General features: G+C 65.1%; 48 protein-coding genes and 1 pseudogene. 30 read left to right on the top strand and 19 right to left on the bottom strand.

All coding sequences use genetic code 11. The annotated features are described in order from the left end of the window. Window positions 1-122 (top strand): annotated as a pseudogene (locus tag WBB07_RS00575) (IS481 family transposase); the annotation flags it as partial. On the opposite strand, the gene WBB07_RS00570 reads toward WBB07_RS00575, so the two are convergent. Beyond that, window positions 119-1,315: a cytochrome P450 gene (locus tag WBB07_RS00570; protein ID WP_011856882.1), complete on the bottom strand. Its 1,197-nt coding sequence runs from the start codon at window positions 1,313-1,315 to the stop codon at window positions 119-121. The pseudogene WBB07_RS00575 and the gene WBB07_RS00570 sit on opposite strands and share 4 nt — an antisense overlap. Before the next feature lie 73 nt (window positions 1,316-1,388). On the opposite strand from WBB07_RS00570, the gene WBB07_RS00565 reads away from it, so the two are divergent. Together WBB07_RS00565 and WBB07_RS00560 are read left to right on the top strand one after the other, a co-directional pair. Further along, window positions 1,389-1,985 carry a TetR/AcrR family transcriptional regulator gene (locus tag WBB07_RS00565; protein WP_011856881.1) on the top strand — a complete coding sequence of 199 codons (597 nt, stop codon included), beginning with the start codon at window positions 1,389-1,391 and terminating at the stop codon, window positions 1,983-1,985. After that, window positions 1,982-3,031 carry an LLM class flavin-dependent oxidoreductase gene (locus WBB07_RS00560; protein ID WP_011856880.1) on the top strand — a complete coding sequence of 350 codons (1,050 nt, stop codon included), beginning with the start codon at window positions 1,982-1,984 and terminating at the stop codon, window positions 3,029-3,031. Before WBB07_RS00565 ends, WBB07_RS00560 begins: the two co-directional genes overlap by 4 nt. 48 nt (window positions 3,032-3,079) lie before the next feature. Here WBB07_RS00560 and WBB07_RS00555 read toward each other — a convergent pair whose 3' ends face one another. From WBB07_RS00555 to WBB07_RS00545, 3 genes are all read right to left on the bottom strand, one after another. Beyond that, window positions 3,080-3,544, bottom strand: a complete 465-nt coding sequence (locus WBB07_RS00555) for a DUF6188 family protein (RefSeq protein WP_024449209.1) — start codon at window positions 3,542-3,544, stop codon at window positions 3,080-3,082. A 78-nt stretch (window positions 3,545-3,622) separates the two neighbouring features. Continuing rightward, window positions 3,623-4,294 (bottom strand): TetR family transcriptional regulator, encoded by a 672-nt coding sequence (locus WBB07_RS00550; RefSeq protein WP_011856878.1) that lies wholly within the window; start codon window positions 4,292-4,294, stop codon window positions 3,623-3,625. Next, entirely contained in the window at window positions 4,291-4,803 is a 513-nt protein-coding gene (locus WBB07_RS00545) for a PaaI family thioesterase (RefSeq protein WP_011856877.1), read from the bottom strand. Before WBB07_RS00545 ends, WBB07_RS00550 begins: the two co-directional genes overlap by 4 nt. A gap of 102 nt (window positions 4,804-4,905) precedes the next feature. Here WBB07_RS00545 and WBB07_RS00540 point away from each other — a divergent pair, with 102 nt between their 5' ends. Continuing rightward, on the top strand, window positions 4,906-5,598 hold the full coding sequence (locus WBB07_RS00540; protein WP_011856876.1) for a TetR/AcrR family transcriptional regulator: 693 nt from the start codon (window positions 4,906-4,908) through the stop codon (window positions 5,596-5,598). Window positions 5,599-5,947: 349 nt separating this feature from the next. Here WBB07_RS00540 and WBB07_RS00535 read toward each other — a convergent pair whose 3' ends face one another. The 3 genes from WBB07_RS00535 to WBB07_RS00525 form a co-directional block, all read right to left on the bottom strand. Next, window positions 5,948-7,282: a hypothetical protein gene (locus WBB07_RS00535; protein ID WP_011856875.1), complete on the bottom strand. Its 1,335-nt coding sequence runs from the start codon at window positions 7,280-7,282 to the stop codon at window positions 5,948-5,950. Window positions 7,283-7,410: 128 nt separating this feature from the next. Further along, on the bottom strand, window positions 7,411-7,743 hold the full coding sequence (locus WBB07_RS00530; RefSeq protein WP_024449211.1) for a helix-turn-helix domain-containing protein: 333 nt from the start codon (window positions 7,741-7,743) through the stop codon (window positions 7,411-7,413). Next, window positions 7,733-8,860 (bottom strand): tyrosine-type recombinase/integrase, encoded by a 1,128-nt coding sequence (locus WBB07_RS00525; RefSeq protein ID WP_046363131.1) that lies wholly within the window; start codon window positions 8,858-8,860, stop codon window positions 7,733-7,735. The genes WBB07_RS00530 and WBB07_RS00525 overlap by 11 nt, the downstream gene beginning before the upstream one ends. Window positions 8,861-9,258: 398 nt before the next feature. Between WBB07_RS00525 and WBB07_RS00520 the strand changes: the two genes are divergently transcribed. Together WBB07_RS00520 and WBB07_RS00515 are read left to right on the top strand one after the other, a co-directional pair. Continuing rightward, window positions 9,259-9,729 (top strand): hypothetical protein, encoded by a 471-nt coding sequence (locus tag WBB07_RS00520; RefSeq protein ID WP_202931626.1) that lies wholly within the window; start codon window positions 9,259-9,261, stop codon window positions 9,727-9,729. A gap of 325 nt (window positions 9,730-10,054) precedes the next feature. After that, window positions 10,055-10,558 carry a hypothetical protein gene (locus WBB07_RS00515; RefSeq protein ID WP_094295404.1) on the top strand — a complete coding sequence of 168 codons (504 nt, stop codon included), beginning with the start codon at window positions 10,055-10,057 and terminating at the stop codon, window positions 10,556-10,558. Window positions 10,559-10,691: 133 nt separating this feature from the next. On the opposite strand, the gene WBB07_RS00510 is transcribed toward WBB07_RS00515, so the two are convergent. The 5 genes from WBB07_RS00510 to WBB07_RS00490 form a co-directional block, all read right to left on the bottom strand. Further along, window positions 10,692-11,225, bottom strand: a complete 534-nt coding sequence (locus tag WBB07_RS00510; protein ID WP_094295403.1) for a hypothetical protein — start codon at window positions 11,223-11,225, stop codon at window positions 10,692-10,694. 15 nt (window positions 11,226-11,240) lie between these two features. Continuing rightward, window positions 11,241-11,483: a hypothetical protein gene (locus WBB07_RS00505; RefSeq protein WP_094295402.1), complete on the bottom strand. Its 243-nt coding sequence runs from the start codon at window positions 11,481-11,483 to the stop codon at window positions 11,241-11,243. A gap of 10 nt (window positions 11,484-11,493) precedes the next feature. After that, window positions 11,494-11,781: a hypothetical protein gene (locus WBB07_RS00500; RefSeq protein ID WP_094295401.1), complete on the bottom strand. Its 288-nt coding sequence runs from the start codon at window positions 11,779-11,781 to the stop codon at window positions 11,494-11,496. A gap of 42 nt (window positions 11,782-11,823) precedes the next feature. Then, the gene (gene nrdH, locus WBB07_RS00495; RefSeq protein ID WP_241479915.1) at window positions 11,824-12,072 is read right to left on the bottom strand and encodes a glutaredoxin-like protein NrdH; all 249 of its coding nucleotides are present in this window, start codon (window positions 12,070-12,072) and stop codon (window positions 11,824-11,826) included. 274 nt (window positions 12,073-12,346) lie between these two features. Beyond that, the gene (locus WBB07_RS00490) at window positions 12,347-13,921 is read right to left on the bottom strand and encodes a ParB/RepB/Spo0J family partition protein (protein WP_428371941.1); all 1,575 of its coding nucleotides are present in this window, start codon (window positions 13,919-13,921) and stop codon (window positions 12,347-12,349) included. Window positions 13,922-14,021: 100 nt separating this feature from the next. On the opposite strand from WBB07_RS00490, the gene WBB07_RS00485 reads away from it, so the two are divergent. The 4 genes from WBB07_RS00485 to WBB07_RS00470 all read left to right on the top strand — a co-directional run bounded on the left by WBB07_RS00485 (window position 14,022) and on the right by WBB07_RS00470 (window position 17,773). Then, window positions 14,022-14,654 (top strand): hypothetical protein, encoded by a 633-nt coding sequence (locus WBB07_RS00485; RefSeq protein ID WP_428371939.1) that lies wholly within the window; start codon window positions 14,022-14,024, stop codon window positions 14,652-14,654. Window positions 14,655-14,780: 126 nt separating this feature from the next. Then, a complete protein-coding gene (locus WBB07_RS00480) occupies window positions 14,781-15,857 on the top strand; it encodes a tyrosine-type recombinase/integrase (RefSeq protein ID WP_083741793.1) in 1,077 nt (358 codons plus the stop codon). After that, complete coding sequence (locus tag WBB07_RS00475) at window positions 15,857-16,186, top strand: helix-turn-helix domain-containing protein (RefSeq protein WP_083741794.1); 330 nt, start codon at window positions 15,857-15,859, stop codon at window positions 16,184-16,186. Before WBB07_RS00480 ends, WBB07_RS00475 begins: the two co-directional genes overlap by 1 nt. Before the next feature lie 780 nt (window positions 16,187-16,966). After that, on the top strand, window positions 16,967-17,773 hold the full coding sequence (locus WBB07_RS00470; protein ID WP_083741831.1) for a site-specific integrase: 807 nt from the start codon (window positions 16,967-16,969) through the stop codon (window positions 17,771-17,773). A 270-nt stretch (window positions 17,774-18,043) separates the two neighbouring features. Here WBB07_RS00470 and WBB07_RS00465 read toward each other — a convergent pair whose 3' ends face one another. From WBB07_RS00465 to WBB07_RS00455, 3 genes are read right to left on the bottom strand one after another with little or no spacing between them, the layout of a single operon-like run. After that, window positions 18,044-19,954 carry an aldehyde ferredoxin oxidoreductase family protein gene (locus tag WBB07_RS00465; RefSeq protein ID WP_192860462.1) on the bottom strand — a complete coding sequence of 637 codons (1,911 nt, stop codon included), beginning with the start codon at window positions 19,952-19,954 and terminating at the stop codon, window positions 18,044-18,046. Continuing rightward, on the bottom strand, window positions 19,951-20,808 hold the full coding sequence (locus WBB07_RS00460; RefSeq protein WP_192860463.1) for an amidohydrolase family protein: 858 nt from the start codon (window positions 20,806-20,808) through the stop codon (window positions 19,951-19,953). The genes WBB07_RS00465 and WBB07_RS00460 overlap by 4 nt, the downstream gene beginning before the upstream one ends. Continuing rightward, window positions 20,805-21,713, bottom strand: a complete 909-nt coding sequence (locus WBB07_RS00455) for a fumarylacetoacetate hydrolase family protein (protein WP_083741797.1) — start codon at window positions 21,711-21,713, stop codon at window positions 20,805-20,807. Before WBB07_RS00455 ends, WBB07_RS00460 begins: the two co-directional genes overlap by 4 nt. Before the next feature lie 285 nt (window positions 21,714-21,998). Between WBB07_RS00455 and WBB07_RS00450 the strand changes: the two genes are divergently transcribed. The 12 genes from WBB07_RS00450 (at window position 21,999) to relB (ending at window position 34,253) form a co-directional block, all read left to right on the top strand. Then, window positions 21,999-23,303: an L-fuconate dehydratase gene (locus tag WBB07_RS00450; RefSeq protein WP_236950569.1), complete on the top strand. Its 1,305-nt coding sequence runs from the start codon at window positions 21,999-22,001 to the stop codon at window positions 23,301-23,303. Continuing rightward, a complete protein-coding gene (locus WBB07_RS00445; RefSeq protein WP_083741798.1) occupies window positions 23,300-24,841 on the top strand; it encodes a sugar ABC transporter ATP-binding protein in 1,542 nt (513 codons plus the stop codon). Before WBB07_RS00450 ends, WBB07_RS00445 begins: the two co-directional genes overlap by 4 nt. Then, the gene (locus WBB07_RS00440; protein ID WP_083741799.1) at window positions 24,838-25,863 is read left to right on the top strand and encodes an ABC transporter permease; all 1,026 of its coding nucleotides are present in this window, start codon (window positions 24,838-24,840) and stop codon (window positions 25,861-25,863) included. Before WBB07_RS00445 ends, WBB07_RS00440 begins: the two co-directional genes overlap by 4 nt. A gap of 82 nt (window positions 25,864-25,945) precedes the next feature. After that, complete coding sequence (locus tag WBB07_RS00435; protein WP_192860464.1) at window positions 25,946-26,932, top strand: ABC transporter substrate-binding protein; 987 nt, start codon at window positions 25,946-25,948, stop codon at window positions 26,930-26,932. A gap of 21 nt (window positions 26,933-26,953) precedes the next feature. Then, entirely contained in the window at window positions 26,954-27,691 is a 738-nt protein-coding gene (locus WBB07_RS00430) for a FadR/GntR family transcriptional regulator (protein ID WP_157517377.1), read from the top strand. Beyond that, window positions 27,688-28,509, top strand: coding sequence for a phytanoyl-CoA dioxygenase family protein (locus WBB07_RS00425; RefSeq protein WP_083741802.1), 822 nt, complete (start codon window positions 27,688-27,690; stop codon window positions 28,507-28,509). Before WBB07_RS00430 ends, WBB07_RS00425 begins: the two co-directional genes overlap by 4 nt. A gap of 9 nt (window positions 28,510-28,518) precedes the next feature. After that, on the top strand, window positions 28,519-29,526 hold the full coding sequence (locus WBB07_RS00420; protein WP_083741803.1) for an aldo/keto reductase: 1,008 nt from the start codon (window positions 28,519-28,521) through the stop codon (window positions 29,524-29,526). After that, window positions 29,523-31,022, top strand: a complete 1,500-nt coding sequence (locus tag WBB07_RS00415; RefSeq protein WP_083741804.1) for an aldehyde dehydrogenase family protein — start codon at window positions 29,523-29,525, stop codon at window positions 31,020-31,022. Before WBB07_RS00420 ends, WBB07_RS00415 begins: the two co-directional genes overlap by 4 nt. A gap of 2 nt (window positions 31,023-31,024) precedes the next feature. Then, window positions 31,025-31,882: a fumarylacetoacetate hydrolase family protein gene (locus WBB07_RS00410; protein ID WP_083741805.1), complete on the top strand. Its 858-nt coding sequence runs from the start codon at window positions 31,025-31,027 to the stop codon at window positions 31,880-31,882. Further along, a complete protein-coding gene (locus tag WBB07_RS00405; protein ID WP_083741806.1) occupies window positions 31,879-32,646 on the top strand; it encodes an SDR family NAD(P)-dependent oxidoreductase in 768 nt (255 codons plus the stop codon). The genes WBB07_RS00410 and WBB07_RS00405 overlap by 4 nt, the downstream gene beginning before the upstream one ends. Before the next feature lie 772 nt (window positions 32,647-33,418). Further along, window positions 33,419-33,943 carry a hypothetical protein gene (locus WBB07_RS00400; protein ID WP_428369931.1) on the top strand — a complete coding sequence of 175 codons (525 nt, stop codon included), beginning with the start codon at window positions 33,419-33,421 and terminating at the stop codon, window positions 33,941-33,943. A gap of 61 nt (window positions 33,944-34,004) precedes the next feature. Further along, window positions 34,005-34,253, top strand: coding sequence for a type II toxin-antitoxin system RelB family anti-toxin (relB, locus tag WBB07_RS00395; RefSeq protein WP_419125567.1), 249 nt, complete (start codon window positions 34,005-34,007; stop codon window positions 34,251-34,253). On the opposite strand, the gene WBB07_RS00390 is transcribed toward relB, so the two are convergent. Next, on the bottom strand, window positions 34,247-34,546 hold the full coding sequence (locus WBB07_RS00390; protein ID WP_419125568.1) for a hypothetical protein: 300 nt from the start codon (window positions 34,544-34,546) through the stop codon (window positions 34,247-34,249). The two genes, relB and WBB07_RS00390, sit on opposite strands and share 7 nt — an antisense overlap. A gap of 124 nt (window positions 34,547-34,670) precedes the next feature. Beyond that, on the bottom strand, window positions 34,671-35,213 hold the full coding sequence (locus WBB07_RS00385) for a hypothetical protein (protein ID WP_419125569.1): 543 nt from the start codon (window positions 35,211-35,213) through the stop codon (window positions 34,671-34,673). A 356-nt stretch (window positions 35,214-35,569) separates the two neighbouring features. Between WBB07_RS00385 and WBB07_RS00380 the strand changes: the two genes are divergently transcribed. The 5 genes from WBB07_RS00380 (at window position 35,570) to WBB07_RS00360 (ending at window position 39,716) form a co-directional block, all read left to right on the top strand. After that, complete coding sequence (locus tag WBB07_RS00380) at window positions 35,570-36,034, top strand: hypothetical protein (protein WP_238382180.1); 465 nt, start codon at window positions 35,570-35,572, stop codon at window positions 36,032-36,034. Window positions 36,035-36,082: 48 nt separating this feature from the next. Beyond that, window positions 36,083-36,643, top strand: a complete 561-nt coding sequence (locus WBB07_RS00375; protein ID WP_526303698.1) for an Imm61 family immunity protein — start codon at window positions 36,083-36,085, stop codon at window positions 36,641-36,643. 357 nt (window positions 36,644-37,000) lie between these two features. Then, on the top strand, window positions 37,001-38,356 hold the full coding sequence (locus WBB07_RS00370; RefSeq protein ID WP_526303696.1) for a hypothetical protein: 1,356 nt from the start codon (window positions 37,001-37,003) through the stop codon (window positions 38,354-38,356). Window positions 38,357-38,360: 4 nt separating this feature from the next. Beyond that, window positions 38,361-38,993, top strand: coding sequence for a hypothetical protein (locus WBB07_RS00365; protein WP_428369924.1), 633 nt, complete (start codon window positions 38,361-38,363; stop codon window positions 38,991-38,993). 66 nt (window positions 38,994-39,059) lie between these two features. Further along, window positions 39,060-39,716, top strand: a complete 657-nt coding sequence (locus WBB07_RS00360; RefSeq protein ID WP_419125572.1) for a hypothetical protein — start codon at window positions 39,060-39,062, stop codon at window positions 39,714-39,716. Window positions 39,717-39,722: 6 nt separating this feature from the next. On the opposite strand, the gene WBB07_RS00355 is transcribed toward WBB07_RS00360, so the two are convergent. Continuing rightward, window positions 39,723-40,655 carry an ATP-dependent DNA ligase gene (locus tag WBB07_RS00355; protein ID WP_419125573.1) on the bottom strand — a complete coding sequence of 311 codons (933 nt, stop codon included), beginning with the start codon at window positions 40,653-40,655 and terminating at the stop codon, window positions 39,723-39,725. Window positions 40,656-40,693: 38 nt separating this feature from the next. Here WBB07_RS00355 and WBB07_RS00350 point away from each other — a divergent pair, with 38 nt between their 5' ends. From WBB07_RS00350 to WBB07_RS00340, 3 genes are all read left to right on the top strand, one after another. Beyond that, a complete protein-coding gene (locus WBB07_RS00350; protein ID WP_419125574.1) occupies window positions 40,694-41,821 on the top strand; it encodes a tyrosine-type recombinase/integrase in 1,128 nt (375 codons plus the stop codon). 365 nt (window positions 41,822-42,186) lie between these two features. Further along, a complete protein-coding gene (locus tag WBB07_RS00345) occupies window positions 42,187-44,310 on the top strand; it encodes a site-specific integrase (protein ID WP_526303693.1) in 2,124 nt (707 codons plus the stop codon). Next, the gene (locus tag WBB07_RS00340) at window positions 44,307-44,831 is read left to right on the top strand and encodes a DUF6262 family protein (RefSeq protein WP_115282133.1); all 525 of its coding nucleotides are present in this window, start codon (window positions 44,307-44,309) and stop codon (window positions 44,829-44,831) included. Before WBB07_RS00345 ends, WBB07_RS00340 begins: the two co-directional genes overlap by 4 nt. Window positions 44,832-44,834: 3 nt before the next feature. Here the strand turns inward: WBB07_RS00340 and WBB07_RS00335 are convergent, their stop codons facing one another. Beyond that, entirely contained in the window at window positions 44,835-45,476 is a 642-nt protein-coding gene (locus tag WBB07_RS00335) for an ATP dependent DNA ligase (protein ID WP_526303710.1), read from the bottom strand. Window positions 45,477-45,554 lie beyond the last annotated feature (78 nt).

Raw genomic sequence — 45,554 nt, 5'->3', positions numbered from 1 at the left:
CCGAACGCTGCGCCGAGTACCCGATCTGGCTGCACACCTACAATCACCACCGCGGCCACACCGCACTCGGAGGCAAAACACCCGCTAGCTGTGTACCTAACCTCTCAAGTCAGTACAGCTAGACCGGTGTGGTCCAAGTGATGGGCAGCGATGTGTAGCCGCGGATCGGTCCGGACCGCAGCCGCCGCGCCGATTCAAGATCGACCTCCCAGTCGGGCACCTTGTCCAACAGAGCATCCAGAGCGATGCGGGCCTCCATCCGCGCCAGTGCCGCGCCCAGACAGAAGTGGATGCCGCGACCGAAGGCGACCTGGTGCTCACTGGTGCGCTCGATGTCGAACACGTCAGGATCGGGGAAGGCGCGCTCGTCGCGGTTGGCCGACCCGAACAGCAGCAGCACCTTCTCACCTTGACGCATGGTCGTGTCGTGCAGTGTGACGTCGCGGGTCAGGGTTCGTGAAAGTCCCTGTGCCGGTGAGTCGTAGCGCAGCAACTCCTCAACTGCCGGCCCCAATAGTGTTCGATCGGCGGCCAGGCGTCGGCGGGTCTGCCGATGCTGGGCCAGCACGACCGCGGAGTTCCCCAGCAGATTGGTGGTGGTCTCGTAGCCCGCGACGAGCAGCAGCGCGCAGAAGCCGAGGACTTCCTCGTCGGTCAGTCTGATCCCGTCGACTGTGGCGTTCGCCAACGCCGACATCATGTCCTCGCGGGGGGTTTGGCGGCGGTCGGCGAGGAAGTCGGTGAAGTAGGCGTAGATCGAGGTGGCGGCGGTCAGTGCGTCGGTGGTTTGTCCGTGGTTGACGTCGACCTGGACCAGTTGGCTCGACCACAATCGGAACTGATCACGATCGGTGGCGGGAATGCCCAGTAGATCGGCGATCACCGCGGCGGGCAGGATCGCGGCGAAGTCGGTCACGAAGTCCGCCGAACCAGAGCCCTCGTCGAGGCGCTCGAACAACTCCGCGGCCATCTGTGTGATGGCGCCCTGCAGCCCGGCCACCCGCCGGGGAGTGAACGCCCGGCTCACCAGGGCACGCAACTGGTCGTGGCGCGGAGGGTCCATCACGATCATCATCGGCAGGAACGAGCCGATGAAGTCCGATCCCGGTGGGGTGGGGAAGATGCCGTCCACCGAGGAGTACGTGCCGTGATCCAGTGCTGCGGCCTGGACGTCGGCGTGCCGGCTCAACACCCAGGTATGGGATTCCTCGGCGCGGTACACCGGAGCCGTGTCACGCAACGACCGATACGTCGGATAGGGGTCGTTGAGAATCGAGGCGTCGAACGGGTCGTAACGAATTTGCACCGAGACCACCAAGACCTCCGACCACCAAAGTAACGACGGTTTAGACTCGCAGTCTAAACCGGCCGAACGGGACAGGGGGGCAATGCGCAAGATTCCACGTCAGATCTCTGACCGGCTTCCCGCCGCGGCGGACTTGTTCGCCGAGAAGGGGCTCAACGACTCCAAGATCGAAGACGTCGCCGCGGTGACCGGTGTGCCGAAAGCGACGCTGTACTACTACTTCGCCGGTAAAGAGGACATCCTTGCTTTCCTGCTCGAAGACCTCCTCAAGGACATCTTCGATGCTGTGACCGCGATCGTGCACACCGGCGGCACCGGTGCCGAACGCCTCGAACTCGTGATCCGCGCACAACTGCGGGCAATGGCGCAGCGGCCAGCGGTATGCCGTGCACTCATCGGCGAATTGGGACGAGCGGCCCGCATGCCGGCTATCGCCGAGATGATCAATACCGCCTACCAACAACCCGTCGAAACCCTGCTCATCGAAGGGGCCCGCGACGGATCCCTCGTCGCTCAGCCCGATGCGCGATCGACGTCGATTGCGCTGTTCGGCGCGGTCACCATCAATGCACTCATGTACCTGGTCACCGATAACCACCTCGACGAGACGGTGGTCGCCAGCACCCTCAGCGCCGTCATGTTCGACGGGCTGCGCCCGCGCACAGGAGACCAGTCATGAGCACCTACGGCCTGTCGGTTCTCGGCGCGGATCTGAAGTCACTGGCCCAGACCGCCCAGGCCGCTGATGCGGCCGGGTTCGACGCCGTATGGGCCTCGGAGTTCTATTCTCGGTCCGGATCGATCTCCATGGCCGCGATGGCCAACAGCACCCAGAACTGTCGGATCGGTTCCTCCATTCTCTACGGCGTCGGCCGAAGCCCCCTGGTGCTGGCCACCGAGGCGCGCGACCTCGACGAACTCTCCAACGGACGACTGGTACTCGGCATCGGCAACGGCACCAAACGGATGATGGGCGACTGGCACGGCGTGCCCGACACCTCCGCACCCGCCCTGCGGATGGAAGAACTCGTGATGCTGCTGCGCCGGATATGGAACCTGCATGAAGGCCCGATCCATCACGAGGGCCGTTTCTACAGAATGAATCTCACCCCGACCGGCGACGTGGGACCCTCCAGCAGGCCGATCCCGATCGTCACTGCCGGTGTCCGGCCCCGGATGTGCGAGGCGGCCGGGCGGGTGGCCGACGGCCTAGCCGGACATCCGCTGTTCACAACCACCTACGTCGAAGAGGTCGTCCGGCCCGCTATCGCCAGGGGCGCCGCGCACACCGGCCGCGACCCCAATGACGTGGAAATCATTTCCATGGTGATGTGCGCCATCCACGACGACGCCGAGGTCGCCAGGCGCGAACTGGCGCAGCAGATTGCGTTCTACTCCTCGGTCAAATCCTACGAGACGGTACTCGATGTGAACGGCTTCGCCAGCGAAGGCCGAGCCATCCGGCAAGCATTCGCCCAGCGCGATTTCCCGGCGATGTTCGCCGCTGTGTCCGAGGAGATGATCGACGCCATGGGTGTCGCCGGGACGGCGCACGAGGTCCGTGAACAATTGAGACGGTACAACGGCGTCCTCGACCACATCATGCTGTATTCACCATCGGTCGGCATCACTGCCGAACGCGTGCAACAAAACCTCGACAGCATCATCCGGGAATGCTCGCCCGCCTCGATGTCGCCAGGGCGGTCCTGTCCACGTTCAACCTGATCCACGTATTGCCGCCCAAGTCGACCCGTCGCAGTGTCCGCGGCCGGATTAGTGGGTCTGCCGCGCCGACCCCGCCGATGATTGCCTGACGCTGTTGACGATGTTGGCGTCGTCGGTGTCGGGGAGGTCATGGCGGACCACGCGTACCCGTCCTTGAGGTAGACAGGCCATGTAGCCGTGGCGCATGCCATAGAGCTCCCACGCTGTCTGTTCAGCGTCGGGATCGACATCGATGCGATGTCCGCGCGAGAAGCTCAGGTGTAGCCCTCCATCGTCGCTGGACCAGGCCTGGGTGCACAGTGCGCCGGCGAGGTTCAGCAGCGGGCGTTCGTGGGTCGCGATCCTGAGGGGGTCAATACGCACCGCCTCGATGGGGTAGGTGCCGACGGCAGGAAGCGTCAATAGTAGGGGGCAGGAGATGACGATTTCGTTGTAATCATCGAAATCCAGAACCAGGCCGCCGTGCAGCGAGAGGCGTTGTACGACAAGGTTTTCGATCCATTGGGTGTACATGGCAGTCTCTTTTCGACGCATCGTTGAGCCGTATCCCCAAAGAGTACGCCAAGTATCGCTGCGATACCAGCAGTATCGTTACCGGTAGACGGCTGGCCTAGCAGCGCTGGTCACGACGCGCCTGGTGGCTCGGTCAATGCGGTCGCGGGTGTCGGCGGCTGTCGCGCGGTGGCCGCTGAAGGCCACGAGGTTGGCCAGCCAGATGTCGGAGATGATCCCAGCCACGTGCAGATCGGTAGGAGTGGGCTCGCCGCCCCTGAGCGTGCGGGCCAGCAGGATCTGGATCTCATCGGCCGCGCGGTCGAGTTCCGCGGCGGCGCGGGTATCTGCGACTGCGAAGGCCCGTGTCATGGCCGTCGTCAGCCATGGGTCGCGCTGCCAGCGGTCATGCAGATGTGCGGTGAGCCGTTCGAGCCGTTCCAGCGGTGTGCCCTCACCACTCGCCCAGTCCCCGGCCGAGTCGAGTCGACGGAACTCGCGCGTCAGCGCTGCCACCAGCAAGTGGGTTTTCGCCGGGAAATAGCGGTAAAGCGTGCCGACGGCGATGCCGACCCGCTCGGCAACTGTCCGCATCTGAACCGCCTCGTAACCACCCGCCGCGGCCACGACCAAAGCTGCATCAAGAATGGTCTCCCGGCGCCGTGCGGACGCGCGTGAACGCGACGCGTTAGCGGCTCGCTTCTCTGCAGCGACCGAGTTCGCTTCCGAAGGCGGGGTTTTCCCGTGGCTGCGCGCCTGAGGGACAGTCATGACGGCTCCGGGTCGAGGCCGCCGCGGCGCGAGAACTGCTCCAGAAGATCGCCGAAAGCGCTGACATCGCCGTGTGCGGCGAAGTGCTCAGGGCTGACGACAATGAACACTGCACTGGCGGTGAAGCGGGCGATCCCACCCTCACCCGTGCCTGTCGCCGTGACATGCAGCGCCCGCCCTTCACGAGAGACGATGTGGGCAGTAATCCGGTGGGTCTGATGCAGCGGCACCGGCCGCAAATATTCGACCGTCAGGGTGCGGGTCACCGCCGGGGTTCCGGCGATCCACAACGTGAAGCCCAGGACGTCATCACATGCCGCGGCCACTGCCCCGCCATGGGCCAGGCCCGGGGCCCCGATATGGCGCTCATCGAACGTCACATCGGTGTACACCGCGTCGCCGCTACGATGCACCACCAACCGCAGTCCGTGGGGGTTGTCCGGGCCGCAACCCATGCATGTCGTGGTGTGCGAGGGCAGCCGCTCGGGCGGCAACAGGCTTTCGGGCACCGTCACCCTCCAATACGATCGGTTTCGCTGCGCTACCGTTAGTACCACACTGCTAGACTGCCGTGACAGCATCGCGTGAAGATCGACCGCCGAGGTGAACGAGTGAGCGACAGTCAGGCAGTGCCCGTCCCTGACGACGACGTGGACCCTCGGCTCATCCGGTCACGCACCCGGCTGCTGGATGCTGCGGCAACGCTACTGAGCACCGGTGGGGTGGAAGCGGTCACTATCGATGCCGTCACCAAAGCATCCAAAGTGGCCCGAACCACGCTGTACCGCCACTTCCACAGTTCGTCGCATTTACTGGCAGCCACGTTCGAACGCCTACTTCCACAAGTGACCACTCCGGCACCGACCAGCGGACCCCTCCGTGAGCAGCTGATCGAATTGCTCAGCCGCCAAGCCGCCCTTTTCAACGACGCACCGCTGCATGTCACGACACTCGCGTGGCTCTCATTGGGGCCCACCGGCTCCAATGCCCAAGCGGAAGACCGCCACACATCCGGGGCGCTACGGACCCGAGTTGTCGATCAATATCGTCAACCATTTGACGCCGTACTCACCAGCCCAAAAGCTCAAGCCGAACTCAACGACTTCGACCAGGAACTGGCGCTTTGCCAACTCGTCGGACCACTCGCCTTCGCCCGAATGACCGGGCTTCGCACTATCACTCACAATGACTGCGCGAACATCGTCGATGACTTTCTCGCCGCCCACCGCAACACCGACAGCGACGCCATAAAATCGAACATCGCCACCAAGAAGACGGGCCGCCCGGCGCGCTCAGCTCGCTAGGCACAACGAAATCACAATGTCGAGCCGGCTGGTCTTCGGGCCCTTTTCGCCTCTCGCAAATCGCGTCGGTGATGGCATCGAAGGACCATTCGTCGCCATCATCGGCGAGGCCGTACGCTGGTTTCCGTTCCACAGCGAGGTGCGGAGACTCGCAGCAGGGTAGTGAGCTACCCGAAGTGCAGGTCACCCGCGGTTCGGCGTCTCAGACGCTTGAGGGCGCGCAACTGCTTGAACCCGTTTCTCGATTGCTTGACTTGTGGCGAGGAGGATTGACAAAGAACAACTTTGACGAGAGCAGGCGAATCGTGGCCTCGGCGGCATGGAGTGGTTACGACATCGCTGTTGCGAGTTAGCTCCGCCTTCGATGCGGCATTGATCTGCCGCGTTCGGTGACGTAATCGGTCCAGTCGCGGGCGGCGAGTTTGGCCCAGGCGGCTGCGTTCTTGGTGGTGATCGCGAGCAGTTCGGCCAGCACGGGTGCGGGCATGTCGCTGGCGAGCTGGAAGAGGGCGGCTTTGCGATGTTCGTAGGGTTTCACCCCGACCGCGACGAGCTGGGTGCGGATGTTCTCGGTGGACAGGTGGGTGCCGGGAAGTCGGCCGGGGAACAGCCAGCCCGTATGGGATGGGGTGTAGCGGCTTTCGCATTGCTGCTCCAGATGCTCGCGGATGAGGTCGTCGAGTAGGGGAGGCATTTGGATGGGGATGGCGGCGAAGACGACATGCACGGCGTGATCGTCGGAGATCGAGATTTGGCTTGATCGCAGGGCGACGATGCGCGAAAGAGGTTGGGCGAACAACAATGTGAGCAGTCCCGCGATGCGGGTTTTGCGGCGGATTGTGTCGTCGTGCAGCAGCCGCCCGACGGCGGCCCACCGCTGGGAATCCGAGACGGTTACCGAGGGAGGTGACCGTGGCGGATCGGTGACCCTCAGTGTGGTGTTGATGCGGGATTGGCGTAGCCAGACGAGGAAGGCGTACTCGGCAGTGAGCGGCCTCCGGTGGAGCGCCTGGTAGCGCTCCAGCATCTCCTGTGTCGCTGTCGCCGGAGTGGCGTCGTGGGTGTGCAGAAACGCCATGAACTGAATCGCCACGCGGACGCGACGACGGCAGGCATCGGTCATCGATCTCGTCAGCCGGTTCTCGTGGGAGGCCTTGCGCATCTGGCGCAGTACATGCCAATGCGCGAATCGGCGAACGATGGCGGCGTCTTCGGCCGGAAGCTCGGCTACAACGTCCTCGATCCAGGGCAGCATCCGTTCGACGCGGATGTCGATCGGGCCCAGAACGCCGACCGCGACCAGGAGGCTGCGCAAGTAATCGTGGGCTCGGTCCGAGGGAAGATCGCTGAAGGTGTCGTGGCTGATTTCACGCGTTCCGCAGGCCATGTCGCGAAGGAGCTGCGGGCCGGTACCGGGCTTCTTTCGCAGCCACCAGAGCACCGTCTGTGGGCGGTCGGCGTTGATCAGTTCGTCGAACACGGGCCGTAGTCGGTGATGAATCGTGCCGCTGATCGGGTCGGTGAGCAGCTCGGTGAGGCGCTCGCGTAGGAAGCAGCGGGCGCATCGGTAGAACCCGTAGGGGTGTTCTTCGCGGCCGCATTCGCTGCAGGTGAAGATCGATGCGACACCGGCGCAGGAGGCGCACACGATGGCATCGTCGAGCTGCCACGCCAGTGGCCGCACGGTCTCACACCGCGGGCATTTCTCGGGGTGATAGTGCCGTCTGCGACGGCATGCGACACAGATGCGACGCCCGTGCGTCAGTGGGGTTAGCCGGATGGTGCTTGCACACTCCCAGCAGGCCCGCTGAGTCACTGGTTGTCGTGGGGGCGGCGGATGGTGGCGCGGATGGGTCGCAGGTCGCCGATGCCGGGTCCGCTGTCGTTGACCGCGGGCGCCTCACGGACTTGTTCGGCGACGAGCTCGAGCAGGTCGTTGGGCGTGCACGACAAGATGTCGCAGAGGGCGGCGAGCAGGTCGAGATTGATGCGCTGCGGGGGCTTGGTCGCGATCCGGTGCACCATCTGTCGGGAGATCTCCACGCCACGCTCGTGCAGCGGTGCGACAAGGTCGGTGGTGGCGAACATTCCGTTCTGGGCCATCAGCTGACGCAGGTTCCACCGCAGCACGGTCCTAGTGCTCATCTCCGCCTTCACCTGTCGTCGTGGATGATCCGTAGACGCGGCGCAGCGCCGCCTGCAGTGTTTTGGTCTTGAAGTCGTCGGACACCGAGGTATAGATCGCGGTGGTCGAGGCATACGAGTGCCCCACCTGTTCGGTGACGAACCGCTCCGGATAACCGAACTCGATCAGATGGGTGACATAGGAGTGCCGCAGGCAGTGCAAGGTGAGCTCGGCAGGCAGTCCCGCTTGCACCCGTGCGACGGCGAATCGCCTATCCATGGTCTTGGTCGCCACGCGCCGTCGACGCTCGGTCAGCCAGAGCTCTTGACGGTTCCCGGGGCTGAGGAGTGGGCGGCCGTGGTCGACCCATTGGCGCAGTCCGTCGATCACCCAGTCGAACTCCGGAACGGCGAGCACGGTGCGACGCCTGGGAGAGCTGCCGCGACGTGATTTGGCGTAGCGAACGTGGACGGCGCCGAACGTGCCCCAGGCCGGCATCCGCGAGTTCGGACGCAGGTCGGCGAGATCGAGATAGCACAGCTCGCGGCGGCGTAAACCGAAGGCGTAGGCCGTCTTGATCATCTGTGCGTCGCGCAGCGCCGCGAACGCGCCTTTGTTCCTGGACCGAGCGAGAACATCGACGCGATCATCGAGGAAATCGAACAATGTTTCCAGTTCGTCGTAGGTGAACGGGCGACGCGCGGGCTTGCCCTCGTAGTCGACCAGATGCGCGGCGGTGTTGTAGTCGTGACAGACCTGCGATGGGATCCGTCCGAACCTGTTCTCGCATTGCGCGATCCAACCGTAGCGGCTATCGAGTAGGTAGTCGCAGAACATCCGCAACGACATGTGATAGCCGCGAATGGTCGACGGTGCTTTGCGTTCCGGGCCCGACATCAAAGCGGCCGTGAAGTCTTCGACATCGCCGGCAGTCCAGTCCCACGGAGGCGCCCCGGCGAACTCTGCGAACCGCCGCACCAACGCCAGCCGCGGCTCGATCGTGGCCTCAGCAGCGAGTAGCCGAGACGCCTGTTGACGACCCCACCCAGACAGCATCGCTTCGAAGACTGCGCTGGCCTCGTCCAGGTGAACCACGCCCGAGGCAAGAACCAAGTGCGCCGACCCCGGAACGCTCACAAGAGAACCTCCATCTATCGTCAACTTAGAGTTGTCAATGACAACCGCAAGTTACCACACCTGCGAGCGAAATCCGTCTACCAGGAGGAACACGAAAGTGGTTCAATGAAGCGCATCCGGCGCTGGTCCCATGCGCCAGATATACGCGTCAACTTCAGGTTGATTCGCGACCTTCTGGACCTGAGTGCAAGAGGTGTGTGGTCTGTGGTGGGGCTACGGAAGGGGGTCATGGGGCTGGGAGCTGAGTGGGCGGTGCGCGGTGGTGAGGGACGCGGGCTGCGGGCGCGGAGGAAGTGAGTGGTGGTGGACGGATGTGGTGAAGGCGAAAAAATTGGTGGGAGGCGAATGTGGCTGCGGTGGTGGCCCGGTCGCCGGTGAACCTTCTACTGTCGGCGACCATGACAGCAGCAACGTCCAAGGTGGAAGCCCGGCGCCGGGCACGCGAAGCGACCCGACGCGCCAACGAGGAACGCGCCGCGCGGGATAAGGCGAACATCGATGACGCCGCGGACTTTCTCGTCGCGGTCGGCAAGGTCGCCGAAGTCGAAACGTGGAAGAAGGAGCGCCTGGCCCAGCTGCGCGCGCAGGTCGACGCAGAAGCGGCCAAGCGGGTGGCCGGTCATCGGGCCAAGGCCGGCGCGGCGGTTGCACGTATGCAGGGCCGTGGTGAGACGCTGACGACCATCGCCGCACGGACCGACGTCGGAATCGGGATCGTTCGCACCATGGCACGGCATGCTCCGAAATCCGAGAAGCGGACTGCCGGGAATGGTTCGCATGCACTAGGTCTGGAGGCTGTGTCTGACCCGACCGCCCAGGGGGTTGACCCCTACGCCGGCCAGCCTCCGGTGGACGCAGCATCGGCGTGATGCACTGCGCAACGGTGCGACGAAGGCGGCTGTGCACGCCGGTGTGCGCGGCCAGGCCGCGTGGGTCGGCGGGTGCGTGGGCCGTCATGGAGGTTCGCCGTGACGGCGGTTGGGCCGCTGACGCACACGCCGGTCGCGCCCCTGGTGCTGCGCGCCGGCCTGTGTGTCCGGCTACACCAGGTCTGCCCAGCACGGTGGGGAGCGCTCGACGTGGCGGGGGCTGCGCAGCGGTAACGGGAACACCCGGGCGCAGGGTGACAGCACGAGTGGAGCGGGCCGCGGCGGCTGCGCTGAATGTCAGTGCCGGCGGATAGGTTCAACGGCCATGAGAAGCGCGGGACAGCTGGTGGTTGAGCGGCGTGTGCACGCTGCCGAGATCGCGCGCTTTCACAGCCATGTTGTCTGCGGGCCAACGGCTTCGGATTGCAACATCTGGACCGGCGCGATCGGCGCCGATGGCTACGGCCGGTTCTACTTGACTCGCGAGGGATCAGGGCTGTGCGTTCGCCCGCACCGCTACGCGTTGGCGATCGTGTCCGGTGTGGTGGCCGCTGGCGTGCTTGGGCTCCACGAATGCGACAACCCGGTGTGCGTCAAGATCGCGGCGGCGACAGATCCCCATCAGCACGTCGTGTCCGGCTCCCAAGGAGACAACATGGAGCGCATGGCGCGGATGCGTCGTGGCGGCGGCCGGTATGCGGTGCGACGCTTCGATAGTCGCGGTATTCGACGGGAACGGTCGGTGGCGCTGCGGGAAGCGGTGCGCCACGGTTGGGATGCGGATGCGGTGCAGGCGGCGCTCCTTGGTGATCAGGCGACGCTGTGGTGATGTCTGCCCAAGCCCCCTCGGGCCCGGTGCGCGTGGGGCCGGGTGTGGCGAGCTGGGCGGCCTGGCGCGCGGTGTCGCAGCGCCGAGCTGGAGGGCGCAAAGGGTGTGCGGCGGTGGTGTCGCGCGCGGGCGCTTAGCCGCGCTGCAGCAGTACCGCGTCGCGTGACGGTCGCACCGTGTTGGCGTCGAACCACAGCGGCAGCGCAGAGACGCCGGCTGTGCGGGCCCAGCAGATGCGGTGCTGCCCGATCGTTTCTCGGTGGCCGTGACCGTTGACGTAGATGCGCAGCGAGTCGCTGTAGCTCAGCAGCGCCAATGTCAGACGCCGGTCGGCGGGAACAAGGTTGGCGAAGGCCGCGTGGCTGCGGGCGGCGTGCGCGATGGTGGCGGTGTCGGCGCTGGCGGGGAAGGGCTCGAGGAAGGTGGTGACTGCGGGTAGCACCGTGGTCCAGTCTCCCGAGTGGACATCACAGAGTCGACGGCGCGCGGAGATGGCGTCGCTGGTGAACAGTGCGCGGTAACCGTCTTGCCCGGGGTGCTCGCCGAAGGTGCGGATGACCGACTCCAGTGCGAGGGGGCAGTTGGAGCGCGTGCCGTCGTGGTGGGGCCGCTCTCCCATGGTGTGCGGATAGGGCAGCTCGACGACGGGGGTCAGGTAGTAGGGCACGACTCGGTACCTGGGCTAGGGCGCCAGCAGCGTGGAGCGGCGCGTGAACTGTGCCGGGCCGCCAACTTCGAACGGCAGCACGTCAACGCCGAAGTACTTCCCGACCAACATGGGGTCGTCGTACCCGAGATCACCGTGCACGCTCTGCAGGTACTCCATGGCCTTCTCACAGGCGAGGCGGGCGGCTTGGTCGGCGGTTGCGGCGATGGCGGTCGCCTCGACGGCGGTCCGGACGTTGGCGAGGAAGACGGTTGCCATGGTGGGTCGTCTACGAGGCGAGCGCGTGGATGGGGCGGGCGGCGGCGAAGACGGTCTTGAGGTCGCGGCGGGCATCGAGTTCGGAGTAGGGCTCGATGGTGGCAACGCCGACGATGCGGGGCCGCGCCTCGGCGAGGGACAGCAGTTCGAACGCCGTGTGGGTGGCGCTGAGCTGTGTCGGCCGGTGGTAGTAGTCCGCGAGCACCAGGTACGCGTGTAAGGCGGCCTGGGCGGCTTCTGGGGTGTCGTGCTGGGTGCTTACGTCGCGGCCGTGCTCGTCGATGGTCAGCGTGTACATGGGGGCTCCTGAGCGGGCGAGGATGGCTGGGGGTCGGTGTGGCTATGCGGCGGCGGCGTGGGCGAGGGCCTTGATCCGATCGGGCCGGAAGCCCGACCAGTGGTCGTCGCCGGCCACGACGACGGGGGCCTGGAGGTAACCCAGGGCCATCACGAAGTCCCGGGCTTCGGGGTCGGCGCTGATGTCTACGACGTCGTAGGTGATGCCCTGCTTGTCGAGCGCCTTGTAGGTGGCGTTGCACTGGACGCAGGCGGGCTTGGTGTAGACGGTGACCGTGGCGGTGGTGCTCATTTCACGCTCCTAATTGGTGGGCAATTTCGGGGTCTTTCTATACCACTCATTCTAATTGCTGCGGGCCTTTTCGGCAATGGAATAAGCAATATTAATGCGGTCAATTATGGCACCACTCTGGCGTTTCAGTAACCGCGTTGATAAAGGCACTAGGGGCGGCGCATTTATTGCACTAGGGGCCATTCCCGCATTTCCCTTTTCTTGGCATTATGTTTCTGCCCAGGAACGCGAATGGCCCCGGGGAGCAGAACTCCTCGGGGCCATTCGTCGGCCGTTAGTCCTCCTTGCACGCCTGTCGGTACACCGCGTCGGCTTTGCGCTTGCCGAGGATCACCTGCTCGATGTCACTGAGGGTGTAGCCGTTGTCCTCCAGGAATCGCAGGTAGGTCTTGGTGATGTCCTGGGGGCCGCGCCAGGCGTCCTTGGCGGTCCGGGCCTCGGTGGTGGCCAGGACCATGCCGAGCAGGATGACCTGTGCGCGGCCGTCGCCGGTGGCGGGGAGTTTGGCGACCGCCATCTTCGGGGTCTCGTTGTCGGCTAGGCCGAGCAGCTCGGGGGCGAGCTTCTGTCCGTGGTGATCGTTGAACAGATCCGGTCGGGTGACGAGCGCTTCGGCGAGGTAGAGGGCCGCGCCTTTGGGGGCGGTCTTGCGGGACAGGAGCTTGTCGCGCACCCACTCGCGGCGCACGATCGCCGCTGCTTCGCCGAGCTTGTTGAGTGCGATCAGTTTGCGTCGCTCGGCGCGCTCCTGTTCGGCCTCCTCCTGGCGGGCTCGTTCCCGCTCGACCGCGCCCTCGGGGTCGCTGGCATCGGCCAGGCGGTCGGCGTCAAAGCCGTACTGGCGTGCCGCCCAGTCGGGCATGGTGACCCCGGCGCCGCGCGGGTTGCAGCAGTAGTACTCGGGGCTCCACGCGGTAGTCTCGGTGACAGTCCGGATGTGCCGGTAGCCCTCGTCCGGCTCCAGGCTGGGATCGTCGGCGGTGGCGAAGTCGATGTCGCGCTCATCGACCGGTTCGCCAGTTTCGACGTCGAGGAAAACCTCTTCGCTGTCGAGCACGACGGCCCAGTGCCGGGGCTCCATCGCCGCGATCGTCTCGCGGGTGAGGTGCTCGCCCTGGGCATCCCGTAGGTAGTTGGTCGGAATGTAGGCCTTATCGCCCCAGCCGGGACGGCGGTCGAGCACGGTGTAGCCCTTCGCGGTGAACAGCGCTGCCGTCTCCTCGTAGCGCCGCCGGTCCTCCCGCTCGGCGCGCAGCTGAGCAACCCTGTGGTCGAACTGATCGGTACCGGCGACCTTGATCAGCTCGGCCTGAGCAGCGTCATCCCCGTCGAACTCCACGAAACTGGTGGCCTCCATCAAGGTGAGCTGCCCGGTGTCCAGGGCGCTCATGGCCGTCTGAGAGTCGATAGCGACCTTGGCAGCGGCCACAGCGTCTTTGGTGGTCGACAGCTCCTTGGCAACCTTGGTGGGGGAGACCCCCTCCAGGAGAAGCTGGTTGATGCCCCGCGCCCGTTCGGCCTCAGTCAGTTTGGCGCGGTGGTCGTTGAGCACGATCTGCTCGATGACGCGGTGGGTGCGCAGTGCGGCCTCGTCGCCTTCGGCGGGGTGGACGTAGACGGGGATGGTGGGCACGCCCAGCTGGCGCGCAGCTTGCGTGCGGCGCTGCCCATCTCGCAGGGCCACGCTGCCATCTTCCAGGCGCACCGCCGTCACCGGCGCGAGAACTCCGTGGGCCTCGATGGAGGCCAGGAAATCGCTATCCAGGCGGGGATCTAGGCGAACGTTCTCGCCGATTTCGATGGTGGTCGGGTCCAGGTGAAGCAGCTCGGGAGTGGTGGTGGTTGTCATCAGGTGCCCTTTCTTGGTTGTTCGAACCTGTTGCCTATAGGCTACACCATGATGTAGCCTATAGGCAACACATTGGTTCGACGAGGAGCACTGAAATCCGATGGCCCTGAACGACGACCAGCTACCCGGCATCACCGAAAACGACTGCGGGACAACCGTCGTGATGAGCTACGGCATGGGCGTCGACTCGACCGCGATCCTGCTGCGCTGGCTGACCGACCCGTCAAGTCGGGACTTCGCTCTCAGCGATTTGATCGTCATCACCGCCCACACCGGGGATGAGTTCGAGCAGACTCTGCGCGACGTCGAAGAGGTCGTATTGCCCGCGCTCCGTCACCACGGTGTGCGGTTCATCCAGGTCGGCCGCACACAGCGCAAGACGACCGCCGGCGGGGAGGGGGTCGTTGTGCTCGACGACTCCACCACACCGCAGCGGCTGTACGTCGATGGCTACAAGCCGTCCGACGAAATGCTTTCGGCTGGAACGCTTCCCCAGCTCGGGGGGGCCCGCATGTGCTCGGTTCACGCCAAGGGGAACTGCCTGGATCCGATCATCGCGTCGGTGACCGGAGGTCGTCGGTATCGCCACGTGCTGGGATTCGAAGCCGGTGAGCGGGCCCGCGCTGCCAAGGATGCGGTGTTCAACACCGAGCGCCGGACAGGGTGGTACCCGCTTGACTTAGTTGCCTCAGGTTCCCCTGATGTCGTCGCGATCGTTGCCAGCCGCAATTAACTCCTGATCAGCGCCAAATGTCGACGCGGACCGTTCTCTCCGCGATAGTGACTGAAATTCGGGAATTGTGAATATTTGTGCACTATCCTGATCCTTCTACTGGATTGGTGAAGTGAGGGATGCAGGGTGGCGCTAGCTGCTGTACGAGATCTGCGCGGGCTTCGGCGCGAGGCGACGGCCGAGGAGTTGGCAGAGTTCGAGACCGATGTGATGGCCGGCTTCGTGTTGGCTCGCGCGGCGGCGGGCATGGCCGACACCAGCATCGGCAATGATCTCGTTGACCTCGAGCAGATCCGCGACTGGTTCGGAGCGCCGCTATGGGAATTGCAGCCCCGCCACGCGGACGAGTATCTGGGCAAGGTTCTGCGGAACTCGGCGCCAGCCACTCGGCACGGGAAAGCGGGCACCCTGTCGCTGTTCTTCGACTACCTAGAGTTGCGGCACAAGGCCGAGATCTACAACCTCACCGGCATCGTGGTCGAATGCCCGGTCGACGAAATGAATCGGCCGGCTAGTGGTCCCGCCACCTCGATCCGGATACCCCCGTCGGAAGCTGAGATCAACACGCTCTTCGCGGGATGGCGTAGCGACTTGGTGCAGTGTCGCAAGTTCGCACCTATGGCTAGGAGTTACGCCGCAGCACAACTGATGATGCGGATAGGGCTGCGTATCAACGAGTGTTGTTACCTGGATCTCGACGACATCAGGTGGGAACTCGGTCGCTTCGGAAAATTGCACGTCCGCCGCGGAAAGGGCTCGCGAGGGCGCGGGCCCAAACAGCGCGTCGTTCCTTTAATCAACGGCGCCGACCGGACTCTGCGATGGTACGTCGAGGATGTCTGGGGGCATTTCGGAGACGGATGGGACCAACCTGGAACGCCCTTGTTCCCCTCGGAACGCCACCACCCTGATGGATCCCACATCCGCGTTTCCCGGGAGCCGCTCCGGGCAGCGCTGAGCCAGGCAGTCGAACGGCATCTACCGCAGTGGAAGGGGCGACTCACTCCCCATGTGCTCCGCCATTACTGCGCCTCTGAGGTCTATCGCTCAGGGATGGACCTGGTTGCGATCCAAGAACTTCTCGGCCATCAGTGGGTCGCCACCACGATGCGCTATGTGCACGTCCATCGAGAGCACATTGAAGACGCCTGGCTCAAGGGGCAACAACGCGCCGCGAGTCGACTGGAAGGACTCTTACCATGATGAAGTGGAACTTGCGTCTCGCCGCCGCCAACCGCGGAATCTGGAAAGCCAGTGAGCTCCAACGACTTCTGCGTGACCACGGGCTGGCCATCAGCGCAGGCAAGATGTCGGGACTATGGTCAGGGCAGCCGCACAGCATCAAGCTCGACGACCTCGATATCATCTGCTCGGTGCTTGACTGCGGGCCTGAAGAACTGCTCTTGCGTGACTCTTCGATCACAGCGCCCGGCAATGCGCCGGCAAGTGATGTGGCCACGGCGGTAGGCGACGAGCGCCGGCCGGTTGTGCGGCCACGCCCACCGAGTGGCCGCACGCTGCCTCCCGAGTAACGCCTCGATTGCGTGACAACGTTGAAAACCGGTAGTTGTGTCGACTGCCACGCCTGGGGACCGCTGCGGTGGTTTCCGCGCTGCGCTGCCTGCTACAGCTTCAACCGCAAACATCACGACTACCGGGGCCAGTGCGCTGCGTGTGGGCGACTACGGCACCGGCTCAAGGGTTACTGCCGAATGTGCTGGAGCGAGGCAAGCCGCCGAAACAGGGAACGGCCGGGGCATGGACGATCACTTCTTCCCGTCCTGGAAACCATCGACAGCCACCAGCTGTTCTTCGCGGACATGTTGCAAGCCTTGCGGATTCACTACCACTGCTCCCGTGATTCGGAGCCCGAAGTGCGCCGAACAGTCGCACCGCCGACGTCGTTCCGGCCAGCCGAGGGCGCTGGCCAATACAGCCTTTTCGAAACCTGTCGCGACCTCAGCAAGTTCGAGCGGCCGCCACACTCGCAGTGGGCGGCAGACGCCGTGCGAGAACCCCACATCACACTCGCCATGCGCACGGCCGACCGTATCGCCGAATCCCACGGCTGGTCGCAGCGACTGACCTACGATGTCCGGCGCGGCCTCATGATGGCGTTAGCGTGTCGTCCGCCCGACGAGCGCGTCCGCTACTCGGAGCTAGAGCCGCTTGCCGCGCTCAAGGGCATCAGCGTCACCCGCGTAGCCGCCGTCCTTGATGATGCCGGTCTGCTCCTCGATGACCGACCCGATGTCGCAGAACTGAACTGGCATCGCCGACTCACCGACATCTCGGATGGAATCAAAGACGACGTGCTCGACTGGCTGCGACACCTGCGACGTGGTTCCCGCCGTTCGAAACCACGCCAGCCTGGAACCGCCAACGAGTACTGCCGGGTAGCTGCCCCTATCCTGCGCGATTGGTCAAAGCGCTATGGCAATCTACGGGAGGTCACCAACGACGACATTTGCGTAGTCGTCGACGGCCTTCCCGCGAACCGTCGCAGCCATACCTTGGTGGTCTTGCGCTCGCTGTTTCGATACCTCAAGCGTGAGAAACGGATCTTCGCCAATCCGACCATCCGCTTGCGCCCCGGCCGCGTGGCCCCGGCCGCACTGCTGCCGGTTGACGCTGACGATTACCGAGAAGCCGTCGTGGCCGCCACCACTCCCCAGCATCGCATCGCGCTGGTTCTCGCTGCCGTCCACGCAGCCCGGCCAGCGGACATCCGGAACCTGCGACTTGATGACATTGACTTGGGCGCACGACGAATGACGATCAAGGGACACACCCGCCGTATTGATGAGCTGACGCACCGAATACTCATTCAATACCTCGACTATCGAAGAAGAACTTGGCCGTACACCGCGAACCGCCACCTACTGGTGACCTCCGTAACAGCCAACGACGCCCGACCGGTGAGCGACTACACGGTCACTCAACTCTTCGGTGGGCTGAAGGCCACGCTCGGAAAGCTGAGCGTCGATCGCCGACTCGAAGAAGCCATCACACACGGACCGGATCCACTCCACCTTGCCGCCGTCTTCGGACTATCTCACGGAACGGCCATCCGGTACTCAGAGGCCGCCCGGGTCCTGCTGAACGACGGCCGGGCCTGAACTGCAAGCTGTGTGCCCCAGTTGCGAGTTAGTTAGCTGCTGTGGATCTCTTGGCCATGAACGCGAGAACCCGACAGATGGAGGACGGGTTGCGGAGAATGTCTGACGACGGCGCCGTCGTCGCACGTACGGTTTCCGGCGGCAACTTCTGGCTGATTCCCCAAGCCGTTGTGGCCAGCGGCAGCGCCCCGCGGATACAGTGTTGTCGACTGGCGGCGACGTTTGTGCTCGCGCCTCGAAATCGTTGCAGCGGTGGGTAAGTCATGCCGCCTATACGCCTGCAAGATGCGTACCGAGACCCACTTCGATCAGAGCGGTCGGTGTAGGTATGCCGTTGCTGTCCCAGCCAACCAACCTATAGTAGAGGGCTACTGCGTCATCGAAGGCTTCTCGGTTGATCGCGATACCGCGGTGGCGGCCGTCGTCGATCGGGTCGGTGAAGAACCGGTCGGGAAGGGTGTCTTGCTCGGCGGTGATTCCTTCGCGTAGGTTGAATAGCCGCATCAGGTGCCATCGACGTCGCCCCCAGACGAACAGTTCGCGGTCGCTGGTGCGCCACCCAGTGACCAGGTGAATCAGTCGCGCCAGATCCGGTAGATCTAGTTCGCGCACGGGTGGGCCGGCGAAGAGCGATACTCCGAGTGCATCCATGCCGCTCCACATGTCGAGCAGCATCGTTGTTCGGGCGACACGGGCGTCGTCGAGAGTTTCCATGGGCTCCCAGTCCAGGGTGCCGAGTGTGCGCATCATTTCCAACCCGTGCCGCCAACCGCCGACTGGATCGAAATCGATGTCGTGTTCGACGATTTCGTAGCGGGGACCGACCGGGCTCACGGCGTAGGCCAGCGCTTGTCCGGCGGATGCTCGTGGCTCGAACGAGACCATCTCCAAGCCTTTGATGTGCATGGCGAAGTGGCGGGCCTCGACTGGGAGGTGGGCTACCGCTGCACGGACACCTTCGCCCAACCACGACACGGCCGCGACGCCGGTGGCGATGTCTGCCATCAGTGCTGTCAACGCCTGTGAGTCGCCGAACACCGGATCGTGACCGGCCAGATCGACACCGTCCAAGAGATGGTGCTGACGTGCCTCACAGAGCATGCTGACGGTGAAGGACAGGGATACCGGGTCGACGCCCCAGAGGTGGCACGATGCGTTGAGGTCCATCACCAGGTCGGGGTCGGTGAGGCCGAGGTTGAGCGCGAATGCGGCGACGGCCTCCTGGTGCAATCCGCCGGCGCGGTTGTCGATGGCGTTACGGAATGTCTTGATGCAGTCACCGGGGCATCCGGGGCAGCCACCTTCGGATACTTCGATCCGCTCGGTGAGCGCCTGTGCGGTGAGGTTGCCCAAGTCGACTATTCGGCTGGTGCTGTAGTTGGGGCCCTGGCCGTATCCAGCCAGTGAGCTTCCTTCGGTGGGCCAGGCGCCGAAGCCGGGTACCTGCTGTTGTGAGCGGGTCAGGTCATTGTCGGCGATCCGGCTTGCATAGGCGGAGGTCAGGACGGCCAGGCCTGCTTCGTCGGCGGGTGGCGGTGCTGTATCGGGCGATAGCACAACACCTTTGAGGTTCTTTGCGCCCATCACCGCTCCTAGGCCCATGCGGGCCGCGGCGAAGGTACGGTCGGTCTCGATGCTCGCGTAGCGCACCCCGCGTTCCCCGGCCGGCCCGATCACCGCGCAGTGGACATCAGACCCGTGCCGGAACTCCAAGGTGTCTGTGGCGGATCCGGTGTCGGTGCCCCAGATGTCCTTGGCCGGAAGGATGTGCGCCCCGCCGGCGTCGATGAGCAGGTAGCAGGGATGGGCTGCTCGCCCGGTGATGATGACGGCATCCCAGCCGGTCGCTTTGAGTGCGTGACCGTAGGGCCCTTCGACGCGGCACTCCCCAATGCCGCCGGTCATGGGGGATTTGGCGACGACGATGACACGCGCCAGTCCGATAGCCGGGTGGCCGGTGACGGCGGTGGACATGAAGCACAGGGGTGCCGGCGCCGACAGCGGGTCGTAACCGGGCTTGGTCTCGGCCAGAAGGAGTCGCGTGGCCTCCAGTCCGCCGCCGACATAAGTTCGGCAGTGCGCCGGTGTGAGGGTCTCGGTGCGGGTTTCGCCGGTGGTGAGGTCGATGCGTAACCGGCGGCCGGTGTGCCCGTCGCCGCAGCCGTCGTGTCCGGGGGTCACGGCTGCAGTCCGTAGACCGCGATGGCGGTGCGGCCGAAGAGACAGTGCCGTTCCTCTTCGGAGATGTTGTCGAGGCAGTCCCGTGCGGCCTCCATGACAGCGTGGTAGTCCGCGGCCAGCAGACACGCCGGCCAATCGGAACCGACCATCAGGCGGCGGGCACCGAACAGTTCGAGGAGCACCTTGACGTACGGCCGTAGCGTGTCCGGTGTCCAGGAAGTCCAGTCGGCCTCGGTCACCAACCCAGACAACTTGACGTAGATGTTGGGCAGCGACGCGAGATCCGCCATGACGGTTCGCCACTGGGCGAACGTTTCGTCGGTGTCCCCTGCTATGTCGGGCTTTCCTGCATGGTCGAGCACGATCCGGCACCGTGACTGGTTGCGGGCCAGCGCCGCAGCACCTGACAGGTGTTGCGGGCGGGCCACGATTTCCAGCACCCGGCCACGGTTGGCCAGTGCGGCGGCGGCCTCCTGTGCCTCGGGCTGTTCGAGGTGGTCGGCCGGTTCGGATTGGGCCTGAATCCGCAGGCCCATGAGCCACCGGTCCGCAAGTGGATGGGCGAATGCCCGTTCGATCTGGGTAGTGACGTTTCCGGTTGCGGTGTCCACCCAGCCCACCACGCCGAGAACCTCGGGGTACTCGGCGGCGACGGTCAACATGACGGCGAGTTCGTCGTGACGGCCGCTGCCGCATTCGACGAGCACTGTGCCGTCGACCTTTTCGCATTGCAGCAGCGGATGCAGGTCGGCCATGGAGTAGGGCCGACGCAGAACTTCGTGGCCAGGTTCGGCCAGCCACCCAACGCGGCCCGGAGCGCTCCACAGGTGATGGTGCGCGTCAATCACATTCACGACACCGCCACGTCGAACCTTGACGGCATGACTGACAGTGCCTGGCGGTACTCGTCCAGGCCGACAGCAACGGTATTGGACAGCACACCAACTGATTCCAGTTCAATCGAGACGACATCACCGGCTTCCAGGGTGAACGGCAGCTCCGGTACCAGGCAGGTGCCGGTCGAGACGATGGCACCCTCGGGGAAGTCGTCGGAGCTGAACAGACTCGCGGCCAGGTCAGCAGGCTGGCGCTTCAGCTGGCCGGTTGACGCCTCGCCCGTCCAGCGGACGGTGTCGTCGTGGCTGATGGTCAACGTGATTGCCAGGCGGTCCAGGGACTCGATCTCCCAGATCGGCCGGATCGACGGGCCCACCGAGCAGGACCCCGCGTAGGTCTTGGCCTGCGGAATGTAGAGCGGGTTTTCCGCTTCGATGCTGCGTGAGCTCAAGTCATTGCACACGGTGACGCCGATGATGTCGCCGAAAGCGTTCACCACCACCGCCGCCTCGGGTTCGGGGACATTGATCGGGGAGTCTGCACGCACCGCGATCGGCTCCCCATGTCCGCGAGCCTTCCACGACGTCGACTTGAAGAAGAGTTCGGGCCGCGCCGCGTCGTACACCCGAGCGTAGATGTCGGCGTCGTGTTCGCTTTCTTCCATCCGCGCCAGCCGAGAGTTCTCATAGGTCACCCCGGCCGCCCAGATCTCGGTGCGCCCATCGACCGGCGGAAGTAACCGGACGTCCGAGAGCGGAAGACGTGGCCCGTCGAGTTCGGCGCACCGGCTGCGGAGCGCATCCAGGCGCAACCCGAGTAGTCCGCTCAAGGTGACGTCCTCGGGGAACGCGGTGACGGCGTCGCCGGCCAGCAGCCCGATTCGCGGGGGGTTGGTGTGATCGGTGAAGCGAACGATGTTCATGAGTCTCCGCTCTGTAGGTCAAGACATTGGATGTATGAAGGTGATGCCAGCGCACGGAATATTGGGGTGGAGCCACGGTCATACGGCCTGTCCGGCGCTAAATCAGCACGTCCAAGGCCGAATCTACCACCAGTTTCACTTAGATGAAACAACTCACCGAAAGAGCTTGACAGTGAGGCAGCTCACCGTGCAAGCTAGACAGACATCCAATGTCTGTGATGAAACATCCCGCAGCCGCCCAGCTCACGCGGCCGACTTCCGGCCACCTTGTCAAGGAGAGAGAACTTGCCCCGGATCACTGCGCTTGAGGCCTTGGACCTCCGCTTCCCCACGTCGCTGTCGCTGGACGGATCCGACGCCATGAACCCCGATCCCGACTACTCCGCGGCCTACGCGATCATCCGCACCGATGCTGGGGACGGTCTCGAAGGTCACGGCTTCACCTTCACCATCGGCCGCGGCAACCAACTCTGCGTCTCGGCGATCGAGGCCTACGCCCCGTACGTGGTGGGTCGCGACCTCGACGAGGTGCTCTCCGACATGGGGGCGTTCTGGCGCAGCTTGGCCGGCGAGAGCCAGTTGCGGTGGCTGGGACCGGAGAAGGGTGTCGTGCACCTGGCCTTGGCTGCGGTGGTCAACGCGGTATGGGACCTCTACGCCAAAAAAGAGGGCAAGCCGCTGTGGAAGTTGCTGGCCGACATGACCCCCGAACAGATTGTCGCCCTGGTCGACTTCCGACACATCGGCGATGAGCTGAGCCCCGAGGCTGCGCTGGACATGTTGCGCCGGCTCGAACCCACCAAACAGCAACGCATCGAGTCCATCACGGCCAACGGGCTACCCGCCTACACCACCTCCGCCGGATGGCTGGGCTACGACGACGACAAGATGCGCCGCTTGGCCCGGGAAGCGATCGACGCAGGCTTCACCCACATGAAGATCAAGGTCGGGCGTGACCTGGATGACGACCTTCGCCGCACCGCGCTCCTGCGCGAGGAGATCGGCCCCGACCGCTACCTGATGGTCGATGCCAACCAGGTGTGGAACGTCGACGAGGCGATCAAGTGGATCCAGGCGTTGGCCCCCTACAACCCGTGGTGGATCGAAGAACCGACCAGCCCGGATGACGTCCTCGGTCACGCCGAGATCGCCCGCCAGGTGGCGCCCATTCGCGTCGCGACCGGTGAACACATCCAGAACCGGGTGATGTTCAAGCAGTTCCTGCAGGCCAAGGGAATGGGTGTGTGCCAGATCGACGCCTGCCGCGTCGGCGGGGTCAACGAGAACATCGCGATCATGCTGCTGGCCGCGCAGCACAACATCCCGGTCTGCCCCCACGCAGGCGGAGTGGGGCTGTGCGAATACGTCCAGCACCTGTCGATCTTCAACTACATCGCGGTGGCCGGGAATCTCGACGACGTGGTGGTGGAGTTCGTTGATCATCTGCACGAGCACTTCGTCGACCCGTGCATCGTCGACAACGGTCACTACGTCGTTCCGAGCCTGCCCGGCTACTCGGCGGAGATCCTGGCGGACAGCCGAGAGAAACACCGCTACCCCGACGGCCAGATCTGGGTGAGCCGGTCGTGAGCGCGTTCCTGCAGATGCGGGGAATCTCGTTGGCATTCCCCGGAACGCAGGCGCTGTCCGACGTCGACCTCACCGTCGAACGGGGCGAGATCCGCGCGCTGCTCGGCGAGAACGGCGCCGGAAAGTCCACCTTGATGAAAGTGCTGGCCGGGGTCGAGCGCCCCGACGCCGGCAGCGTCACCCTCGACGGTACGGCGATCGACCCCCGCAGCCCGAAGGAAGCGCACGCCGCCGGGGTCGCGATGGTGTTCCAAGAGATGAGCCTGGCCGACAATCTCAGTGTCGCCGAGAACATCTCGCTGGGAAGTCTGCCCAACCGCCTCGGGGCAGTGCGCTGGCGGTCGGTCCGCAAGACCGCCGCCGCGGCGCTGGCTCAACTGCACGTCGACATTCCACTAGGCACCAAAGCCGGTGAGCTGACCATCGCTCAACAGCAGATGGTCGAGATCGCCAAAGCCGTCACCGGCGAGCTGAAAGTCCTGATTCTTGATGAGCCGACCAGCGCGCTGACCGAGACCGAGACCGAGGAACTGTTCGCGCTGATGCGCCGCCTGTCGGACCGCGGCGTGTCCGTCCTCTACATCTCCCACAACCTCGAGGAGATCATCGCCGTCTGCGACTCGGTGACGGTCATGCGCGACGGCACAGCGGTGGCCACCCATCAGGTCGCCGACACCACCGTCGACATGCTCATCACCGAAATGGTGGGCCGCGAACTCACCGACATGATGCCCAAGCAGAGCAGCGAGGTCGGCGACGTGCTGCTCGACGTACGCGACCTGGTGGTCGACGGCAAAACCGAGCCGGTCAGCTTCACCGTGCGAGCCGGCGAAGTGGTAGGATTCGCCGGTCTGCTCGGAGCGGGACGGTCTTCACTGATGCGCTGCCTGGTCGGCGACATCCCCCGCACCTCGGGGCAGGTGCTCGTCAACGGACAACCTTTACAGCCCCGCCAACCCAAAGACGCCGTACGCCGCGGACTGGGGTACCTATCCGACGACCGGCGCGCCAGCGGGATCGTCGGCAAGCTCGGTATCCGCGAGAACATCGGGCTGGGATGTCTGTCCCTCAACAGCCAATTCGGCGTGATGAAATCCATCCAGGAACGCCGTCTGGCCGAGGACACCGTGGCCCAGATGCGCATCCGCTGCAGCAGCATCGAAAAGAGCGTCGCCGAACTCTCCGGCGGTAACCAACAGAAAGTGGTGCTGGGCCGGTGGATGGCTGCCGGGGTGGACGTACTGATCCTCGACGAACCCACCCGTGGTATCGACGTTGGCGCCAAAACCGAGGTCTACCAACTCATCAACACCCTCACCGCCGCGGGCAAGGCAGTGATTCTCGTGTCGTCCTACCTGCCCGAGGTCCTCGGGATGAGTGACCGCGTGATCGTCATGCGCGGAGGTCAGATCACCGGGGAACATCCGCGCGACGGCATCACCTCCGAAGCAGTGATGTACGACGCCACCGGACAGAAGCGTTCCGAGCAGCTGCCGCCGCTGACCACCGCCGACCTCGTAATGAAGGAGCACCAGTGAGTACCATCGAGGCGCAGCGTCAAACTGCCTCCGACGCAACCAAATCCACGTCGGCCCTGCGGCGCGTGCTCGGGCCGCTGGCCAACCAGCTGGCGCCGTTCACCATCGTGATCGTGATGTGCATCGGTCTGTTCATCCTGACCCCACACTTCCTGACCACCTCCAACATCAAGGGCAACCTGGTTCAGATGTCGAGCCTGGCCATCTTGGCAGTCGGGGCCACCATGGTCATCGTGGCCGCGGGGATCGACCTGTCGGTCAGCTCGATTGTCGCTCTGTCCGGAGTGGTCTCAGCCAAAGCGATCGTCGCCTTCGGTGTCGGCATCCCACTGGGCCTGCTGATCGGCATCGCCGTTGGCGGTGTTGTCGGACTGATCAACGGACTGCTGGTCAGCAAGCTCGGCCTGCCCGCCTTCATCACCACACTCGGGACCCTCAGCGTCTGCGCAGGCGCCGCACTGCTGATCACCAACGGTCAAGCGGTGTACGGGCTTCCAGCCGGGTTCGGATGGCTGGGCACCGGGGAGGTACTGGGAATCCCGGTGCCGGTCATCGTGATGGTGATCGTCGCGATCGCGGGCCACATGCTGCTCGCCCACACCACGCTGGGACGCGCCGCCTACGCCATCGGCGGCAACGCGCGCACCGCCCGACTGTCCGGCATCAACGTCGGCATGGTGCTGGTCACCCTGTTCGTCATCTCCGGACTGCTGGCCGGGCTGGCGGGTGTCCTGGAGGCGTCTCGTGTGGTCAGCGGTCAGCCCGCGGCCGGAGCCAACTACAACCTCCTGGCCATCGCCGCGGCCGTCATCGGCGGTGCCAGCCTCTTCGGCGGCGAAGGAAAGATCCTCGGCGCCATCATCGGCGCGACCATCCTGCAGCTCATCAGCAACGGCTCCAACCTGCTCGACATCTCCACCTTCTGGCAGAGCGTCATCGTCGGTGTCGTCGTGATCCTCGCCGTCCTCTATGACCAGTTCCGCCAGAGCCGAGCCCGCAAGGCCGGCACCCACCACCCCTAGCTGTAGGCACACCCCTGCAAGCCGTACGTCCCTTCTCCCGCAGTTCCCTCTCCCTGCAACGACGCACAAGAAAGAGACCAAAATGCAGATCCGTTTCAGCGCCTTGACCAGGAGGCGCATCCTCGCCTCCGCCGCGGCTGTGGTGATGGCCGCCAGCATGACCGCCTGCAACCGTGGTGAGGGAGGTGAAGCGGCCCAGCGGCAGTTCGCGGTCGTGCCGGGGTCCACCGGGTACTTCTACTGGGGCACCCTGCACGCCGGCGCGCAGAAAGCCGCCGACGAACTCGGCGCCGAACTGATCTGGCGTGGCACCGCCACCCAGAGCGACATCACCGGACAAATGAACATCCTGCAGGACTTCGTCAACCGCAAGGTCTCAGGGATCGCGTTCGCGGCCAACGACACTCAGGCTCTGCAGACCATCGTCGACCAGGCCGAGTCCAATGACATCCCGATCGTCAGCGCCGATGCCGGCATCGAGCCGCAGTCCATTCCGCTGATCGCCACCAACAACGAAGCCGCCGCCGGACTGGCCGCCGACTACATCGGCGAACAGCTCAACGGCCAGGGCAAGGTGGCCCTGTTGCCCTTCCTCGCCACGTCCGCCACCTCCCAGGCCCGGCTCAAGGGCTTCGAAGACCAGATCGCCGCCAAATATCCCGGCATCCAGGTGGTGGCCACCCAATACACCGACGGCGACGTCAACAAGGCGCTGGGCATCATGAACGACATCCTCACCGCCAATCCCGACCTCGACGCGGTATTCGGGCTCAACGAGCCCGGTGTGGTGGGCGCAGTCCAGGCCATCGAGGCACGCAACGCCGACGTGGTGGTGGTGGGCTTCGACAACGCGCCCGACGAGGTGTCCGCGTTGCAGGCCGGAACGGTGTCGGCGCTCGTCGTACAGGACCCCTTCAAGATCGGCTACGAAAGCGTGATGGCACTGAACAAGATGGCCGACGGTGAGACGGTTGACGAGATGATCGACACGGGCGCGACACTGGTGACGCAAGAGAACATCGACGACCCGGACATCCAGAAGCTGGTCAATCCGCCGGTCGTCAACTAACACATGACGCGGAGTGCACCCATGGGTCTGACCGACACCGCTATCGAGCGGCTGCGCGCGCTGATCGTCAACGGCGATCTGTCGCCGGGGGCGCGGCTCCCACCCGAGCAGCAACTGGCAGCGCAGCTGGGGATCTCCCGTGGGTCGACCCGCGAAGCGGTCAAGGCACTCACCCACGCCAGGATGTTGTCGGTCAAACGTGGCGACGGTACTTACGTCACCAGCCTCGAACCCGACGAGTTGCTCCACGGCATCACCCTGGCCGCCGAGCTGGCCCGCAACGAGACCGTGCTGGATGTCCTGGAGGTTCGCAGGCTGCTCGAACCGGGCGCCACCCGGTTGGCCGCAGAACGCATCAGTGACGGCGAGCTCGACGAGATCGCCACCCTGCTGACGGTGATGGACGACACCCACGACCCGCAGGACTTCATCAAGCTCGACGTGGAATTCCACAACCGGATCGTCGAAGGTGCGGGCAATGCTTGGTTGACCGCAGTTCTGCGAGGCCTGTCCGAACCAACAATCCGCGCCCGGCGGGAACGGCTGACCTTCGACCTGCAGGTCGAGGAACTCACCCGCGCACAGCACCGCGACATCTACACCGCACTGCGGGAACGAGACAGCGCACTGGCCGAGGCCGCCGCGCTTGCCCACATCTGCAGCGTGCAGCGCGGGCTGCGCACCATCCTCCTCGACAACGACAACACCCACCACAACAACAACCACCGACCGACGCTCGCACCGAGAAAGGACACATGACAATGGATTCCAAGCAGGCACTCATCGAATTGGGAGTCGATCCCACGCTGGACGACGACCTGCGCGAACAGTTGGACACCAACGGGTTCTTCATCGTTGCCAACGCGCTGACCCCGCAGCAGTGCGCAGCCATGCGGGAGGAGTTCGACCGGATCACCGAGCAGGAAGCAGGATCGGGGCTGGTGATGGATCCCGAGCCTGGTGCCACCCGGCTGTCAAATATCTTCAACAAATCCGAGGTCTTCGATCCCTCGCTGGTGCTGCAGCCCGTGCTGGCGGCGGCGCTGTACCTCTTCGACGATTTCAAACTGCATGGCGCGAACATCCGGGACCCGCACTCCGGGGGCGGCAATCAACCGCTGCACAGCGACGTCCCCAAAGCCCATGAGGAGGACTGGCGTCTGGTCAACGCGCTGATCTGCCTCGATGAACTGCGCCTGGACAACGGCCCCACCCGCATCGTGCCCGGCTCACACAAGTGGCCGCACAACAACACCCCGAAGCTGAACCTCGATGTCGCAGCCGGGGAGCAACAGCGCGGTGAGTACGGCGACCAGACCAAGTTCCCCGAGGATCCGCTGGCTCCCTACCCCGGCGAGATCCACCTGACCTGCCCGGCAGGCGGGATGGCCGTTACCAACGCCAGCCTCTGGCACGGCGGCACCGACAACATCTCCGGTGACCGGCGGCGCATGCTGCACCTCACCTACACCCGCCGTGACCTTATCCAGCAATTCGTGCAGCAGGACTACCTGACACCCGGTCTCTACGAACGACTTTCGCCGGCTCAGCGGTACCTGTTCGACGTCCACGCCTAGGAGAACTCCATGCCATTCCGCCCTGCGCTCGCACCGCTGTCGGGCAGCGGCGCCGTAGACCCCATTCCGCTGGGTCTGGGCGCCGCCCCGCTGGGGAACCTGTTCTCCACGGTCAGTGACCAGCAAGCCGAGGAAACCATCACTGCTGCCTGGGATCTGGGCATCAGGACGTTCGACACCGCCCCGCTCTACGGTTACGGCGAGTCCGAGCGCCGGCTCGGTGAGGCGCTGGGGCGGTACCCGCGCGACGAGTTCGTGGTGTCAACAAAGGTGGGGCGCCTCATCCGGCACGGCGCCCCACCCTCACCGGAACAGCTGTTCGGCGGAGAGCACTTCTACAAAGTCGACGGTGATGTCAATCCGGTATTCGACTACAGCCACGACGGCGTGCTGCGGTCGGTGGAGGAAAGCCTGCAGCGGTTGGGGTTGGATCGCATCGACCTGCTCTACATCCATGACCCCGACGAGCACTTCGCCGACGCCCTGGGGGGCGCTTTCCCGGCCCTGCGTCAGCTGCGTGACGAGAAAGTGGTGCGTGGCATCGGCGTCGGGATGAACCAGACGGCGATGCTGGCAGCGTTCGCCAAAGAGGCGGACTTCGACTACTTCCTGGTGGCCGGCCGCTATACGCTGCTGGACCAACAAGCCGCCGACGAGCTCTTCCCCCTGTGCGAGGAGCGTGGAATCGGGGTTGTCAGCGGCGGCGTGTTCAACTCCGGGATCCTGGCCGCACCCATCGACGACGCCACCTACGACTATGTTCCGGCGGCGCCGGAGATGCTCACCCGTGCCCGCAGGATCCAGGAAATCTGCCTGAGCTTCGGCGTCGAGTTGGCCTCTGCAGCCATGCAATTCCCCCACCGCCACGCCGCAACAGCAGCAGTACTTCTCGGCGCCCGCAGCGCCGAAGAGATTCGCACCAACGCCCAGCTGTACCGCAGCCCCATCCCCAGCGCACTGTGGGACGCGTTGGCCGACGAAGGCCTGATCCGCGAACAGGAAGAGGTTCGATCGTGACCGTCGTGCAGACCGTCAACCCGGCCACCGACGAGAGCACCACCACCACCGCCTCGGAAGCCACCACCGAGCAGGTTGCCGCCGCGTGTGCCGCTGCCGCCTCAGCAGCAAGGGAGTACGCCGACGGCGGCCGGGAAATGCGCGCGGCCCTGTTGCGGGCTGCCGCGGACGCGCTGGAAGCCCGGCGCGCCGAGATCATCGACATCGGCATCCGCGAAACGGCGCTGACCGAACAGCGCCTGGGTGGCGAGTTGAACCGAACGGTCTACCAGGCGCGGTTCTTCGCCGACGTCGTGGAGGAGGGCTCATTCCTCGAAGCCGTCGTTGACCATGCCACCGACACGCCGATGGGGCCCGCCCCCGACCTGCGTCGCATGCTCGTCCCCATCGGGCCGGTGGCCGTGTTCGGGGCCAGCAACTTCCCGCTGGCGTTCTCGGTACCGGGGGGCGACACCATGGCCGCACTCGCGGCGGGGTGCCCGGTCGTCATCAAGGCCCATGAATCACACCCGCTGATGTCACTGACCACCCACGCGGCACTGCAAGAGGCGGCCGAAGCCGTCGGCGCGCCACAAGGAGTGACGGGACTCGTCTTCGGTCGGCAAGCCGGGCTCGACCTGGTGTCAGACCCGGCGATCACGGCTGTCACGTTCACCGGCTCGCTCGGCGGCGGACGGGCCCTGATGGACGCCATCGCCGCGAGGCCACAACCGATTCCGTTTTACGGAGAGCTGGCCAGCCTCAACCCGGTGATCATCACCACCGGGGCTGCCGCCGCATGTGGCGCCGACCTGGCTCAGCAACTCATCGCTTCGGTCACCGGATCAGGCGGGCAGCTCTGCACCAAACCCGGGTTGGTGCTGGTCCCGGCCGACACCGCGGGCGACACGCTGGTGTCCGAGGCGGTGCGACTGCTCGCCGGCGCCAGCGCGCAGACCCTGCTGAACCGCAACATCTATCAGGCCTACAGCACCGCCGAACCCGGGGCGGGAATGCGGGTGATCGGTGAGGGCGGCGCCCCCGACACCATCGGCCTGTCGGTGTCCCCACGACTGCTCGAAGTTTCCGCCTGTGACCTGGTGGCCACAGACATCGAGGAATGTTTCGGCCCGACCACCATCGTTGTGCGCTATCAACAGGGAGAGGATCTCGACCTACTCAACGCCCTGCCAGGTTCGCTGACCGGAACCATCCACGCCGAACCCGCCGAGCGAGACACGATCTCACAGCTCACCCAAGTCCTGGCACCCCGTGCGGGACGGCTGTTGTACGCCGGTTTCCCCACCGGCGTGCACGTCGGATGGGCGCAGAACCACGGAGGCCCTTGGCCCTCGACCAACACCCAGCACACCTCGGTCGGAGCCACCGCCATCCGGCGTTTCCTGCGGCCGATGACCTGGCAATCTGCACCGGAATGGGTGCTACCCACTGAATTACGGGACGACTTCCATGCGGTTCCCCGCCGCGTTGACGGTGTCCTTCAGGTGGCCCGGTAGCGATGCGATTGATGCGACTGGGCGAAGCCGGCGCCGAAAGGCCCGCCGTCGAGCATGACGGCACCATCTACGACCTCTCACCGCTGACCACCGACATCGACGGCTCCTTCCTGGCGTCGAACGGCGTCGCCGCAGCCCGGGAAGCGCTGGTACAGCGGCGTCTCCAGCCGGTCGCAGCCCCGCATGAGAAACGCGTCGGTGCGCCGGTGGCCCGGCCGTCGGCAGTGGTGTGCATCGGACAGAACTATGCCGCACACGCCGCTGAGACCGGCTCGCCGCCCCCTTCGGCGCCAATCGTGTTCTTCAAACACCCCAATACCGTTGTCGGACCGCACGACACGGTGCTCATCCCACCAGGAGCGACCCGCGTGGATTGGGAGGTCGAACTGGCGGTCGTGATCGGGAAGCGGGCCCGATACCTCGACTCTGCCGCCGAGTCGGCCGACTACATCGCCGGCTATACGGTGTCCAACGACGTATCCGAGCGTGACTACCAGATCGTCGACTCCGGGGGACAGTGGTCCAAAGGGAAATGCTGCGAAACCTTCAACCCGCTCGGGCCCTACCTGGTACCCGCGGACGAGGTGCCCGATCCGCAGTCGTTACGGTTGTGGTCGTCGGTCAACGGGCAGGCGCGGCAGGATTCCTGCACCTCGGACATGATCTTCTCCGTCGCCGAAACTGTATGGCACCTCTCGCAATACCTGGTTCTCGAACCCGGTGACATCATCAACACCGGCACCCCACAGGGCGTGGCCCTCTCAGGTCGGTTCCCGTACCTCAGCGACGGCGACGTGATGCGCATCGGCATCGAACGCCTCGGCGAGCAGGCGCAACAACTGGCAGCAGCCGGCAGATGACCGCCGGCGAGTTCGACGGCTTGGTGGCCGCGGTGACCGGCGGCGCGTCCGGCATCGGAGCGGCCGTCGCCCAACGGTTGAACGGCCTGGGCGCAACAGTGGCCGTACTCGACCGTGATGACACCGCAGAGCCAGGGATAACGGCCATCCGCTGCGATGTCGGCGATGACACGTCAGTCCGTGCGGCAATCAAGCAGGTCGTGCGTCGATGGGGCGGTCTCGACATCGTGGTGAACAATGCTGGTGTCGGTGCTCAAGGTACGGTGACCGACAACGACGACAGCGAATGGCTACGGGTCTACGACGTCAACGTACTCGGCATCGTCCGAGTCAGCCGCGCCGCGCTGCCGCACCTCCGGCAGTCAAAACACCCTGCGATCGTGAATATCTCGTCGATCGCCGGAACTGCAGGGCTACCGAGAAGGGCGCTCTACAGCGCGACCAAAGGCGCGGTCCTGGCGCTCACCAGAGCAATGGCGGCCGACCATGTACGCGAGGGAATCCGTGTCAACTGCGTGAGTCCAGGAACCGTGGACACCCCCTGGATCCAGCGTCTGATCGAGTCCGCCGCCGACCCAGAATCCGAGTTGTCAGCTTTAGCAGCACGCCAACCGCTCGGCCGACTGGTTACCGCGGCCGAAGTCGCGGCCGCGGTGGCCTACCTCGCCGGCCCGTCCGCCGCCTCAACGACCGGCAGCATCGTGGAAGTGGACGGTGGCATCTCTGGTCTTCGCATGCCGACAAAGCTCGCCGGGGCGTCCTGACAACATAGACCAGCAGAGCCAGAACGTGCGGTCGCAACCGATGCGGGCTCCGCCGCCGGTTGCAAATTCGCACAGCGCGGTCGTCGAAACGCCCCGCCGTCTCATGGTTGCGGGTCAGCGTGTGCACCGAGAATGGCGGCCAGCATCCTCGCTCGTGCTCCCCGCCCCACAACAATAACGGCAGCACCCACAGCGCTGATGCAGTCCGACCCCCCTGCGCGGCGGCCGGTCCACACTTACGAAACATGTTGTTAGGCAGCAACTCGCGTTGTCACGATGCCTCGCCACGGGTTAGCATGGAATACGGCGCGTAGCTTCTCAAGTTGGGAGGCAACACGCGATCGTGATCAGGGCGTGCAGGTGATCTTTCCCCCAATTCTGCTGCCTGGCGAACATCTAACGGCGGGCGGCCCGAGCTGGGTCGGCATTGCCGGAGGCGACCGTCATATCTAGGCGTGGTATCGAGCTTAGGTAGAGGATCTGAGCCGTCTCGATTCTCTCGAAGTGAGACTGGCACCGTATGGTGACCGCGAGGTCGGACTGCCCCTGCCGCTCATTGCCGGCTCGGCTGTATCTGGCGCTGGCAACCTCCGCGAACTGATGCGATGGGTCCTGTTAAGACCCTGGGTTTCGCAGCAGACCGCCTTCAGAAAGCTTGAACTCCCGGCGGTCCCTGGAGTGGGGTTGGGATCGGGCCCGGTGCACAGACGTCATCGCTGAGGTGACCGGGCGCCGGTGGTCAAAATCGGCGTGTGGCTTCTGTCCCTTCGCCATGGCGACGGCCTCAGGTCGGCAGGCCCTCGTCGAGCGCTACCGCCGCGAACCACATGCCGGCGCCCAGGCGCTGTTCCTCGAGCTCGTTGCCCGCAGCCTGAACGAACGACAGACCCTCATCGCCGGTGGGTCGGCAGCCGAACTGGTGGATGCCGCCGGTCTGACCGAGGTTCAGGCGCACTACCAGGCACTGTTGGCAGACAAGCCTCACGCCGTCTACGAGGTTCGCCGGCTGACGCGCCGTTCGTCCAAGCGGACCGATGGTCGCGGCATCACCGCGCGTTCGGTACGCGCTGTGGCGCACGGTACGCGCGAGCAGATGACGAGGCAGCTGGCGGCTCAGCCCGGCGACCGCCACGACGGGCCGGACGGCATCACGCGTCACGTACTGCGGGCCCGCGGTACCGAATTGCCTTCTCTGGAACACTTCTACGTCGTCTGCCCGGCAGTGGTGGAGGACAAAGCGCGGCCCGGTTTCGACGAATGGTGGCAGGAGGCGACCAGCGATGCTGTTCTGTTCTGAGGTCAATCCACCCCGCCGCGACGGTGTAGCCTATGGGCAACGTCATCGGAGGGAGCTGGCCATGGACGCCGACACGTCCACAGACGACGGTTCTGCGATCCTGGCGGCGCTGGGTGCCGCGATCCGAGAGCACCGGACCGCGGTGGGTCTGACGCAGGCCCAGCTCGCGGAACGGGCGGGTATCGGCCGGCCGCATCTCAATCACATCGAGGGTGGGCGTAAGAGCCCGACTGTCGTGGTGCTGGTTCACCTGGCGCGCGGCCTGGGCGTCGACCCCGCGACCCTCCTGCAGACCCAGGCGGCTCAGTAAGGCGATATGCCGAGGCAGCGTGAGGTTTCGATCCGCTGAATCAGCGTGGCGGCCTCTGCGTGATTGGGGCACCCGGCGTCGTCGGTGCCGGTCTGGATCAGAGCCATCAATTCGGCGTCGACGCGGAGCTCATAGCGGGGCAGACCGGCCGACTCACCGGTCCTCGCGTCGTCGATCGCGTCCAGCGCGGCGGCCAAGACCGCCGTCACGGCGACTTCGTGGTCCTGGGCCGACCCGATCATCATGTCGACTCTGCGCGCGGTCGTGGTTGTCAGGGTCCAGTGAGCGGTCATGGCGCTGCCTCCTTGCGTGGGGGATACCTCGGCCACAGTGTGCGCCCCCAAACAGCAAAAACCGGGTCTGCCTTCCACTGGTGTGGATAAACAGACCCGGCTCTTGGCAGGCTGTGGATAACCCTTAACCGCTGGGCGGGGTGTAGTCCCGGTCACGGGGGTCGGCGGCGAAGTCGGGGCCGTCGAGGAAGATCTGCGCCCCTGTGCGGTGGGCTGTGGTCAGCAGGTCGACGGTGCTGACAGCACCGGCCTGGTCGAGAACCTGGAAGGTGATCGGGCCCATGTGCAGGTCGAGCCAGCGGAGTTGGCGCGAACGGTCGCGCGACAGCTCCTGGCGGGGCACCACGGCGTAGGCGGGGCGGCGCGTCCAGTCGACGGAAACGGTCGGCACGGCGAAGGGCTCGTCCGCCGGTACCGGCGCCGGGATCGACCGCGGGATCAGCGTCATTGCCGCCCGGGCTGCGCAGAACCCTTCCAGCACCCGCTGGACGGCCTGGGCCGAGAACATCGTCATCAGCAGGCCGCCCCACTGCAACCGCAGGCGGGCCTCTGGGGAGCAGGCGTGGAAGACGGCGATGTCGCCGCTCTGGTCGCCCTGGATGCGGACCATCGTGTGGGTGAGCAGGGCGGCGGGGGTGACATGGGTTTCGGTGGTGCGAGACTTCATCGGACTGCCTTTCGGTGGATGTTGCTTATAAGCAACAGTCTATCGCGTAATCCGTTGTAGTGCAACATGTTTCATGAACCAGCATGCGCGTGTTGGCTTGCTCCAATCACCGCTCTGATCAGGGCCTTTCGTTTCCTGCCCCCTCGACACCGCTGCTGCGGAGCAAAGGGGAGCTGCCCAGACCGAGGTGGCGGCAAGTCATGACCCGAGCTGAGCCGGGCCTGCATGCAACCAGAACCCGGTGCACGTGAGCGGCCGCCGGCGAACCTGGAAGCCTGCCCCCGCCGGAACTATTTTTCGGCGAAGTTGCTCGCGGTGGTGGACTCCGCTTCACGTTGCTCCGTACGGTCCGTCACATGACAGCTTCACTCTCCGGCGGCCTAGACGACGCCGAAAACGATTTGCGCACAGCGCAGTTTGAGACCGACTGGCACCGGCAGGGCCAGTACGCCCGCTCGGCTGCCGACACTGCCGCGCAAGTGGCCGTCGACAGCACGACCAGCGACGCCGACCGGGCCCGGGCTGTGGCTGTGATGGACACCGCCCTCGCGCTGGCAGCGCGCAGCCTGCTGCGCGAAGCGCAGTCGACGCTTGCAGATGCGCGCGGCCACGCTGACCCGCAGCGCCGGCGAGAACTGGCACGGTCGGCGGTGAGTAAGGCCCGTCAGGTCGCCCGTCACCGCGATGCCACCGAGGACGAGCGCGCCGAGGCTCGACAGATCATCGGCCACGGACGGATGCTCGCAACAACGGTGGGCGCTTCGGTGCGGCGCCAGCAGCGCGTGGAGCGTGAGCAGGAACAACCCGGCATCGCGATCTAAGCGCGGTCCGGGCCGCGCGGCATCAGGACGGTGCGTACGCTCGCCCGCGTGAGCAGGGACATCGAAGCGACGCCGCACCCGCGGTTTTCGGTACCCCTCACCGCTGAGTGCGTGGGCTGGGCTCGCACTGCCCACTACGTGACCACCGTGGCTGAGGATGGCGATGTTCAGCTGCGCTCGGAGGCGGGTGCCCCTACGCGGTACTTCATCCGGCGCCGCGGACCGGACCGACTCGAACTCACCCAGCTCGACGACGACGCCGAGCACCCGCTGCTGTTCGTGGCCGACACCGAAGTGCTGGAAAGACATTTGATCGGCCTGTTCGCCGATGACATCCGCGAGGATCTCGACTTGCCGCTCCTCGAAATAGGCTGGACTGTCGACGATTTGGCCAGAGGATACGAGGTCAGCGAGATGGAGCGGGGCTACCGCACGCTCAAACGGGTGGGTGGGGGACCGGTCGCCGCGGCACCGGATCCCGCCTTGAGCCTGCTCGCGCTGGTGCCACTGTCGCACTACCTGCAATGGTCGATTGCCGACCTCAAGCGCTCGTTTCTCAGTCCGACCGGCAGCCCGCTGCTGCGCCGCGGCGGCTACGCGGCACCTTAGCTGCCACTCGGCCACCCGATTATCGCCTCCATCTCACGATGTGGACACTTTGGAGGTCAATGCCGCTGCGGTGGTGGACGCCTCACACTCCGCGTTTATACGGTCCGGGCTGAAATAGCTTGATAGGTCCTGCAACACGCTGGGGAGCGTGCTGCATCGGAGGCCGGGGGCGGCATGCAACACACGCGACACGCGCGATGCGGCCACCCCGGCATGCCTGACGGCATCCCATCTCATGGCACACCAGCTCTGCGGCTTTCTCCGCCGCGCCGTCAGCGACCGTCGCCCACTTCGGGCGACGCAACGATTCGCATCGGCAAATCACTCACCACAGGCACAGGAAGCTGACCACCATCCATGGAAATCTCTACTCGCCCGCACTGGACAGCAGGGACCGCGGTGACCGCAGCGGCCATCACCCTCGCCCCGCTGATTGCAGGGCCCTCCGCTCTGCACGCCCCGACCCTGCCCATATCACTACCACCGGCGGTATCCGTGCCGCAGGTACAGCTCGCGGCCGTCATCAGCCCGACCGACATCGACAACCTGGTCGACAGGTTGAACTCGGCCCTCGCCTCGGTGTCCTCGACCGTTACCGCCGCGGTGGCGATGCCCGCCAACAGTCTGACTTCGGCACTGGACTCCGCTGTCTCGGTGAACAATTCGCTGTGGGACGGCCTGATCGATGCCACCGATAACCGGTCCCTCGTTGACCTGCTCAACGCATTGCGGGCGACGTCCTCGGGGAGCCTGTCCCGGCTGTCGACCACAGTGGGCGATACCGGGGCCGCTGTGGTGCTCACGACCGGGGAAGTCACCGACTTGCTGGCCTCGGCGCTGACCGGCTCTCTGAGCACCGCATTGCACGCGGTCGCCACCATTGTGAACAATCCGCTGGCGCTGGCAAGCTACACCGGCCTTCTCAACGCGCCCCTCGATATCGCAGGACTGGTCGTGAACAACGGACTGTCGCTGGTCGACAGCGTGGGATCGGGCGCGCTGTCGGTGACTAGCACCCTGGTTACCGGGGTGACGTCCCAGATCGACAACATTCTCCGCGGCGTGAACGGACTGATTGACGCGGCCAAGGGCGCGGTGCCCGGCGTGGCACTGCTCGACGGCGTACTGACCGCAGTGCAGGGGATCGTGTCAGCGCCGGTGACCGCAGCGCTGGCGGGGGTCGACGGCGTGGCCGGCACGCTTACTTCCGCCGCATCCCGCGTTGTGAGCAAGCTCGCCGGTGGCGCATCTGAGATCGGCGCAACCTGGCTCGGGGATGGCACGGCCAGCGGAGCCCTCCAGGAGGCGATCAACGCGATCGGCGCAGCTCCACTGAGTGCGGCGAGCTACACCCGTGCGCTCGGCGTGGTGGTCAGCGCTGGGATCAGCTCCGTGCGGTCGGTCGCGAGCGCCGGAGCCAGCCTGCTGTCGGTGCCATTCACCGCAGGCGCAGACCTCACGTCAACGGCTTCAGCCATGATCACCCGGTTCACTGACGGGGTGGCCACAGCCGCATCAGGCATCCTGCACGCAGCGGGTCTACCGTCCTTCGTCTCCTCGCTGCCGCACGCCCTGGCGACGACCATCAACATCACCGTGCGCGCTGTGAGCTTCGGAGTCTCAACGGGACTCAACGCCGTCGCTACCGTGCTCGACATCGGCTCGGCGATAGCGGGGCTCGTCGACTCCTACGCTGTCGCGCGAAGCGTCTAGCCGCGTGCTCATCGACGTCCCAACCCTCACCGCCAGCAGTGCGGGACCGACCGCCGGGGCGGAGGAGCCAAGCCCGGAAGCCGACACCGCGCCCTCACCGATGGCGGGGGAGGGACACCCTGCGACGGTCGCTGACGAAGCACCTCTTGCCAGCGCAGGTGCGCCGGAAGCACCGCACGCGGACATGGCCGTCTCGTTGCCGGCGGTGGACGGTACACCCGTGGAAGTGGAGCAAGAGCTCGGCGACGCGGACACGGGGCAGTTGACGTCTCTCACCAGCACATCCTCGGCCGGAGACCCATCGCCTCAGGGCAGCGCCGCGCTGGACCCAGACACCAGTGACGCCGAGGCGCTGACCCGGCCGACCGCACACAGCGCAGCGTCCGAGGGTGATGATGCCGCCACGACCCGCCCGACAGCCCGGCCTGCGAAAGACGCCGACGAGGCCTCGCCCGGTGACCGGGCCGACACGCATGGCCGGCATGCCTCCGGCGAGACCGCATCGAATTCTTCGGGCACGGCTACCGGACGGCACCGCAGTGACTCGCCGTCCTCCGCGTCGAACTCGCAGAAGCCCTCGAACAGCCGCGTCGGATCCGACAACGACCGCGCAGGAAAGGGCGAAGCCGCCGCCTGACGCCCAGCGCCGGTCATCCGTTAAATCGTTACTTATCAACGAAATATCGCAAAGAAGGGAACAGGTATGAACATTCAGTACACGGAGGACGATCGGCGGAGCACGCGCCGGCTCCTGGAGAACGAGGTGCTCATCCGGGCCCTGCAGCAAGCGCGGGACGGGATTCTCTCCCCGCAGTGGCGCGACACCTTGGAAGAGAACGGCGCCTTAGCGGATGCGCCCGATTTTCAGGGGGTCCACGGTGCAGTCATTGCCACCATCCAAGCGATGCCACTGGCCGCCTGGGAACCCGGAGTCAACTCGGAAACTCGGTCAGCTCTGGATCGGTGGTATCACGACGCGTCGGACGAACTCGGCAAGTCCTATGAACACCGCCTCCGCACACATGCCCGCACCGCCGCGATCGGCATCCAGGTGCAGAACTTGAAGCTGCTCAGCTACAGCCTCCGAGCGCAAGACCCAGCACCAGCACTCCGAATGGATGTCCCCATCGTCGACGATGTGCAGGGAAAAGCATTGCGGGAACTCGAATCAGAGTTCATCGTCAAACGAGACACCCTCCTTGCCTCCTACCTTGCTGCGCTGGCGACCACCGGAGTGGAAGTCGACTGGCGGTCGTGGTTCGAAGAGCGGATCGCGTCCTGGGAAGACCGGACGGCTGCCGACCTCGCCCGCATTTCACTGCATGCCAGGGTTTTTGAACAGATTCCGGCATACTGGTGACTCGCCCTACCGCGTGGTAGCCGACTCCCTATTGCAGTTGGTCGGGCATGCCGACATCGGCAATCCGGATCTCGCGCAATCCTTTCCAGGAGGCATGCCGCAATCCTCCGGGGCTGTTGTACTCCGGAAAGCCACTTCACCGACATACCGGGGACGAACCCAGGTGACCCCTCCGATCGCGGGTGCATCCGGCACCGGAGGGGCTTCCTGAGCAAGGCCGTCGAGAAGGCTATAGAGGCGCCGGCGCTCGGTGTCGCTGAACCCGGAGCCGACCTGGCCTACGAGAACGAGTTGACCATCCTCGCGGCGGCCGGCGAGCAAAAGGGATCCGACTCGCCCCGATCGAGTCGGTCCAGTGGGCGGCCACCAGCCGACGATCACCAGCTCGCAACTGCGCCGTACCGGCGACTTGATCCACGCAGAGGATCGTCCTGAGACATATGGCGAATTCAGGCGTTTGGCGACGACTCCCTCGACGCCATTTTCAGCGGCCGCCGCGAGCATGTCGACGGGCTTTGCATCGTCCCAGTACGGGGGGATCATCAACGGGTATCCCTGGGGCAGCGCACTCAGCATCTGGCGGCGCTCAACATAGGGACGGTCGGTGAGGTCGTCGTTGCCGCTGGCGAGTAAATCGAAAGCGAAGAACATCACCGGCACCTGCTCCAACAGGCTGCGGGTGGGACGTCGACGCATCGGCCATCGCTGCTGGAGCCTGGAGAACGACGGGCGGCCGAGCTGGTCCAGGGCGACTATTTCGCCGTCGAGCAGCAGACGTTGCCCACCGGTCACCTCATTGATTTTGGCGAGTTCGGGAAAGGTGGAGGTGATGTTCTCTTGGGCGGCGTCGTGTGTCGCACTTAGTCGCGCGCGACACGGCGCAGATGTGCTGGGATGGGTTCTCCGGGGGTGTTGACTCTGTCTCGACTCGTTGTGCAATCGAAGGCGGCGCGGCTATGCGAGCTTTTCCGGTTCGGATGCCATCTGGTGACCGCTACTGGACGGTGATCGATGACCGATACGAGGCGCAGCCGGTCGCAGATCAATTTCTCCGAGAGCTTCGATTCGGGCGTGACCGTGCGGAATCGACGTCGAAGGCGTACGCCGAGGGCGTGTCGTTGTTTCTGCGGTGGTGCTTGGCGACCGAACGCGACTGGCGCACCGCCGCCGGGCATTTAGGACTTTTCATTACTTGGCTCAAGTATCAGCCGACAAGCGGATCACGTGTCATTCCCGGCCCCGGCGCAAAACCCGTCCGCAGCGTCGGCCGGATCAATCGGGTGCTCGTTGCAGTTCGCGGGTTCTTGTCCTTCGCCGTTGTCGCGAAGGAACTGCCACCTGAAGTACTCGACCAGCTCTACGAGATGGGCGACTCGCGGGATCTTCCGAATGAGGCGCACGGTGAGGACACGACCCTTCGGTATCGGCTGCGGGCCCGTCATCGGATGAGCGAACCCAGGACGACGGTTGACCGAGCCACTGACGAGGAGATCGTCGCCATGCTCGGGGCGTGCCGATCGGCCAGGGACCGCCTGATCGTCTTGTTGTTGTCACGGGTGGGGTTGCGCCGCGGAGAGGCAGCCGGGTTGCGCCGTTCGGACGTTCACTCGTTGCCCATCAACGATGTTCACGGATGCGCGATCACCGGAGCGCATCTGCATGTCGTACGCCGGCCGAATACGAACGGGGCCTGGGCGAAGTCCCGGCATCCGCGAGCGGTGCCGATCGACTTCATGGTGGTACGGAGTTTGGACGTCTACCTGTTGGAGCGGGAGGACCAGCCGGCGGCCGCAGAGTGCGATTACCTTCTTGTGAACCTGTTCCGGGCGCCGCTTGGGGCACCGATGCAGCCAGGGGCGTTCAACGAACTCTTCGCGTCGCTGTCTCGCCGAGCGGGCCTCGAACGCGCCGTCACGCCACATCAAGGACGCCACGCTTTCGGCAGCAACCTCGCCGACTCCGGGGCGCTGCTCGACGAGATCCAGATGCTGATGGGACACGCCAGCCCGACGTTCGTCGCAACCGTATCTCCATCCGTCGGCGGACCGGCTTCGCGCGGCGGTGGAACGGGTGGGACGCCCAGGGCGACGGTGCACCCAACGTGACCGTGGCTGCGGATTTACCGCCTTCCCCCTCGCCGACTGACCACGATGCCGTCGGCGCACAGCTGTGGAATGCGATCTCACAGGACTTCCTGGCATCGGTGCACTGGTCGGCCGACGATCAGGTCCTGGTGTTCCCTCGCGATCACCCCGTGCTCGGCTGGAGAGAATGCATCGTTCCGGAGTGCGACCAGAGAATTCTCGTTGTGACCGAAGCCCTCTGTGCGGCATGCAATCTCCGATGGAGGCAATTGGCTCGTCCGGAACTGGCTGACTTCGTTCGAGTGCCTCGGGTGCGGCTCAAACGAATCGGCGCAGACCCGTGCGGGGTTGAGGTGTGTGAGCGAACGGCGCGAGCCGCCTCCGGTTTGTGCGGCGCCCACGAGCGCGCGCGCAAGAGGCGCGATATGGCGGTCGAGGATTTCGTGAACCAGCCAGGTCTCGAAGGTTTCGCCACTTTCGGCGAATGCGCGGTACGTGCGTGCGACCGAGAACGCGTTGCGAGCACTAATCCGTACTGCTCCCCTCACGACGGCCGCTGGCGAGAGCACCGTCGGACATGCGAACTTGCGAGCCCCGACGAGGAGCAGTTCCGGCGGGTGCAGCCGGCGATCACCATTCGCGGGGAGATCACGCTGCGCGGACTGCCGGACCGGGTGATAGCCGAGATGCTGTACGGATTGCAGCGCAACGTCGACCAAGGCGCCCGTCTCGACGCGTCGTACTTCCGCACGCTGGGCCGCCAGCTGCTAAGCCAGCAGGTGCTCACCATCGATGACGCGGACGTAACTCAGTTCACTTTCGAGGTCGCGAAACTGCATCGCAAGTTCGTGACCAGTGCTCGCAGGTTGCGCTCGACACCCGAGATCGAGGCCGTGAAGGACGTCTGGGATCTCGCCGTTTTCGGTTACCCAGGGACGTTGAGATTCGGATCGATCACGCAACCGTGGCTGCGCGCCGCAGCGAAAGTAGAGGTGTACAACGATCTTCCGCGCCGCCGCGGGAAAGGAGGTAAGAGCCACTGCCAAACCCGCATCAGTTACCTGGGTCTCCTCAGCGAGAGCCTGGTCATCCAGCGCGAGGACGCCGGCATGGACATTCATGCCCTTGGTCGCGGTGACATCACCGCCTTCTTGAATCGGCTGGCGTTCCTGCAAAGCGAAGGTCAGATCTCCGCGAAGCTCAGGCCGCGTGCGGTCCGCGAGCTGCGTCGCACGCTCGGACAGATGCGGGCCCTCGGCTTAACCCGTAGTGGTCAACCACTACACGGCCTGCCCGACGACTTCTCCATCGCCGAGGGAGACGTCCCCGGTGAATCCGAGGAGCAGGCCGCCGGCCGAGATCTACCCATTGAAGTAGTCCGGCACCTGTGCGAGCACCTCGACGAACTCGAGGCTCAAGCCGGCGTCGAAGTACGGGTCGCCGTGGAGTTGATGATCGACACTGGCCGTCGCCCGGAGGAGATCTGCGCACTGGCGATGGACTGCATCACCCGCGACGGCACCGGGAAGCCGGTGTTGGTCTATGACAACCTCAAGGCCAACCGCTTGCAACGCCACCTGCCGATTGCAGCGGCGACGGTCACCGTAATCGAACGGCAGCAGCGGCGGGTGCGTCAGCGCTTCCCGCAGACCCCTGCAGCGCAGCTGAAGCTCCTCCCCACCTGGATCAAGAACCCCTACGGCGCGAAGGGCTTGCGGGACGAAACCGTCGGCACACGGCACCGGATGTGGGTTGATTCCCTGCCCGACGTGCTGGTGTCAACACGGTCGACAGACGACGGTCGCGCGGCCGACACGATGCCGTTCGACAAGGGCCGCATATTCCCCTACGCCTACCGACACACCTATGCCCAAAGGCATGCCGATGCCGGGGTTCCGATCGATGTGCTGCGCGAACTGATGGACCACCTCAATCTGATCACGACACAGGGCTACTACCGCGTTGGAGAGCTGCGGCGGCGCAATGCCGTCGACCGGGTGACTGCGATGCAGTTCGACCGGCACGGCAACCGCACGTGGAGCAACGCCAAGCGCCTCTTGGACTCCGAGCATCTCCGAAGGGCGGTCGGCGAAGTCGCCGTCCCCTACGGAATGTGTAGTGAACCAACCAACGTCGCAGCAGGGGGCCAGGACTGCCCTGTCCGATTCCGCTGCGTCGGGTGTGCTCACTTCAGCACCGACGTTTCCTATCTGCCCGATCTGGAGAGCTACCTCGCCGATTTGCTCCGGACACGCGAGAAGCTGCTCGGCTTCCTTAACGCCGATGAATGGGCCAGAAACGAGGCGACACCTTCCGATGAGGAGATCGCGCGGATCCGCCGCCTCATCGCCCGCATCAAAGCCGGTGTCGACGAACTCTCCGAAACCGAGCGCGCACAGATCGAGGAGGCTGTCAGCGTCGTCCGACGAGCCCGAAACGGCGTCACGAGCCTCAACATGCCCGGCATCCGCCAACCCGTCCCCACCATTCGCCCCGACAGAACGGCATGACGGTGACCGACGCAATGATCAACGGCCGACGCGCCGACTCACACCGCCGCCGTGAACGCGTCAGACTCGCGTTGGCTCAGGCCCACGATCAGGGCCTGGTGTTGAGCGTCGCCTCGATCGCGAGAACCGCCGGCGTGGACCGCAGCTTCCTATACCGCCACCCCGATTTACTCGCCGAAATACACGAGTCGCAGGTCGCGCCCCCGCGTCGACAGCAGCAAGCGTCCGTAACCAGCGAATCACTCAAGGCCGACCTGGCCAACACTCAGCAGCGGATCGCCCGCATGGCCGCCCACAACCGGCAGCTGGAACGCAAGCTGTCCGAGGTCCTCGGCGAGCAGGCGTGGCGCGAATCCGGCCTCGGGGCTGCACCTGACATCGATGCACTGCAACGGCAAGTGACCGGACTCGAACAACGAAACCTGGCGTTGCAACGACAGCTGGAGCAGCGAGATGGCGAACTCGACGCCGCCCGCGCCGCCAACAGAGAACTCATCGCAGCCCTGAACAGGTCGTCCTGAGATTTAGGTCAGGGCCGGCACGCATACAGCGTCGGCATCGACAGCGACTACGCCTTTCCACGCCGCGTGTCGTAGCCGACCGGTGTACTCGCGGAATTCGACGCGTCCCACCACAAGCGGCTCAACCCAACATATGCGGCTCTCATCCAATGAGGTAGCAACGGACCTGAAAGGTGAAACCACCCGGCGTAATTGAGCGAGTGCCGCCCCCATGTCGCGGCGTGCACGGTCGGTGAACCCGATAGTGACGGTTCCGCAATACGTCAAGTGGCCGGCTTGGTCGTACGCGCCGACCAGTAATGCGTTTACTGCACCCGCTGCTGAGGCGGCGTAGCCCCCGACCACAAAATGGCCGCTATGGCGGTAGGGCGTTTTGATCCATTGCCGACTCCGCCGACCCGACCAGTAAGAGGAGCCGGCCCTCTTGCACACGACACCTTCCATCCCAGCATCGACCATGGCTTTGAGGACGTCGCGCCCATCTAGCCCAGCCCAGGCCGGCGACATCGACAGCGCGGGCGCGGCTACGGCGAAATCGAGATCCTGAAGGATTCCGCGACGCTCTCGATATGGGAGGCTCGTGAGGTCATGGCCGTCTAAGCCTCGATCCGTGGACTGACCTGATGGATGTGGTTCTGAGGTGATGGCGCCGGTCGGTCGTTGTGCTGGCAGCGGGTAGCTGCTGGTCTGCCCAGCTTTTCCTGTGTGCTCCGGTAGGGCCTG

The sequence above is a fragment of the Mycobacterium sp. genome, from assembly GCF_049647605.1.
Lineage (GTDB): Bacteria > Actinomycetota > Actinomycetes > Mycobacteriales > Mycobacteriaceae > Mycobacterium.
This window is presented reverse-complemented; position numbering and strand designations above follow the sequence as displayed.

Coding starts and splice junctions, on each gene's coding strand:
- WBB07_RS00380 (WP_238382180.1), top strand. CDS start 35,570: ATGACAGCTTCACTCTCCGGCGGCCTAGACGACGCCGAAAACGATTTG.
- nrdH (WP_241479915.1), bottom strand. CDS start 12,072: ATGAGCACCACCGCCACGGTCACCGTCTACACCAAGCCCGCCTGCGTC.
- WBB07_RS00505 (WP_094295402.1), bottom strand. CDS start 11,483: ATGGCAACCGTCTTCCTCGCCAACGTCCGGACCGCCGTCGAGGCGACC.
- WBB07_RS00350 (WP_419125574.1), top strand. CDS start 40,694: ATGCCATCTGGTGACCGCTACTGGACGGTGATCGATGACCGATACGAG.
- WBB07_RS00385 (WP_419125569.1), bottom strand. CDS start 35,213: ATGAAGTCTCGCACCACCGAAACCCATGTCACCCCCGCCGCCCTGCTC.
- WBB07_RS00360 (WP_419125572.1), top strand. CDS start 39,060: ATGAACATTCAGTACACGGAGGACGATCGGCGGAGCACGCGCCGGCTC.
- WBB07_RS00565 (WP_011856881.1), top strand. CDS start 1,389: ATGCGCAAGATTCCACGTCAGATCTCTGACCGGCTTCCCGCCGCGGCG.
- WBB07_RS00340 (WP_115282133.1), top strand. CDS start 44,307: ATGACGGTGACCGACGCAATGATCAACGGCCGACGCGCCGACTCACAC.
- WBB07_RS00515 (WP_094295404.1), top strand. CDS start 10,055: ATGAGAAGCGCGGGACAGCTGGTGGTTGAGCGGCGTGTGCACGCTGCC.
- WBB07_RS00485 (WP_428371939.1), top strand. CDS start 14,022: ATGGCCCTGAACGACGACCAGCTACCCGGCATCACCGAAAACGACTGC.
- WBB07_RS00410 (WP_083741805.1), top strand. CDS start 31,025: ATGCGATTGATGCGACTGGGCGAAGCCGGCGCCGAAAGGCCCGCCGTC.
- WBB07_RS00490 (WP_428371941.1), bottom strand. CDS start 13,921: ATGACAACCACCACCACTCCCGAGCTGCTTCACCTGGACCCGACCACC.
- relB (WP_419125567.1), top strand. CDS start 34,005: ATGGACGCCGACACGTCCACAGACGACGGTTCTGCGATCCTGGCGGCG.
- WBB07_RS00370 (WP_526303696.1), top strand. CDS start 37,001: ATGGAAATCTCTACTCGCCCGCACTGGACAGCAGGGACCGCGGTGACC.
- WBB07_RS00420 (WP_083741803.1), top strand. CDS start 28,519: ATGCCATTCCGCCCTGCGCTCGCACCGCTGTCGGGCAGCGGCGCCGTA.
- WBB07_RS00435 (WP_192860464.1), top strand. CDS start 25,946: ATGCAGATCCGTTTCAGCGCCTTGACCAGGAGGCGCATCCTCGCCTCC.
- WBB07_RS00560 (WP_011856880.1), top strand. CDS start 1,982: ATGAGCACCTACGGCCTGTCGGTTCTCGGCGCGGATCTGAAGTCACTG.
- WBB07_RS00550 (WP_011856878.1), bottom strand. CDS start 4,294: ATGACTGTCCCTCAGGCGCGCAGCCACGGGAAAACCCCGCCTTCGGAA.
- WBB07_RS00425 (WP_083741802.1), top strand. CDS start 27,688: ATGACAATGGATTCCAAGCAGGCACTCATCGAATTGGGAGTCGATCCC.
- WBB07_RS00520 (WP_202931626.1), top strand. CDS start 9,259: ATGACAGCAGCAACGTCCAAGGTGGAAGCCCGGCGCCGGGCACGCGAA.
- WBB07_RS00400 (WP_428369931.1), top strand. CDS start 33,419: ATGGCGACGGCCTCAGGTCGGCAGGCCCTCGTCGAGCGCTACCGCCGC.
- WBB07_RS00405 (WP_083741806.1), top strand. CDS start 31,879: ATGACCGCCGGCGAGTTCGACGGCTTGGTGGCCGCGGTGACCGGCGGC.
- WBB07_RS00555 (WP_024449209.1), bottom strand. CDS start 3,544: ATGTACACCCAATGGATCGAAAACCTTGTCGTACAACGCCTCTCGCTG.
- WBB07_RS00530 (WP_024449211.1), bottom strand. CDS start 7,743: ATGAGCACTAGGACCGTGCTGCGGTGGAACCTGCGTCAGCTGATGGCC.
- WBB07_RS00455 (WP_083741797.1), bottom strand. CDS start 21,713: ATGAACATCGTTCGCTTCACCGATCACACCAACCCCCCGCGAATCGGG.
- WBB07_RS00430 (WP_157517377.1), top strand. CDS start 26,954: ATGGGTCTGACCGACACCGCTATCGAGCGGCTGCGCGCGCTGATCGTC.
- WBB07_RS00390 (WP_419125568.1), bottom strand. CDS start 34,546: ATGACCGCTCACTGGACCCTGACAACCACGACCGCGCGCAGAGTCGAC.
- WBB07_RS00500 (WP_094295401.1), bottom strand. CDS start 11,781: ATGTACACGCTGACCATCGACGAGCACGGCCGCGACGTAAGCACCCAG.
- WBB07_RS00475 (WP_083741794.1), top strand. CDS start 15,857: ATGAAGTGGAACTTGCGTCTCGCCGCCGCCAACCGCGGAATCTGGAAA.